Genomic DNA, 57,671 nt, shown 5'->3' with positions numbered 1-57,671 from the left:
ATCAGCAGAATCTTCCTGCAAGCACAGTACGCGCAGGGCCGAGCAGCGCTGGCCGGCACTGTCGAAGGCCGAGGACACCACGTCGATGACCACTTGTTCGGTCAGCGCCGAGGAATCGACGATCATCGCGTTCTGGCCACCGGTCTCGGCGATCAGCGGAATCGGGCGACCCTGTGCATCCAGGCGACCGGCGACGTTGCGTTGCAGCAGGCGCGCCACTTCGGTGGAGCCGGTGAACATCACGCCCTTGACGCGATCATCGCCCACCAGGCGCGCACCGACGGTTTCGCCCTGGCCCGGCAGCAGTTGCAGCACGCCTTCCGGAATCCCGGCTTCCAGCAGCAGGCGCACGGCTTGTGCGGCTACCAGCGGCGTTTGCTCGGCAGGCTTGGCCAGTACCGGGTTACCGGCGGCCAGTGCAGCGGCGACCTGGCCACTGAAGATTGCCAGCGGGAAGTTCCACGGGCTGATGCACACCACCGGACCCAGTGGGCGGTGGGCGTCGTTGGTGAAATCGTTACGGGCCTGCACTGCGTAGTAACGCAGGAAGTCCACGGCTTCACGCACTTCGGCGATGGCGTTGGCGAAGGTCTTGCCAGCTTCGCGGGCCAACAGGCCCATCAGCGGCTGGATCTCGCCTTCCATCAAGTCGGCGGCACGTTCCAGGATCGCGGCGCGTTCGGCGGGCGGGGTGGCCTGCCAGATGGGCGCGGCTTTCAAGGCGCACTGGATAGCGTTGTCGACGTCGTCGACGGTGGCTTCCTGTACGTGGCCGACCACGTCACGCAGGTCGGACGGGTTCAGCACCGGCGTAGCGGCTTCATTGCTGGAGGCGCAACCGAGCATCGGTGCGGCTTTCCAGTTGTTATGCGCGGTCGCCAGCAGGGCGCAGGACAGCGACGCCAAACGATGTTCGTTGGCCAGGTCGATGCCGGCCGAGTTGGCGCGCTCGGCACCATACAGGTCGCGGGGCAGCGGGATACGCGGGTGCGGCAGGCCGAAGCCGCCTTCCAGCGTCGCCATCTGCTCGATGCTGGCCACTGGATCGGCCACCAGCTCCTGGATCGAGATGGATTGGTCGGCGATGCGGTTGACGAACGAGGTGTTGGCGCCGTTTTCCAGCAGGCGACGCACCAGGTAGGCCAGCAATGTTTCGTGGGTGCCGACCGGTGCGTACACGCGGCACGGACGGTTCAGCTTGCCTTCGGAGACCTTGCCTACAACCTGCTCGTACAGCGGTTCGCCCATGCCGTGCAGGCACTGGAACTCGTACTGGCCGGGGTAATAGTTCTGACCGGCGATGTGGTAGATCGCCGACAGCGTGTGGGCGTTGTGGGTCGCGAACTGCGGGTAGATAACTTCCGGTACCGAGAGCAGTTTGCGTGCGCAGGCAATGTAGGAAACGTCGGTGTACACCTTGCGGGTGTACACGGGGTAGCCTTCCAGGCCTTCGACCTGGGCGCGCTTGATTTCGCTGTCCCAGTACGCGCCTTTTACCAGGCGGATCATCAGGCGATGGCGGCTGCGGCGCGCCAGGTCGATCACGTAGTCGATCACATACGGGCAACGCTTCTGGTAAGCCTGGATCACGAAGCCGATGCCGTTCCAGCCGGTCAGTTGCGGCTCGAAGCACAGGCGTTCCAGCAGGTCGAGGGACAGCTCCAGGCGGTCGGCCTCTTCGGCGTCGATGTTCAAGCCGATGTCGTATTGCTTGGCCAGCAGCGTCAGGGACAGCAGGCGCGGGTACAACTCGTCCATCACACGCTCATACTGCGCACGGCTGTAACGCGGGTGCAGGGCAGAAAGCTTGATGGAAATGCCCGGGCCTTCATATATCCCACGGCCGTGGGACGCTTTGCCGATCGAGTGGATGGCTTGTTCGTACGAGGCCAGGTACTTCTGGGCGTCGTGTTCGGTGAGTGCGGCTTCACCGAGCATGTCGTAGGAATAGCGGAAGCCCTTGGCTTCGAACTTGCTCGCATTGGCCAGGGCTTCGGCGATGGTTTCGCCGGTGACGAACTGCTCGCCCATCAGGCGCATGGCCATGTCGACGCCCTTGCGGATCATCGGCTCGCCGCTCTTGCCGATGATGCGGCTCAGGGACGACGTCAGGCCGGCCTCATTATGGGTGGCGACCAGCTTGCCGGTCAGCAGCAGGCCCCAGGTGGCGGCGTTGACGAACAGCGACGGGCTGTTGCCCAAGTGCGGGTGCCAGTTGCCGGTGCTGATCTTGTCGCGGATCAGTGCGTCGCGGGTGCCTTTGTCCGGGATGCGCAGCAGCGCTTCGGCGAGGCACATCAGCGCTACACCTTCCTGGGACGAAAGAGAGAATTCTTGCAGCAAGCCCTGGACGATGCCTGCACGGCCGCCGGCGCTTTTCTGATTGCGCAGTTTTTCGGCGATCGACGACGCGAGCTTGTTGGTGGCCTCGGCCATAGCCGCCGGCAGGCGAGCCTGCTCGATCAGCATCGGCACCACTTCCGGTTCCGGGCGGCGGTAAGCGGCGGTGATCGAAGCACGCAGTACGGATTGCGGCAGGATGCTCTCGGCGAACTCGAGGAAGCACTGGTGGGCGTGGTCGGTCTGGACCTCGCCGGCTTCTTCTGCGTCCTTGCTGCCCAAGCCGTTGAGCTCGGCCAGGGTTGCACCACCCTCGAGTTTCTCCAGGTAATTGAAAATCGCCTGCTTGATCAGCCAGTGCGGCGTGCGATCAATGGAGGTCGCGGCGGCCTTCAGGCGCTCGCGGGTCGGGTCGTCAAGTTTGACCCCAAGGGTGGTCGTAGCCATCTTTTTATCCTCATGGGTGCCACTACCGCGTGGCATCAGCTGGCGGCAAGATTAGCTTTGCGCCGAGAGAGGTGCAACCGGGTGCAACCCTTTTTATCCATGATTTTTTTGATGCTGATCGGGAAAAATTATCACCGCAGCCGAATCGGCTGCGCCTTGGTGCAATTGGTTCTGACTTTGGCTGCGCTTGCTCCGAAAAGGAGCAAAAACAGGGCGTTTTCCGGAAAACACATCAAGGTGCAACTTATTCTCCAGAAACTGGTTGCACCTTATTTACTTTGTTGAATAGCATTCGCGCCCAAGGTGCAACCGTCTTACGGAAGGTTCATCGGCTGATGGCTTTCCTGGGGAAACGTCAGTCATAAATGCGCGGCGCCGGGTTTCGTCTATCCACTTGCTGAGTGGGTGGCCGTCCTGACAGACCGCCGCTACATAAAAACAATGCCAGGGCGTAACTCAATGAGCGTAAGTAATCCTACCCTGATCACATTTGTGATCTATATCGCTGCCATGGTGCTGATCGGCTTTATGGCCTATCGCTCCACCAACAACCTTTCCGACTACATTCTGGGCGGTCGCAGCCTCGGCAGCGTGGTCACCGCGCTCTCGGCCGGCGCCTCGGACATGAGCGGCTGGTTGCTGATGGGCTTGCCCGGCGCGATCTACATGTCTGGCCTGTCGGAAAGCTGGATCGCTATCGGCCTGATCGTCGGTGCCTACCTGAACTGGCTGTTTGTAGCCGGCCGCCTGCGGGTGCAGACCGAGCACAACGGCGACGCCCTGACCCTGCCGGATTACTTCTCCAGCCGCTTCGAAGATAAAAGCGGCCTGCTGCGGATCATCTCTGCGGTGGTGATCCTGGTGTTCTTCACCATTTACTGCGCTTCCGGCATCGTGGCCGGTGCCCGCCTGTTTGAAAGCACCTTCGGCATGTCCTACGAGACCGCGCTGTGGGCCGGTGCTGCCGCGACTATTGCCTACACCTTCGTCGGTGGTTTCCTGGCGGTGAGCTGGACCGACACCGTGCAAGCCACGCTGATGATCTTCGCCCTGCTGCTCACGCCGATCATCGTGCTGCTGGCCACCGGCGGCGTCGACACCACATTCCTGGCGATCGAAGCGCAGAACCCTGACAACTTCAACATGCTGAAAAACACCACCTTCATCGGCATCATTTCGCTGATGGGCTGGGGCCTGGGCTACTTCGGCCAGCCGCACATCCTTGCGCGCTTCATGGCGGCGGATTCGGTGAAGTCGATTGCCAATGCGCGCCGCATCTCCATGACCTGGATGATCCTGTGCCTGGGCGGCACCGTGGCCGTGGGCTTCTTCGGTATCGCCTACTTCTCGGCGCACCCGGAAGTCGCCGGTCCCGTGACCGAGAACCACGAGCGTGTGTTCATCGAGCTGGCCAAGCTGCTGTTCAATCCGTGGATTGCCGGTGTGTTGCTGTCGGCCATTCTGGCCGCGGTAATGAGTACTTTGAGCTGCCAGTTGCTGGTGTGCTCGAGCGCCCTGACCGAAGACTTCTACAAAACCTTCCTGCGTAAGAACGCCTCCCAGGTTGAACTGGTGTGGGTCGGTCGTGCCATGGTGCTGCTGGTGGCGCTGATCGCCATCGCCATGGCCGCCAACCCGGAAAACCGCGTACTGGGCCTGGTGAGCTACGCCTGGGCGGGCTTTGGCGCTGCGTTCGGTCCGGTGGTGCTGATCTCCGTACTGTGGAAGGGCATGACGCGCAATGGCGCGCTGGCCGGCATCCTGGTAGGTGCGATCACCGTGATCGTGTGGAAGCACTTCAGCCTGCTGGGCCTGTACGAAATCATCCCGGGCTTCATCTTCGCGAGCCTGGCGATCTACTTCGTGAGCAAGCTGGGCGCGCCGACTGCCGGCATGGTTCAGCGTTTTGATGCAGCCGAGGCGGATTACAACCTCAACAAGTAATCGGCGGGGGCCTGAAGGCCCGCTGAACTGAAAACGGCCCGCCTGCGGGCCGTTTTTTTATGGGCGTGATTCAGTCGCGGTCTGCGTCCGGCTGATTCAGGAAAATCAACACGCCCAGGATCGCCATGTAAAACTTGAATGCCGCTTCCTGGCCGTTCCACTGATGGGATTGCCACATCAGGAACCACTCGCCGCCGATCACCATAAAGCCGAAAAACCACACGACAAAACCGAGGCTCAGGCCCGCGACTGCGCATTTCTTTGCGCGGTTGAATTCGGTGCCGGTGGCACGACGAACTCGCCACAACGCCAGCGCGCCTCGTGCCAGCAACACGGCCGTCAGTGCTTCACCCGCAATGATCAGCCAATACGCACCGTGCCATAGCCATGGGGTGGTGATGGCGCGATACATTGCGGCGTTGCCGGGGAAGGTGGTGTCCATGCTCAGCACATGTTTGACGAAGGCAAAGTTGGAGCCGTAGTCGGTGATGTTGCTGAAGGCGACGAGTGTGGCGAAGGCTGCCAGGGCAAGGGTCAGGACGATTTTTGCGTAACGGGTGGCCATGTTTTTTCCATTGTCATGGGGCGATGGGGGATGAATACGCTAGCACGCTGGTGGTAGGGCTTCGACGCCGGATACATGAAGATTAAAGCGCTTGCGATGTAGGGATTTACTGATTTGCCTGCAGCGCACTCAGCTCGGCAAAAAGCTGGTGCAGAATCGGTCGCCCACTACTTGCAGAGAAACACCGGATGTTCGCTCCTGCCAATCAAAGTGCCTTTACCCTGACCCTCGACGGTATGCCCAGTGATCTCAAGGTTTTTGAGTTCACGGGCAGCGAAGCCATCAGCGAGCCTTATTGCTTTGACCTTGAACTGGTCAGCGAGCAGCCGGACCTTGACCTTGAGAGCCTGCTGCACCGTCAGGCTTTCCTGGGCTTTGATGCCCAGGGGCATGGCGTTCACGGCCAAATCTACCGCGTTGCCCAAGGTGATTCCGGCAGGCGGCTAACGCGTTACCAGATCAGCCTGGTGCCCCGCTTGGCATACCTGCAACACAGCAGTCACCAGCGAATGTTCCAGCACCTGAGCGTGCCGCAGATCATCAAGCAGGTGTTGGAGGGGCAGGGCATCCACGGGGATGCTTTCGAGTTCCGGTTGGGCGGTGTGTATCCCGTGCGCGAGTACTGCGTGCAGTTCGGTGAAAGCGATTTGGGGTTTATCCAGCGGCTGTGTGCCGAGCAGGGGATTCACTACCATTTTCAGCACAGTCCCGACGGTCACCTGTTGGTGTTTGGTGATGACCAGGCGGTGTTCGCCCAGGGCGAGCAGCCAACCGACTATGCACCGGGCTCCGGAATGGTCGCCGACACGCCGGTGATCAAGCGTTTTTCGGTGCGCCTGGAGACACGTACGACAGGCGTAAACCTGCGCGATTACGACTTTCGCAAACCGCGTCTGCAGCTGGAAAGCGAAGTGCTGGGTGAGCAGCTTCCTTCCCTGGAAGATCACGATTATCCCGGACATTTTACTGACCGCCCCCATGGCAAACACTTGGCCCAACGGACCCTTGAGCGGCACCGCCGCGATTATCGCCAGGCCCATGGCAGTGGCGATCAACCGGCGTTGGTCAGTGGTCGGTTTTTCAAGCTGGCAGCGCATCCGCGTGATGAATGGAATGACCTGTGGCTGGTGACGCATGTCACCCATACCGGCAAGCAGCCGCAAGTGCTCGAAGAGTCTGTGGGCGATGGGGGGCTCCAGGGCTATGGCAACACCTTCGTCGCCACACCTTGGGACACTGTGTTTCGACCCACGCTACCGTCGCCACGTACACCGATATCCGGCTACCAGAACGCCGTGGTCACCGGGCCGGAAGGCAGTGAAATCCATTGCGACGAATACGGTCGGGTCAAGGTGCAACTGGCCTGGGATCGCGCCGGGGAGCACAACGAACATTCCAGTTGCTGGTTGCGGGTAGCCAGCGGCTGGGCCCACGAACATTACGGCGCGGTGTTGATCCCGCGAGTGGGCATGGAAGTGCTGGTGGGTTTTGTTGACGGTGACGCCGATACGCCGTTGGTGGTCGGCTGCCTGGCCAATGCGGCGACGCCGGTGCCGCTGGACCTGCCGGCCGACAAGACCCGCAGCATCTTCCGTAGCCAGACCAGCCCCGGCGGCGGTGGCTACAACGAGCTGCGCATCGAGGATCGCAAGGGCGCCGAGGAAATCTACCTGCGCGCCCAACGCAACTGGACCCAGCACGTACTCCACGACCAGCACGTGCAGGTCGATAACCAGCGCAACGTGATCGTCAAAGGCCTCGATCGTCACGAGCTTCAGGGTGAAGAACAGCGCACGACCCACGGCAACCGCCTGACCGAACTCAAGCAGGACGATCACCTGATGATCGCCGGCTCGCAGCAGCTGCGTGCCGGTCTGACGATTAACATTGGCGCGGGACAAAGCGTCGTTATCGACGCGGGCGCCAGCGTGACGCTGCAGGCCGGAGGGCAGTGGATCAACGTGTCGGCGGGCGGGATTTTCAGCAGTGTTCCGATCCAGCTGGGCGGGGCGCCAGCACCGGCGGGGTCGCCGCTGATGCCAGGGCTACAGGAAAAACTGCTGGCGGTAATTCCGGCACCCCTGAGTGCCGTGCAAGTGCTCAGCTTGAAACGCGGTGCGCCCTTTTGTGAGGAGTGCGAGCGTTGCCGGAATGGCGTGTGCAATACGCCTCTGCATCGCAGTGCATCGTTGGCTGGAGGTGCACCATGATTTCTCCTGGGCAGTGGCTTGAGTCTGCGCCGTTGCAGGCGGGTGAGCAGATGTTTGCGGTATTGGGCAATGCCAGTGACTGCAAGCCGCTTGAAGCGTGGCGTCGTTCCGATGGGCGCGCGCTCAGTCCGATCTGGGCGGGTAGCGAGTATGCGGCGTGGGAAGAGGTCATGCCCTACGTTGCGGTGGTTGCCGCTGACAGTGCTTTTCTGGAGTGGGCTACCGAATGTGAAGGTACCGATTGGGGTTGGCTGGCGGTGTCGTCCTGTTCTCTGCAAACCGTTGCCGAGCATTTGCGCAGCCTGACCAAGGTGCTGTTGCCGGATGGGCAGGCGGTGTTTTTTCGCTTTTGGGATGGAGCCTACACGCTGCGTGTTTTGCAGGCGCTCGGGCCTGGGGCGCGGGAGTTGCTCCCTGTATTCAGCCGCTACTGGATCAATGGTTGCCAGCATGAGGTTGCGGTCACGACGCCCGGAGCGGCAAAGCCCAGCCCGTGGTGGCAAGTACCGCCGCAGGTTCTCCAGTACCTGAGTGAGCAATCGAGCGTCACGCGGGTGGGCAACCTGCTGCAATGGCTGGAAGAGCAGCGCCCGGACCTGCACAGCGCTTTTGCGCTGGCGACCTTGAAACACAAGGTCGCTCGCTTTGTACGCCGGCCGGATGTCAGCCATCAGGCGCTGGCCGCGTGGCTGGTCTCGGAGTTGGGTTGAAGCCAGGGACTGCTGCAAGTCCTCGATCAGGTCTTCAATGGCCTCTACAGGGCCGAATTTCTCGGTGTAGACCACGCCGTGATAGGCCGGCTCGGGCTGGTTGAGGCCGTGGAATTTCTCCGGGTATTGCGTCCAGGGGAGGGTGCCACTGTCGACGATCACGCCACTCAGCGAGTTGCCATGGCCCTGTGGTGAGCGGGCTTGCCCCGCGCTGGGCTGCGTAGCGGCCCCAAGTCGCCCACTGCATTCTGTCTGAAATAACGCCCTTTGCCATTATTGGGGCTGCTTCGCAGCCCAGCGCGGGGCAAGCCCGCTCACCACAGCCCTGCACCTTTGCCCGTGTAAAAGGTAAACTTCGCCCCCTGCGCAGGAGCAACCATGAATTATCGTCACGCCTTTCACGCCGGCAACCACGCCGATGTCTTCAAACACCTGACCTTGACCCGCCTCATCGCCCTGATGTCGCGCAAGGAGCAGCCGTTTGCCTATCTCGACACCCACGCCGGCATCGGTCTGTACGACCTGCAGGGCGACCAGGCAAACCGCACCGGTGAGTACCTGGAAGGCATCGCGCGCCTGTGGGGCCAGGCCGACCTGCCGCCGCTGACCGCCGATTACATGCGTGTGCTGCACGAGATGAACCCGGATGGCGAGTTGCGCTACTACCCGGGCTCACCGGAGCTGGCACGGCGCCTGACCCGGCCTCAGGACCGTGTGTTGCTCAACGAGAAGCACCCGGAAGACGGCCTGCTGCTCAAGGACAACATGAAGGGCGACCGTCGGGTGAAAGTCCACCTTGGCGAAGGCTGGCACGTGCCACGGGCGCTGCTGCCGGTGCCGGAAAAACGCGCGCTGATGCTGATTGACCCGCCGTTCGAAAAGCTTGACGAGATGCAGCGCTGCGCCGCGTCCCTCAAAGAAGCCGTGAGCCGGATGCGCCAGACAGTGGCCGCGATCTGGTACCCGGTGAAAGACCAGCGCATGCTGCGTCGCTTCTACCAGGACCTGGCCGGCACCGGTGCGCCGAAGTTGCTGCGAGTGGAATTGCTGGTGCATCCGCTGGACACGCCGAACACCCTGACGGGCTCGGGTTTGGCGATTGCCAATCCGCCGTGGGGGCTGGAGGAAGAATTGCGTGAGCTGCTGCCATGGTTGTCCAAGCAGCTTGGGCAAACCCAGGGTGGGTGGCAGATGGATTGGCTCATAGCTGAGTAACCCACTCTCAAGGTAAGTGATGACCCAATGTGGGAGCGGGCTTGCTCGCGAATGCGGTGTATCAGAAGCACATTCAGTGACTGACACTCCGCATTCGCGAGCAAGCCCGCTCCCACATTTTTATTGGTGTCGCTCTTAGATCGGGCAGGTCACGCCTGTGCCGCCAATCCCGCAGTAGCCCTGGGGATTTTTCGCCAGGTACTGCTGGTGGTACGCCTCGGCGAAGTACACGGTCGGCGCTTCTTCGATTTCCGTTGTGATGGTGCCCAGGCCCGCCTTGGTCAGTTCATTCTGATACGCCTGTGCACTGGCCTTCGCTGCCTCCAGGTGCTCCGGCTTGACCGCATAGATCACCGAGCGGTACTGGCTGCCGATGTCGTTGCCCTGGCGCATGCCCTGGGTCGGGTTGTGCAGTTCCCAGAACATTTTCAGCAGCTCTTCGTAGCTGATCTTGTCCTGGTCAAACACCACCAACACCACTTCGCTGTGGCCGGTCAGGCCCGAGCAGACTTCTTCGTACGTCGGGTTCGGCGTGTAACCGCCGGCATAACCCACCACCGTGCTGACCACGCCGTCACGCTGCCAGAAGCGCCGCTCTGCGCCCCAGAAGCAACCCAGGCCGAAGATTGCAAACTCTACGTTGTCGACAAACGGGCCGAGCAGCGGGTTGCCGTTGACGAAGTGCGTCTCGGGCAGGGACATTGGGGTTTCACGGCCAGGCAAAGCTTGATCTTGAGTGGGGAGCACGTTTTTGTTCACCAGAATTTCCGAGCGCAAGACCATGATCAGTCCTCTCAGTCAGATTGAGTTACAGATAAGAATTCAGACTGCCAGTGTGCCCGAGTGTTACAGCGCTGTCAGGCGATTGGCCCGCGAGGATAGCGTTTAAGCATCTTCAACAACTCGGACCCCGGGATTGGCCGGTCGAACAGGTAGCCCTGGCCGACGTCGCAACGGTGGCGGCGCAGGAACGCCAGCTGTTCGGCGGTCTCGATGCCTTCGGCCACGACCTTGAGCTTGAGGTTGTGGGCCATGGCGATCACCGCCGAGGTGATTTCCATGTCGTCCTGGTTGTCCGGGATTTCATGGATAAAGCTGCGATCAATCTTGATGATGTCGATCGGGAATTTCTTCAGGTAGCTCAGCGACGAGTAACCGGTGCCGAAGTCATCCATGGCCAGGGTCAAGCCAAAGCTCTTCAGTTGGTCCAGCTGCAGGCGCGTGTCTTCGGTGGCTTCCAGCAACAGGCCTTCGGTCAGCTCCAGCTCCAGCAGGTTGGCCGGCAACTGTTCTTCCTTGAGGATCGCGGCAATCGAGGCCACCAGGTCCGGGTCGGAAAACTGCTTGGGAGACAGGTTGATCGCCACCTGCAAGTTGCCCATGCCGGCGGAGGTCAGTTGCCGGCTCATGCGGCAGGCCTGGCGGGCGATCCATTTGCCGATGGGGATGATCAATCCGGTCTCTTCAGCCACGCTGATGAATTGATCAGGGCGGATCATGCCCTTTTCCGGGTGGTTCCAGCGCAACAGCGCTTCCATGCCCAGCAGGCGGCCGCTGCGCAGGCACAGCTTGGGCTGGTAGAACACGTCCAGCTCGTTCTGGGTCAGGGCGCGACGCAGGTTGTTTTCCACGAACAGCTTGTAGCTGGCTTCGGCGTTCAGTGCCTCGGTAAACACCTGAACCTGGTGTTTGCCGTTGGCCTTGGCCTTGTGCAGCGCCAGGCCTGCGTTACGCATCAGGGTTTGCGGGTCGCGGCCATGCAGGGGCGCGCAGGCCAGGCCCACCGAGCCGGTGACGCTGATCAACTGGTTGTCGACGAACATGGGCTTGTCGAGGGTGGCCAGCAACTGGCTGGCGACCTGCTGGCCACTCTCAAGGTCCGTATCGTCCAGCAACACGGCAAATTCGTTACTGGCAAACCGCGCCAGGCTGCCGCTGGCGCTCAGGCTGTTGCGCAGGCGCCGGGCGAGGCTGATCAGCAGTTTGTCACCGGTCTGGTGGCCAAGGCTGTCATTGATCCGCTTGAAGTTGTCGATGTCTACCAGCAGCAGGCTGATGGGGCTGTCGCTGTCCCGGGCAAAACGTTCGTCCAGGTTGCGGATGAATGCAGGCCGGTTGCCCAGGTTGGTCAGGTTGTCGGTGTAGGCCAGGCGTTCGATGCGTTGCTGGGCCAGCTTGGTCTGGGTGATGTCTTCGTAGATGCCGATGTAATGCGTCAGCTCACGGTTGTCGCCATAGACCTTGGAGATCGACAGCTGGCCCCAGTAGGGTTCCAGGTTTTTGCGCCGGCTCTTGAATTCACCTTGCCAGCTGTTGCTCTTGGCCAGGCTTGAAGGCGCATCGAACAACAGCTCGCTGAGGTTCTCCAGCGCCGGCAGTTCCGATAGCAGGTGGCCGTGGACTTCTTCGGTGCTGTACTGGGTGATCGCGGTAAAGCTGGGGTTGACGTACTCCACCACACCGTCGCAATTGACCAGCAGGAATGCGTTGGCGCTTTGCTCCACAGCCCGCTGGAACAAGTGCAGGGCGCTGGTGGCAGTGCGGCGGTTGTGGTTGTTGATGACCTGGGCGAACTGGTCGGCCAACTCGCCGGCAAACGCGATCTCATCGGACTGCCAGGCGCGGGTGCTGCCGCTTTGCTCCAGGCACAACACGCCGACCACGTTGCCATCGACGCGAATGCTCGCATCGAGCATGGCGTGGATGTCCCGGGGGCGCAGGCTCTCGGCCATCTCCCGGGTGCGCGGGTCACGCATCGCGTTCGTGGCGTCGATGGCGCGGCTGGTTTGCAGGGCTTCCAGGTAATCCGGGAAGCCGCTGGCGTCGATAGTCTCGGGCAAGTGGTGTTTCTGATCGTCGCGGTGATAGGCGGAAATCGGCACCAGGTGCTGGTTTTCGAGGTTCCAGATGCTGGCGCAGTCAATCTGGTAGATATCGCAGGCACTGCGGGTAATCAGTTCGGCGGCTTCTTGCAGCGAATTGTTGGTGCTGTAGCGCTGGCGGGCCAGCAGCAGGATCAGCTCCTGCTGGGCGCGCACCCGCTCAAGGTGTTGCAGTTGTTCCTGCTGGGCGCGCTGGTTGAGCTCCAGGGCGATCTGCAGGCGGCTGTTCTGGCTTTCCAGATCTGCCGCCGGGGCCACCGGGATATCGCTGAACAGGCCGTCGACCACCATCAGGTAGCCGCGCAGCAGGTGGCGGTTGTGTTGTTTGTAGGCCTCGCCCAGTTCCAGCAGGCTCAGGGGGCCGTCATTGGTGTGCAAGGTGTAGCGCACCAGGTAATGCGGGCTGACGGTCAGCTGTTCCTGAATCGCATCATGCAGCTGATAGCGTGCCTGGGGCTCCATCAGGCTGGCGTACGGCGAGCCGATCAGGGCGCACAGTTCCACCGCGGGCAGGCCGAACTGGCGTTCGCAATTGGGGTCGAGGTACAGCAGGGCCCAGCTTGCCTCATTAAGCCGCTCGAAACGCAGCATACCGAGGCGCGAAGGCACCGGTAATTGCGTCACTACCTCGGCCGCCGTACGGGCGACATCGGGTTGGCTTTTCATGGGGAAACTCGCTTGGAAAAATGCGCATCGCGCCGGGCTCACGCCCTCTTTACTGTTGCCTGCGGCAAGGTTGCATCATGCAGCACGGGCTGACAAGAGAGGATGAAGGCTAAGTGCTATAAGTGTGTTATCGGCCAGCGAGCGGTTTTCTGCAACCGGGGTGATGGGCGGTGTACAACCTCAAATTTCGTGTCCAGCTTTTGTGCGAAAAGCAGGCAAAAAAAGCCCCGCCAGTTGGCGGGGTTGAGGTACGAGCGTGGCGCTCGGAAATCGGTGAAGCCAGGTCTTCTGCGCGGGCAGAAGACCTGTTGAGGCTTAAAGCAGGATGGTGCGGATGTCGTTCAGCAACTGGCTCAGGCGCTGAGTGAAGCGTGCAGCCGCGGCGCCGTTGATCACACGGTGATCGTAGGACAGCGACAGTGGCAGCATCAGCTTCGGCTGGAACGCTTTACCGTCCCATACAGGCTGGATGGTGGCCTTGGAAACACCTAGGATCGCCACTTCCGGCGCGTTGACGATTGGCGTGAAGCCAGTACCGCCAATGTGCCCGAGGCTGGAGATGGTGAAGCAAGCGCCTTGCATGTCGTCCGGGGTGAGCTTCTTGTCGCGGGCCTTGGCAGCCAGTGCGGCAGCCTCAGCGGCAAGCTGCAACAGGCTCTTCTGGTCGACGTTCTTGATGACCGGTACCAGCAGGCCATCCGGCGTGTCGACGGCAAAGCCGATGTGCACGTACTTCTTGCGAATGATCGCCTTGCCGCTAGGCGCCAGCGAGCTGTTGAAGTCTGGCAGTTCCTTGAGCAGGTGCGCGCAAGCCTTGAGCAGCAGTGGCAGCACGGTCAGTTTCACGCCAGCCTTCTCGGCGACGGCTTTCTGCGCAACGCGGAAAGCTTCCAGGTCGGTAATGTCGGCCTGGTCGAACTGAGTCACGTGCGGGATGTTCAGCCAGCTGGCGTGCAGGCCGGCCGCGCCGATTTGCATCAGGCGGGTCATCGGCACTTCTTCGATTTCGCCGAAGCGGCTGAAGTCGACGGTGCGGATCGGCGGAATGCCCGAGCCACCGGTGGCAGCGCCGGCAGCCGGAGCTTCCTTGGCCTTCTGCATCATGGATTTGACGTAAACCTGCACGTCTTCCTTCAGCACGCGCCCGTGAGGACCGCTGGCAGTGACCGCGCTCAGCTCAACGCCGAATTCACGGGCCAGTTGGCGCACGGCAGGGCCGGCATGAACCTTGGCACCGCTTGGCGCAGGTGCAGCCGCCGGGGCTGGAGCAGCCTCGGCTTTTGCAGCAGGCGCAGGTGCGGCGGCAGCCGGTGCGGCTTCAGCCTTGGCGGCCGGGGCAGCGGCGGCTGGAGCGGCAGCAGCAGGCGCAGCAGCGCCCGCCACTTTCAGCTTGAGGATGAAGTCACCAGTACCGACTTCGTCTTCCAGCTTCACGGCAATGCTTTCCACCACACCGGCAGCCGGCGAAGGGATTTCCATGGAGGCCTTGTCGGACTCCAGGGTGATCAGCGACTGGTCGGCTTCGACGGTGTCGCCGACTTTAACCAGCAGCTCGATGATCTTGGCCTTGCCCGACGAACCGATGTCCGGAACATGAATGTCCTGGACGGTAGCGGCGGCAGCTGGAGCAGGTGCAGCAGCCGGGGCCGCTGGGGCCTCGGCAGCGGCAGGCTTTTCGGCGGCTGCCGGGGCAGCAGCAGGAGCGGCCGCCGCAGGGGCCGCATCAGCGGCGCCTTCGATTTCCAGCTCAAGCAGTTCGTCGCCTTCTTTCAGGCGGTCGCCCAGCTTCACTTTCAGGCTTTTGACCACGCCGGCCTTGGGAGCAGGGATTTCCATGCTCGCCTTGTCCGATTCCAGGGTCAGGATGCTCTGGTCGGCTTCGACGGTGTCGCCGACCTTCACAAACAGTTCAATTACTTCACCTTCACCGCTGCCGATGTCAGGTACGCGAATGAGTTCGCTCACAGAAAGTCTCCTCAGCAGTCCAGTGGGTTGCGTTTTTCCGGGTTGATCCCGAACTTGACGATAGCGTCTGCTACCACCTTAGGTTCGATTTCACCACGGTCAGCCAAGGCTTCCAGGGCTGCCAACACCACGAAATGACGGTCGACTTCGAAGAAGTGACGCAGCTTCTTGCGGCTGTCACTACGGCCGAAACCGTCGGTGCCCAGGACTTTGAATTCCTTGGACGGTACCCACTGACGAATTTGTTCAGCAAACAGTTTCATGTAGTCGGTAGAGGCGATCACCGGACCTTTACGGCCAGCCAGGCACTCTTCAACGTAGGTGCGCGCAGGCTTCTGGCCCGGGTGCAGACGGTTGCTGCGTTCTACGGCCAGGCCGTCGCGACGCAGTTCGTTGAAGCTGGTAACGCTCCATACGTCAGCGCCGACGTTGAACTCTTCACGCAGGATCTTCGCAGCTTCACGCACTTCGCGCAGGATGGTGCCGGAGCCCATCAGTTGCACGTGGTGAGCGGCTTCCTTGGTGTCTTCTTCGAGCAGGTACATGCCCTTGATGATGCCTTCCTCGACACCGGCCGGCATGGCTGGCTGCTGGTAGGACTCGTTCATCACGGTGATGTAGTAGAAAACGTCCTGCTGCTCTTCGGTCATCTTCTTCATGCCGTCCTGGATGATCACCGCCAGCTCATAGCCGTAGGTTGGATCAAAGGTGCGGCAGTTCGGGATGGTGCCCGCCAGGATGTGGCTGTGGCCGTCTTCGTGTTGCAGGCCTTCGCCGTTCAGCGTGGTCCGGCCGGCAGTACCGCCGATCAGGAAGCCACGGGTACGGCTGTCGCCTGCTGCCCAAGCCAGGTCGCCAATACGCTGGAAACCGAACATCGAGTAGAAGATGTAGAACGGCAGCATCGGCTGGTTGTGGCTGGAGTACGAAGTACCGGCAGCGATGAAGGAACTCATGGCGCCCGCTTCGTTGATACCTTCTTCGAGGATCTGGCCCTTCTTGTCTTCCTTGTAGAACATCACCTGGTCTTTATCGACTGGCTCGTAGAGCTGGCCGACGGAGGAGTAGATGCCCAACTGACGGAACATGCCTTCCATACCGAAGGTACGGGCTTCGTCCGGGATGATCGGCACGATACGCGAACCGATTTCCTTGTCCTTGACCAGTTGCGCGAGGATCCGCACGAAGGCCATGGTGGTGGAGATTTCACGGTCGCCCGAGCCGTCCAGGATAGCCTTGAGGGTATCCAGTGGCGGTGTAGGGATGTCGAAAGACTTGGCGCGGCGCTGCGGCACGAAACCGCCCAGTGCAGTGCGACGCTCGCTGAGGTAGCGGGCTTCGGCGCTGTTTGGCTCTGGCTTGAAGAACGGCAGGTTCTCCAGCTCTTCGTCCTTGACCGGGATGTCGAAGCGGTCGCGGAACAACTTCAGGCTGTCGACGTCGACTTTCTTGGTGTTGTGCGCAGTGTTTTTCGCTTCGCCGGCACCGGTGCCATAACCCTTGATGGTCTTGGCCAGGATGACGGTCGGTTGTTCTTTGTGGTTGACCGCTTCGTGGTACGCCGCGTAGACCTTGTACGGGTCGTGGCCGCCACGGTTGAGTTTCCAGATCTCGTCGTCGGACAGGTCTGCAACCATTGCCTTGAGTTCAGGCGTGTTGAAGAAGTGTTCACGTACGAACGCGCCGTCTTTGGCTTTGTAGTTCTGGTACTCGCCGTCGATGACTTCGTCCATGCGACGTTGCAGGATGCCGTCGACGTCTTTGGCCAGCAGTGGGTCCCAGAAACGGCCCCAGATGACTTTGGTCACGTTCCACTGAGCACCACGGAACACACCTTCGAGTTCCTGGATGATCTTGCCGTTGCCGCGAACCGGGCCGTCGAGGCGCTGCAGGTTGCAGTTGATGACGAAGATCAGGTTGTCCAGCTTCTCGCGGCCAGCCAGGGAGATGGCGCCCAGGGATTCCGGCTCGTCACACTCGCCGTCGCCCAGGAAGCACCAGACTTTCTGCTTGCCTTCAGGGATGAAGCCGCGGGCTTCCAGGTACTTCATGAAGCGTGCCTGGTAGATCGCCTGGATCGGGCCAAGGCCCATGGATACTGTCGGGAACTGCCAGAAATCAGGCATCAGCCAAGGGTGCGGATAGGACGAGAGGCCCTGGCCGTCGACTTCCTGGCGGAAGTTGTTCATTTGTTCTTCGGTGATGCGGCCTTCCATGAACGCGCGGGCGTAGACGCCTGGCGAAGTGTGGCCCTGGAAGTAGATCAGGTCGCCGCCGTGCTCGTCGGTCGGGGCCTGGAAGAAGTAGTTGAAGCCGATGTCATACAGGGTTGCGCTGGAAGCGAAGCTGGAGATGTGACCGCCCAGGTCAGAATCTTTCAAGTTCGTGCGCATTACCATCGCCATGGCGTTCCAGCGTACCAGCGAGCGAATGCGGCGTTCCATGAACAGGTCGCCAGGCATGCGTGCTTCGTGGGTAACTGGGATGGTGTTGCGGTATGGCGTGGTGATGGCGTAGGGCAGTTGCGAGCCGCTGCGGGTCGCGAGTTCGCCCATACGGGTCATCAGGTAGTGAGCACGGTCTTCGCCTTCTTTGTCGAGAACCGATTCCAGGGCGTCCAGCCATTCCTGGGTTTCGACGGGATCGAGGTCTTGCATGGCTTGCTCCAGGGCGGAAAGGCTACCAGAATCGGTTGCCTGAAGTTTGCGACTGGCCTTGTGGGCAGACGACATAAATTCTTGGATGGCCGAAGGTTGCTTCGGCGTCCTGTAGTTTTACTACAAATCGTCGGCCATTTCAGCCTTTCGAATGTATATACGAGTAGTAAAACTACACAAGACTGAGCGGATTGCTCGGTCTAGCTGGCGAGCATAATCGTTATTGTTGGTCATTTGCGAACAAGAAAAGGTGAAATTTTGATGTTGCCTGCCAAATTAAATTTAATCTCAGCTATTTATAACCTTTGTTCGACAGTCCTTCACCGAGCGTGGTTCTTGCGTTCACAGCAACAAGCCATTTACGCGCCGATCAAGGATAGACCATGAGCCTTCCCGTGCAGGCCGAATTGCCGGCCATCCTGCTTCCATTTGCCAAGCGGGCCGAGCAGTCATTTCGTGACGCCGTGGCCGGATTGGACGGCGATAATGGCCTTTCTGAGTGGACGCCGCAACGTTGGGCTGACTTTGCCCGTGTGTGCGCCGCCAGTGATTTCGTCATTGAACAGAGTGTTCGTGACCCTTTGATGTTGCTCGAACTGGTGGCCTGGGGCGAACTGGACCGCATGTTTGCTCCCGGCGAGCTGTGCGGCCAGATTGCGGCTGCGGTGCAACAAGCTGAAACAGAAGACGAACTGGGCCGCGTGCTGCGCCGTCAGCGCACCCGCCAGCAAGTGCGGATCATCTGGCGCGACCTGACCCGACAGGCGGACCTGGTGCAAACCTGCCGTGACCTCTCGGACATGGCCGACGCCAGCATCGACCAGGCTTACCAGTGGTTGTACCAGCGCCACTGCGTCCTGTTCGGCACGCCCACCGGGCGTCGCAGCGGTGAGCCGCAGCACATGGTCATCCTCGGCATGGGCAAGCTCGGCGCCGTGGAGTTGAACCTGTCGTCCGACATTGACCTGATCTTCGCCTACCCCGAAGGCGGCGACACCGTGGGCGTCAAGCGGTCGCTGGATAACCAGGAGTTCTTCATCCGTCTTGGTCAAAAACTGATCAAGGCCCTGGACCCGATGACCGTCGACGGTTTTGTATTCCGTGTCGACATGCGCCTGCGGCCCTACGGCTCCGCCGGGGCGCTGGTGCTCAGCTTCAACGCGCTGGAGCAGTACTACCAGGACCAGGGTCGCGACTGGGAACGCTACGCGATGATTAAGGCGCGGGTGGTGGCCGGTGACCAGGTGGCCGGCGCGCAATTGCTCGACATGCTACGACCGTTTGTCTACCGGCGTTACCTGGATTTCTCCGCTATCGAAGCGCTGCGCACCATGAAGCAGCTGATCCAGCAGGAAGTGCGGCGCAAGGGCATGGCCGAGAACATCAAGCTGGGCTCGGGCGGCATCCGTGAAGTCGAGTTTATCGCCCAGGCGTTCCAGCTGATCCACGGTGGCCGCGACCTGAGCCTGCAACAGCGCCCGCTGCTAAAAGTGCTGGGCACGCTGGAAGGCCAGGGCTACCTGCCGCCGGCGGTGATCGCCGAGCTGCGCGATGGCTACGAATTCCTGCGCTACACCGAGCACGCGATCCAGGCGATTGCCGATCGCCAGACCCAAATGCTCCCGGACGGCACCGAAGACCAGGCGCGGATTGCCTTCATGATGGGCTTCCCGGACTGGACCGCGTTCCATGAGCGCCTGATGTACTGGCGTGGCCGGGTGGACTGGCACTTCCGCCAGGTGATCGCCGACCCGGATGAAGAAGAGGGCGAAGAAAGCGAGTTGGTGGTGGGCGGTGAGTGGTTGCCGCTGTGGGAAGAGTCCCAGGACGAAGAGGCCGCTTGCCGGCAGTTGCAGGAAGGCGGCTTTACCGACGCGCCCAAAGCCTTGAAAACCTTGGCTGGCCTGCGCAGCAGCCCGCAATTGCGCGCCATGCAGCGCCTGGGCCGCGAGCGTCTGGATGCGTTTATCCCGCGCCTGCTGGCCCAGGCCGTCGAGCACGCCAACCCGGACCTGGTACTTGAACGCGTATTGCCGCTGGTGGAGGCCGTCGCCCGACGTTCCGCGTATCTGGTACTGCTGACGGAAAACCCCGACGCCCTGCGCCGCCTTTTGACCTTGTGCGCCGCCAGCCCGTGGATTGCCGAGCAGATCACCCGCTTCCCACTGTTGCTGGACGAATTGCTCAACGAAGGTCGCCTGTTCAAGCCGCCATTGGCGCCAGAACTGGCGGCGGAGTTGCGCGAACGCCTGACACGCATCCCCGAGGATGACCTTGAGCAACAGATGGAAGCCCTGCGTCACTTCAAACTGGCTCACCGCCTGCGGGTGGCCGCCTCGGAAATCGCCGGCAGCCTGCCGCTGATGAAAGTCAGCGACTACCTGACCTGGCTCGCCGAAGCCATCCTCGAACAAGTGCTGGCCCTGGCCTGGCGCCAGACGGTTGCCCGCCATGGTTCGCCACAGCGTGTGGACGGCACCTTGTGCGATCCCGGCTTCATCATTGTCGGTTATGGGAAAGTCGGCGGCATCGAATTGGGGCATGGTTCAGACCTGGACCTGGTGTTCATCCACGACGGCGACCCGCAAGCCGAGACCGACGGCGTCAAGCCAATCGACGGCGCGCAGTTCTTTACCCGGTTGGGCCAGCGGATCATTCACCTGCTGACCACCCAGACCAACTCCGGGCAGCTGTATGAAGTGGACATGCGCCTGCGGCCCTCGGGCGCGTCCGGTTTGCTGGTGAGTTCCCTGGGCGCGTTTGCGCGTTATCAGGAAAACGAAGCCTGGACCTGGGAACACCAGGCGCTGGTGCGTGCGCGGGTGCTGGTGGGCAGCCAGGATGTCGGCCGTGCTTTCGAGCAAGTACGGGCGCAGGTGTTGGGCCGCGCGCAGGATCTGGACAAGCTGCGCCAGGAGGTCAGCGAGATGCGCGCGAAGATGCGCGACAACCTCGGCACCAAGTCCACGGCGGCGGGAACGGCGGCGAATGCCTTCGAACCCACGGTGGCCTTCGACCTCAAGCAGGACGCCGGAGGTATCGTCGATATTGAATTTATGGTGCAATACGCGGCTTTGGCGTGGTCTGCGCAACATCCATCGTTGCTGCGCTACACCGACAATATCCGCATTCTGGAAGGGCTGGAGCAGGTCGGGCTGATGCCCGCCGCCGATGCCCATTTGCTGCGCGAGGTGTATAAAGCCTACCGTTCCGCCGCACACCGCCAGGCCTTGCAGAACGAGGCCGGTACGGTGGCCGGGGACCAGTTCGCTGACGAACGGCGCCAGGTGCAGCGTATCTGGCATGAACTGGGGTTAAGCTGAAACACTATAAATAAGGCGGGGAGGCATGAGCCTCCCCGTATCGTTTGTGGAAACTACATGAATATTCTGATCGTTGGGCCCAGTTGGGTCGGTGACATGGTGATGGCACAGACACTGTTCCAGTGCCTCAAACAGCGCCATCCCGACTGCCAAATCGACGTGCTCGCCCCCGAGTGGAGCCGGCCGATTCTTGAGCGCATGCCCGAAGTGCGTCAGGCCTTGAGCTTCCCGCTCGGCCACGGCGCGCTGGAACTGGCGACCCGTCGACGTATCGGCAAGTCCCTGGCCGGCCAGTACGATCAGGCGATCCTGTTGCCCAACTCGATGAAGTCGGCACTCGTGCCGTTCTTCGCCGGCATTCCCAAGCGCACCGGCTGGCGTGGCGAGTTTCGCTATGGCCTGCTCAACGACGTGCGCAAGCTCGATAAAGCCCGCTACCCGTTGATGATCGAGCGCTTCATGGCCCTGGCCTACGCGCCGGGTGCCGAACTGCCGACGCCTTATCCGCGCCCGAGCCTGCAAATCGACCCGGTTACCCGCGACGCCGCCCTGGCCAAGTTCGGCCTGGAGCTGGACCGTCCGGTGCTGGCGCTGTGCCCTGGCGCCGAGTTTGGCGAGTCCAAGCGCTGGCCGTCGGAGCATTACGCCAAAGTCGCGGAGATGAAGATTCGCGAGGGCTGGCAAGTCTGGTTGTTTGGCTCGAAAAACGATCATTCGGTGGGCGAGGATATTCGCCAGCGCCTGATCCCGGGCCTGCGTGAAGAGGCGGTCAACCTCAGTGGCGACACGTCCCTGGCCGAGGCCATCGACCTGCTGTCCTGCGCTGACTCGGTGGTGTCCAACGACTCCGGCCTGATGCACGTGGCGGCCGCGCTGAATCGCCCGCTGGTGGCGGTGTACGGCTCGACGTCGCCAGGGTTTACCCCGCCGTTGGCCGACCAGGTCGAAGTGGTGCGCCTGGGCCTGGATTGCAGCCCGTGTTTCGACCGCACCTGCCGTTTCGGCCACTACAACTGCCTGCGCCAGTTGCTGCCGCAACCCGTCAGCGACGCCTTGCAGCGGTTGCAGGGCTCCGTGGTCGAGGTTCGTTAAGTTGCGGGTTCTGGTAATCAAGACCTCATCCCTGGGCGACGTAATTCATGCCTTGCCGGCGTTGACCGACGCGGCGCGAGCGATCCCCGGCATCCGGTTTGACTGGGTGGTGGAAGAAGGCTTTGCCGAGATTCCCACCTGGCACCCGGCGGTGGACAAGGTGATTCCGGTGGCGATCCGCCGCTGGCGCAAGAACCTCTGGCAGACCTTCAAGAGTGGCGAATGGCGGCGCTTCAAAAAGAGCGTGCAGTCGACCAAATACGACTTGGTGATCGACGCCCAGGGCTTGCTGAAAAGTGCCTGGCTGACCCGCTACGTGCGTGCCCCGGTGGCCGGCTTCGACAAGCAGTCGGCGCGTGAGCCGTTGGCGGCGCATTTCTACTCCCGGCGATTGGCCGTGGCCCGTGGGCAGCATGCGGTGGAGCGCTTGCGCCAACTGTTTGCCGTGGCCCTCGGTTATGACCTGCCAAAAGGCTTGGGCGACTACGGCCTCAGCGTCGAAAAACTGCTGGGCCTGCCGCCGAAAAAACCGTTTGTACTGCTGCTGCACGGCACCACGTGGGACACCAAGCACTGGCCGGAAGCCTACTGGCGCGACCTGGCCGAGCGCATGGACCGTTTTGGCGTGGACGTGAAATTGCCGTGGGGCAATGCCGTCGAAAAAGCCCGTGCCGAACGGTTGGCCAAAGGCCTGAAAAACGCCGAAGTGCTGCCCAAGCTGAACCTGGCGGGCGTTGCCCGTGTGCTGGCGGGTGCCAAGGCGTGTGTCGCGGTAGACACCGGCCTCGGCCACCTCGCCGCCGCGCTGGATGTGCCGACGATTTCCCTGTTCGGTCCGACCAATCCCGGCCTGACCGGCGCCTACGGCAAGGCGCAGATCCACCTGGCGAGCGACTTCCCTTGTGCGCCGTGCCTGCAAAAGAAATGCACCTATCAACCGACCGCCGAAGACCAGCGTCGGTTTGATATCAAGCGCGAGTGGCCACTGTGCTTCACTCGCCTGAACCCTGAGCGTGTCGCAACGCGATTAAGCACGTTGTTATTGGCTGAGGAACACTGATGCAACTGGCTTTTGTCCTCTACAAATATTTCCCCTTTGGTGGCCTGCAGCGCGACTTCATGCGCATCGCCCTGGAGTGCCAGCAGCGCGGCCATCAAATTCGCGTCTACACGCTGATCTGGGAAGGCGATGTTCCACCGGGCTTTGAAGTGTTGGTGGCGCCGGTCAAGGCGCTGTTCAATCATCGGCGCAACGAAAAGCTCTACGCCTGGATCCAGGCCGACCTGGCCAAGCGCCCGGTTGACCGTGTGGTGGGCTTCAACAAGATGCCGGGGCTGGATGTGTACTTTGCCGCCGACGGTGTGTTCGAAGACAAGGCACAAAACCTGCGCAACCCGATGTACCGCTGGTTCGGTCGTTACCGGCACTTTGCCGAGTACGAGCGCGCGGTGTTCGACAAGGGCACCAAGACCAAGATCCTGACGATCTCCCGTCAACAGCAGCCGTTGTTCACCCAGTATTACGGCACCGAGCCTGAGCGCTTTCATCTGCTGCCGCCGGGCATTGCCCGCGACCGCCGCGCGCCGCCCAACGCTGCCGAGATCCGTGCCGAGTTTCGTCGCGAATTCGGCCTGGCGGACGATGATTTGCTGCTGGTGCAGATCGGCTCGGGCTTCAAGACCAAGGGCGTTGATCGCAGCTTGAAGGCCGTTGCCGCACTGCCATCGAACTTGAAGAAGCGCACCCGGCTATTTGTAATCGGCCAGGACGACCCCAAAGTATTCCAGTTGCAGAGTGCCGCGCTGGGCCTGGGCGATCAGGTGCAGTTCTTCCAGGGCCGCAGCGATATCCCGCGTTTCCTGCTGGGGGCCGACTTGTTGATTCACCCGGCCTACAACGAGGCGGCCGGCAATGTGCTGATCGAAGCGGTCGTCGCCGGCCTTCCGGTGCTGGTGAGCAAGGTGTGCGGCTACGCGTTTTACATCGACGAGGCCCAAAGTGGCCGGGTGTTGGACGAGCCGTTCGAGCAGGCCCAGCTCAATCAGTACCTGGTGGATATGCTCGACGACCAAGAAGCGCGCGCGGCCTGGAGCCGCAATGGTCTGGCCTTCGCTGAGACGGCCGACCTCTATAGCATGCCGCAGTACGCTGCGGACCTGATTCTGGCGGAGCCAAACCGATGAAGTTGATTCTTGCCGAACCGTTCAAGACCCTGTGGGCCGGACGCGATGCGTTCGCCGAAGTCGAGAAGCTGGACGGCCAGGTGTTTCGTGAGCTGGCCGCGCGCCGTACCCTGCGTACGGAAGTGGACGGCCGCCATTATTTTGTGAAAATCCACCGGGGAATTGGCTGGGGTGAAATCCTCAAGAACCTGATCACGGCCAAGTTGCCCGTCTTGGGTGCAGGCCAGGAGTGGGACGCGATCCAGCGTCTGCAGGAACTCGGCGTGCCCACCATGACCGGCGTGGCCTTTGGTGAAAAGGGCAGCAACCCGGCCGATCAGCACTCGTTCATCGTCACTGAAGAGCTGGCGCCTATCGTCAGCCTTGAAGACCTGACCATGGACTGGGTCAAGCAGCCGCCCGTGCCGGCGATTCGGCATGCCTTGACCGTTGAGCTTGCACGCACCCTGGGCACGATGCACCGGGGTGGCGTGAACCATCGTGATTGCTACCTGTGCCACTTCCTGTTGCACACCGACCAACCGGTTACCGTGCACAACATCAAGCTCTCGGTGATCGACCTGCACCGTGCCCAGGTGCGTTCGAAGATTCCACGGCGCTGGCGTGACAAGGACCTGGCGGGGCTTTATTACTCCGCCCTGGAGATTGGTTTGACCCGGCGCGACAAATTGCGGTTTCTCAAGGCGTACTTCCAGCAGCCTTTGCGCCAGATCCTGGGCGAGCAAAGCGCGCTGCTGGCGGCGCTGGAACGCATGGCCGCCAAGCTTTACGCACGCAAGCAACGATACGGGGATGCGCTCTGATGGCGGGTTGGAACCTGGAACCTGCTTACGCCGCCCTGGCGGATGACTTTGGTAGCCTGGAGGCGGTGTTCGCCTTGCAAGGGGAGCGCCTGACCCGCGATCCGTTGTCCGAAGTGATTCGCGTGGAGCGCGGCGGGGTCAACTATTACGTCAAGCGCTACGTCGGCGCGGGCAAGGGTTTGCGCCGCTACCTGGGCAAGCCGCGGGTCAAGTCCGAATGGCAGAACCTCAAGCGTTTCGCCAAGTGGGGCATTCCTACCGCCGACGTGATTGCCTGGGGCCTGGAGCGTAAAGGCCTGGCTTATCACCGTGGCGCGATGATCACCCGCGAACTGCCGAAGACCGAAGACCTGTCGGCATTGGCCGAGCGCAAAGACCCGCGACTGTCTGACCCGGTGTGGGTCAATAACATCAGTCGCCAGCTCGCTGAATACACGCGGACCATGCACGACAACCGGTTTACCCACAACGATTTGAAGTGGCGCAACCTGTTGGTCGACGACCAGCAAACCCTGTACCTGATCGATTGCCCCAACGGCGATTTCTGGCGCGGGTTCTGGCTCAAATACCGCATCACCAAGGACCTGGCTTGCCTGGACAAGGTCGCCAAGTATCACTTGTCGGCCACCCAGCGCCTGCGCTTCTACATGCAATACCGTCAGCGCAAGCACTTGAGTGCGTCGGATAAACAGCGAATTCGCCACGTGGTGAAGTTTTTCGAGGGGCGAGAATGAGCGATTTCCTGGCGGCCGAAGACCGAGCATTGCTTGAGCGCAACGGCCTCGGCACTTTTGACGCGCTGTGGGCCAAGCAACTGGATGCCGTGGACGAGCCCAATACCAGCCGCGGCGGTTGGAGCAGCGTGTTTCGCCTCGAACTCGAAGGCCAGGGTTATTACCTCAAGCGCCAGAGCAACTACTTGACGCGCACCTTGCACCGGCCGTTTGGCGAGCCGAGTTTTGCCCGTGAGTTTCGTAATATCAGCCGCTATCAAAAGCTGGGTATTCCGGCGTTGCAGGCGGCGTTTTTCGGTGAGCGCAAAGTGGCGGGCGAGCATCGGGCGATGTTGCTGACCCGGGCGCTGGATGGCTGGAATGACCTGGACTCATTGCTGGAGCAATGGGCTGAATTGAGCGGCGCGCAACAACGCGCGATCCTGTTGGCCTGCGGTCAGTTGGCGCGCCGGCTGCACAGCGTGGGCCAGGTGCATGGCTGTTTTTATCCCAAGCATATTTTCCTGCAGGCCGCCGGCGACGGTTATGCGGCGCAGTTGATCGACCTGGAGAAAACCCGCCCGTTGTTGTTCGGCTGGCGTGACCGGGTCAAGGACCTGGAGCCACTGTTGCGCCGTGCGCCGCAGTGGTCCGACGATCAGGTTCGCCAGCTATTGGCGGCATATCTGGATCAGCCTGAGGACAGTGCGTTGGTCGCAACGTGGCACCAACGGCTGGCGGCCCGGCGCAGTCACAAGGAGAACCGCTGATGCGTTTGTCCGAACTGAAAAGTGCCGGCCGCGCGCCCAGTCTGCCCATGAGCATTGAGCTGGCGGACGCCGCCGGCCCTGGTCAGTTGCAACTGCTCAGCCTGCTGCGGGTATTGCCGGGTCAGCGCTATGTCGGCGCAGCCGTGTGGCGCGGGCGCCCGGTGCTGGCCAAGCTGCTGGTGGGCAGCAAGGCGGCACGGCATTTTCAGCGCGAACTCAAGGGTGTGCGGCTGCTGGCCGACCAAGGCCTGACCACGCCGCTGTTGTTGGCCGATGGCCTGCAGGAGGGCGAGGGCGGTTGGCTGCTGTTTGAGTTTCTGGAAGGCGCCGACAGCCTGGCTGATGCCTGGCGCGCCGTTGAAAGTTTGCCGCCATTGGCCGACGAGCAACAGGCGGTGCTGGCCGAGGCGTTGGGTGCGATAGCACAAATGCACGCCAAGGGCCTGTGGCAGGAAGACCTGCACCTGGACAACCTGCTGCGCCAGGGTGGAAAACTGTATTTGATCGACGGTGCCGGGATCCGCGCCGAAGAGGCGGGCAAGCCGCTGTCCCGCAGCCGGGTGCTGGAAAACCTCGGGGTGTTTTTCGCGCAATTGCCGAAAAACCTCGAGCCGTTTACCGAAGAGTTGCTGGTGTATTACCTGCTCAGCAATGGCGAACACGCGTTGCCGCTGGAAGCGTTGCAGAAGCAGGTGCGCAAAGTCAGTGCCTGGCGCTTGAAGGACTTCCTGGGCAAAGTGGGTCGTGAGTGCACGCTGTTCAGCGTGATGCGCGGGCCGTTTGCCCTGCGCGCGATTCGGCGCGAGGAAGAGGCGGCGATGCTGCCGGTGCTGGAGCAGGCCGATGCGCTGCTTGACCAGGGCCACCTGTATAAAACCGGCGGTGCGGCCAGTGTCGCCAAGGTCGAGGTGGCCGGTCGGCCGCTGGTGATCAAACGCTACAACATCAAGGGTTTTGCCCATTGGCTCAAGCGCTTCTGGCGCCCGAGCCGGGCCTGGCATTCCTGGCGCGAGGGCAATCGCCTGGCGTTCCTCGGTATTGCCACGCCCAAGCCGCTGGCGTTGCTGGAAAAGCGTTTCCTGTGGCTGCGCAGCCGGGCTTACCTGGTGACCGAGTACCTGCCCGGGCCGGACATCATCGAGCGGTTCGCGCCGTACGTTGAACGTGGCGAGGCGCCGGAGGCTGAGTTGGTGGCCCTTGATTACCTGTTCGCAGAGCTGATCCGCGAACGCATAAGCCATGGGGATTTCAAGGGGCATAACCTGTTCTGGCATGAGGATCGCTGGGCGCTGATCGATCTGGATTCGATGTGCCAGCATGGCTCCTTGAGCAGCTTTGCTCCGGCCTATGCCAGGGATCGGGCACGGTTTATGCGCAACTGGCCTGAGAGCAGTGCGTTGTATCGGGTGATTGATCAGCGGTTGCCGAAAGAAGTGGGTTAGGGTTTTAGGGCCGCTGCGCGGCCCAACGGGAGCAAGCTCCCTCATCACAAGTCCGCTGTCAGTTGCTAAAAGGTGTACTCGGCACCTGCGCCTGCGTACCACGAGCGGCCCGGCGCCGCTTCGTAATAGCGGCCGTTGCCGTCCCCGACAATCACCGACCCTACGTATTGGCGATCCAGCAGGTTATCCAGGCGCAGGGTTTGGTGAAACGTCCAGTGTTCCACCTTCTGCTCAAAGCGCGCGCGCCAGTTGAATACGCTGTAGCCCGGCGCCGCGTGTTGCTGGTTGGTGTCTTCGACGTAGACCTTGCTGCGGTACATGCCTTCCAGGGCAGTGCTGACCCAGTCCCGGGGTTTCCAGTTCAGTTCGGCGAATAGCGTGGTTTTCGGCACCCCGGGGAGGTAGTTGCCTTTGTCCACGGGTTTGCCGCCGCCCACGAAGTCGCTGTCGTAGGTAGCTTGCAGGCGGGTGTAGGCGATGTTGGTGCTCCACTGCTCGCTGAGCTGGCTTTCGATGCCCAGCTCGAAGCCCCGGCGCAGGGTGCGGCCGGCGTTCTGGTAGCTGGTACGGCCGCCGATGGATTGGTCCACCACCAGCTCATCCTCGGTGGTGATCTGGAAGACGGCGGCGTTGACCCGTGTGTCATTCAGCTGTGCTTTCAGGCCCACTTCATATTGCGTGCTTTCGGAGGGCTTCAGGCCGAAGTTGAACCCTTCGATATTGCCCGGCGCATACGCCAGTTCCGCCTGGGTGGGGGTTTCGAAACCCTTGCCGGCGCTGACATAGCCGTGCAACTCGGGCGTGAAGGCGTACATCACGCTCACGGACGGGGTGTTCTTCTGGTAAGTCTTGTTGCCGCTGGAGTCGCCGTTGCTCAGGAACTGGTCATCGACGTCCAGTTCCATGGTGCTGTGGCGCACCCCGGCTTGCAGGGTCCAGCGGTCGATGGTCCAGTTGGCCTGGATGTATGGATCGAGGCTGCGGGCCGTATCGAGTTCATCTCGGCGTAGCTGGCCTTTTACGCCCAGGGTGTTGCCGCTGTAGTTCTGATAGCCGTGGCGACTGTCTTCGCTCTGGTCGAAATCCACGCCGGTGATGATCATCAACTCGCCGGGTACGCTGTCGATCGGCTGCATCCAGCGCACGGAGCCGCCGTAAAACTTGCGGTCGAACTGCACCACGCCGCCGCCGCGCTCATTGGCGGGCGTGCCTTTGGGGATCGACAGATACTGAATCACGCTTCGGCGTCCGGTGTAGGCATTCACCTGCAAGGTTGCATCGCCAAAATACCGCTCGTAGTTCATCCCCACTTGCTGGTGGTCGATGCTTTTGCGGGTGTTATACAGCTCCGCAGCGCTGCTCACCGAGCGTGGGTCGGCTTTGTACGCGTCCCAGGTCTGCCCCAGCGGATCCTGCGTACCGTTCTGCTCGAGGCTGCTGTAGATCAGCGCCAGTTTGCTGTCCTCATCCGGCTCGAAATTCAGCTTGGCGAAGGTCTGGTCGCGGCGGGCGCTGCTGTGGTCGCGATAGCCGTCGGTGTCCATGCGCGAAGCATCGAGCACGAAGCCTGCGCCGTCTGCTGCGCCTTCGGCGGTCAGGTGGTTCTTGCTCAGGCCGTCACTGCCCACCAGCGTTTCGGCGCCGATGCGCGGCGGGCCTTCGCCGTTGCGGGAAAACATCTGGATCACACCGCCTGCATTGCTGCCGTACAGCGTAGCGGCCGGGCCGCGCAGGACTTCGATGCGCTCGGCGGTGTCGAGGTTGAACGTGGCGGCCTGGCCCTGGCCGTCCGGGGTGCTGGCGGGGATGCCGTCAGCGATCAGTTTGATGCCGCGCACGCCAAACGCTGAGCGGGCACCGAAGCCGCGGGAAGAAATCTGCAAGTCCTGGGCATAGTTCTGGCGATTTTGTACCACCAGGCCGGGCACGCGGGACAGGGCTTCCGAGGCGTTGATGCCCAGTTGGCCGTCGCTGATCTGCTCGCGGCTGATGCTGTCCACCGAATAGGGCAGGTCAAACGACGGGCTGGCGCTGCGCGAGCCGGTGACCACGCTGGGGTCGAGGACCAGCGGCGCTTCGCCGGCCTGGGCGCCGTTGCACAGTCCAAGAAGACCGGGAAGCAGCAGGGCGAAACGTTTGGGGGCAACAACTTTCATGAGTAAACCAGCATCCATGACGCACAAAAGTGCGCGAGTTTAACGATTCAGCCAGCTTTTACCATTTCGGAATACACCTACATGACGCGGCGGCGCCTGGGGTCTGGGGCGCCAACAGGGCCGATGTTAGCGTTGCTGACCATTCAGAGGGCTGGCCATGACATTGAAACTGACTGCGGCGCTAAGCGTTGGACTCCTAATGTTGAGCGGCTGTGGAACAGCCAATACGGTGTTGCGCGAAGACGCGGCAGCGGCACGTGAGCTCAGGAAGCAAAAAACCTATTGCCAGTCCATTCCCCGTGTCTACAGCGGTGTTGCCTTTGATTTCTGTCTGCTGCATGCCGCGCCGGACCTTACTGGAGTAATGATGCCGTTTGTACTGTTGGATATAACGGTCTCGGGTATTGTTGATACAGTGGTCCTGCCCTATACGGTCTACAAGCAAGGTACCGATGGCAACCTCAGCATCTATTGGCGCCCGGGTTCATAAACGGATTCAGTGGGGTCGTAGGGCCAGGGGTGAATGCCCATACTTATGCCAAATGGAGTTGTCCATGAGTCCTGCAACCCGATTCCTTCTCTCCGCTGTACTGGTATCCACCACCGGTTGCGGCACCATCAACACGGTGTTTCGCCCAGACGCCGTCGCCAGCCAGAACCTCAAGGAATCGCGCAGTTATTGTGAAAACGTGCCGCGTATCTACAGTGGGGTGATCTACGGTTTTTGCACATTGAACGGCGCACCCGACACCACCAAAGAGCACACGCGCGATGCCTCTGGCTCCTTGCCGATCTTCGCTGCGGAGCTTGTGGCCTCCGGCTTGCTCGACACCCTCGTGCTGCCCTACACGGTCTACCGTCAGAACAGGGACGGCAGCATCGAGATTTTCCGCTAGGCCCGCAGTGACAACCGGTCGCCACAATCCCTAGATCATCACGGGACGGGTTTACGCTATAATCCCGCCCTTTAGCTGTTTCTCGCCCAGGCGGGGAGCACACTTTTTTCAGGCGTGACGCGCCTGCATGCAGACTAAAAGAGGCTAGACCCCTGTGGCATTGACGATTCTTGGCCTGTCCGGCGCCCTTAGCCATGATCCTTCCGCAGCCTTGTATATCGACGGCAAGCTGATCGCGGCCGCCGAAGAAGAGCGTTTCGTACGCGACAAACATGCAAAGAACCGCATGCCCTACGAATCGGCAAAGTTCTGCCTGGAACAGGCCGGTATCAAGCCTTCCGACGTTGATGTGGTCGCGATTCCATTCGCCCCCATCAGCCTGTTCGGCGAGGCCCGCTGGCACTATGCCAAGCGTTACTGGTACGCCCCGGACCGCGCCCTCGACGCGATCCTGATGGGCAACCGTCGCTACAAGCGCTATCGCAACAAGATCGTCTGGTGCCTGGAGCAACTGGGCTTCGATCCGAAGAAAATCAAGATCGAACCGGTTGAACACCACCTGGCCCATGCCTCCAGCGCCTATCACTGCTCGGGCTTCCAGGAGAAGACCGCGATCCTCGGGATCGATGGCAAGGGCGAGTACGCCACGACCTTCTTCGGCTACGGCGAAAACGGCAAGATCCACAAGATCAAGGAATTCTACGATCCGGACTCCCTCGGCGGCCTGTACGGCGCGATCACCGAGTTCCTCGGTTTCGAGATGCTCGACGGTGAGTTCAAGGTCATGGGCATGGCGCCGTATGGCGATGCCAGCAAGTACGATTTCTCGCGCCTGGCCTCCTTTGAAAACGGCGAGCTGGTGATCAACACTGACTACGCCAACGTCATTGGCCTGCGCCGCTACAAAGAGAAGGGCAAGGGGTTCTACTTTTCGCCGAAACTGATCGAGTGGCTGGGCCCAAAGCGCGAAGGTGACATCGCCGACGAGCCGTACATCCACTACGCGGCCAGCATGCAGGCACTGTTCGAGAAGCTGGCGTTGCAGATGATCGACCATTACCTGGGCGACATCCTCAAAGACACCGGCAAGCTGGCCTTCGCTGGCGGCTGTGCGCTGAACGTCAAGCTGAACCAGAAGATCATCGCCCGTGACGACGTCAAGGAGCTGTTCGTGCAGCCGGCGTCCGGCGATGCCGGCACCGCGGTGGGTGCGGCAGCCTACGTGTCCCACGCCCGTGGCGTACCGGTAGAGAAGATGGAACACGTCTATCTCGGCCCGTCCTACAGCAACGAAGACGTGATCGCCGCATGTGCCAGGCACGAGAGCAAGCCGGTCTGGCGCAAGATCGAAAACATGCCCAAGCGCATCGCCAGGATCATGGTCGACGGCAACCCGGTGGCCTGGTTCCAGGGCCGCATGGAGTTTGGCCCGCGCGCCTTGGGCGGGCGTTCGATCATCGGTTGCCCGAGCGCGACCGGCGTGGCTGACCGGATCAACCACCAGATCAAGTTCCGCGAGCGCTGGAGGCCTTTCTGCCCGTCGATGCTCGACACTGTCGCGCCACAGATGATCAAGGTCGATCACCCGGCGCCGTTCATGACCTTCACCTTTGAAGTGTCGGAAGAGTGGAAAACCCGCGTGCCGGAAGTGGTCCATGAAGATGGCACCTCCCGCGCCCAGGTGCTCAAGCGCGAGTACAATCCGCGCTACTACGACATGATGAAGGAGCTGGAAGTACTGACCGGCAACGGCGTGTCGCTGAACACCTCGCTGAACCGTCGTGGCGAAGCGATGATCTGCTCGCCGACCGACGCGCTGAACATGTTCTTTGGCTCCGACCTGCAGTACCTGATCATGGAAGACATCCTGGTGGTCAAGGACGGCGTAGACCCTTATGACGCTGTGGTTTAAATGCTGAACCGCTTCCAGGGCTGGCGTGAACGTGGCTGGACGCCTGTCGAGGCCGAGGTTTACGCCCAGGCCTGGCAGCGTTTTGGCGGCAGCGTGGCGACTCATCCGCAGATTATCGAGCGGCTGGCGCACCTGGCACAGATTCCCGTGCGTTACCTGGGCTGGGAGCAGGATGGCGAGCTGAAAGGCGCGATTGCCACCTGGGGGCGCGACCTGGCCCTGTCCAAGGACGTGCTCAAGCGCAAAGGCAAAAAAGGCCTGTTCGATCTGGGTAACGCCGAGATCATCCTGCCGATTGCCGCCGATGCGCAGCTGCCGTTGCGCCATCGCGCGCGTTATCTGTCGGCGCTGAATGAAGGGCGCGTGAGCACCCTCAAGCCCCAGGCCGAGCAGTTGGCCATGGCGCGCACACCGGAAGAACTGTCGAAAAAGTTTCGCTACAACCAGCGTCGTGAATTGCGCTTGCTGGAAGAGGCGGGCGGCGTGGTGCGGGCGGTCAGCGAGTTTTCCAGCAGTGAGCTGGCGGCGATTTACTGCGACCTGTTCCAGCGACGCTGGGGTTTCCCGGCAGCGGGTGCCGAGCGTCTGGCCGAAGTGCTGGAGTTGCTCAAGGAATTTCTGTTCGGCTCGGTGCTGTTTCTCAATGACGCCGCGATTGCCGTGCAACTGGTGTATCAGGTGCAGGCGCCGGCATGGGTCAGTGCCGAGTACGTCAACGGCGGTGTCGACCCTGAAACCAAGGCGTTCAGCCCCGGTAGCGTGCTGAGTTTCCTCAACACCCAAAGTGCCTGGGAACAGGCGCGGGCGAGCGACAAGCCGCTGCGTTTCTCCTTTGGGCGTTCCGATCGTGAATACAAGGAGCGGTGGTGCAACCCGGTGCCGGTGTTCAGCGTATGAGCCGCAAGCAGCAACTCCTCAAGCAGCATCGGCGCAACAAGCGCATCGCGCTGTTGGTTGGCCTGTTGCTGTTGGTGGCGGTCGGTGTGCTGGTGGCCTGGTGGTTGCCGGCGGTGCTGGCCGTGGTGCTGTGGGCCGCCCATGAAGCCTGGTTTGCCGATCACCTGTTCTATTCGCCTAAAGACGACTATGAGTACGCGTTTCCCGAGGGGAGCGAGTGCGCGGGGCTGCGTCTTGAGGCGGGGCGGCTGGTGTTGGACACGCCCTTGGTGGGCGATGAAACCCTGATCGTCGCCATTGAGATCAAAAGCGCCTGGCTCGGACGTTTTCTCGACCCCGCCGTAGAGTTGCTGGGCCTTGATGCGCCGGACCGGCAAGTCTTCGAGCGTGGCGTCGCGGGTCGGCGTTACCTCAACCTGACCGGCGCGGGCGAAGCACTGGCCGCCGGCAAGCTGCGTTTGCGCGGGCGCTTCTGCCGGATCAAGGGGCAGCCAACGCTGTGGCGGTTCCGCCAGCCGGATTACCGTCGCCAGCGGGTCATGGTGATCGCGCCCCATGCCGACGATGCCGAACTGGCTGCCTTCAGCCTTTACAGCCAGGCTGATGAGAGCTGGATCGTCACCCTCACGGCGGGCGAAATCGAAGCCGATCACTATCAACAAATGGGCATGCCCAAGGCGGATGCCGCACGGCTCAAAGGCCGCCTGCGTGCCTGGGACAGCGTTACCGTGCCACGCTGGGCGGGCGTTCCCGAGGCGCAGTGCGTGCAGTTGGGTTACTTCTGCATGCAACTGCCGGCCATGCAGGCTGCGCCGGACCAGCCCCAGGCCTCCCGGGAAGCCGGTTTGGACGATACGCGGCTGTTTCGCCAGTTCAATACCCTGGCCTTGCCCGGGGATGTAGACGGCGCGCCGACCTGGAGCAACCTGATTGCCGACCTGCGGGCCTTGCTGCTCAAGGCGCGCCCCCAGGTGATCGTGTTGCCGACGCCGCTGCTGGATCCGCACCCGGATCATATCTGTGCGCACGCCGCGATTCTCGAAGCCCTGCAAGGCCTGGAGTGGCAGCCGGGTACATTGCTCGGTTACGCCAATCACCTGCATGATAACGACCGCTGGCCCATGGGCGACTCGGGCGCTGGCGTGGCGTTGCCGCCGCGTTTTGGTGCCGCGGTTGAGCTGGTGCCGTGCAGCTTGGCGCTGACGCTGAGCCAGCAGCAGGACAAGGCCATGGCCCTTGGCATGATGCACGACTTGCAGCCGCGGGCGCCCTTCAAGCGTCGCGTGCGCAGGTGGTTGCAGCAATTACTGGCGGGCCGCAGTCCATCGCCTTACGGAGAGAATGAATTCTTCCGCAAGGCGGTGCGCCGTCATGAGTTGCTCTGGGTGTTGAAGCAGGATTGAGACCTTATTGAAGGCAGGCTCGCAGTGCCTGCCGCCCCTTTTTCACCGGGCTGCGTGCCCGCAGCCAGATTGCAGCATGGAGAGTTATGAAGCCTCGTTTCAAGGTTTTGCAGTTACAGCCGGACTACAACGTCAAGACCCATGACTTTGCCGACCTCGGCGAGCAGATCGTCAAGGCCTTGCCGGCTGAACGTTTCGAGGTCACATCCGGGTTCCTCAGCGGCCGTCCGCTGCCCGGCCAGCCCCTGAGCGTGGCTGAACACTCCCATTATTTCGAGCTGCCGGAAAAATCCCTCAAGGGCATTCGTTTCGGCGCCATGTGGCAGATCTACAAGTATTGCCGCGAGCAGAAATTCGACGTGGTCATCTGTAACCGCTTCAAGTCGGTCAACATGATGCTCTCCCTCAACCGTTGGTTGAAGATCCCCCTGTGCATCGGTATCTCCCACGGTTTTGGCGAGTACGCCCGTGGCTACCGCCGCCGTCAGACCCAGAAATGGGTCAGCCCGGCGTGGCGGTTCGTCGGCGTATCAGAGGCGGTCAAGGATTACCTGGTGGACCTCAACTGTGGGTTCACCCGTGAAAACACCACGTATGTCACCAACGCTATCGACATTCCCCAGGCCGAAGCCTTGCAATTGCCTCGCGATGAAGCACGCAAGGCTCTGGGCTTGCCGCTGGATGCACGGATGATTGGCGCTCTGGGCCGACTGGTGCCAATCAAGGGCCATACCCATTTGCTGCAAGCCTTCGCTACCCTCAAGGACAAATACCCTGAGGCCCAGGTGGGCATTATCGGCTCCGGTCGCGCCGAAGCAGACCTGCTTGCCGACATCGAGCGCCTGGGGCTGACCGGCCGTGCGCACCTGCTGGGCTTTCGTGAAGATGGCATGAAGTACGTGCGTGGTTTCGACATCTGGACCATGCCGTCGCTGTTCGAAGGCCTGGGCCTGGCGCTGCTGGAAGGCATGAGCGGGCATCTGCCGGTTATCGCTTCCAACGGCCCGGCGATGTTGCCGTTGGTGCAGGGGGCGGGCGGCCTGTCCCATGACCCGGGCAATGTCGAGCAACTGGCGGCGGCGCTGGACACGTACCTGGCGCTGAGCGACGAAGAACTGCGCGCCAAGGGCGAACAAGTGTTCCGCTACCTGGAAGAAAACCACACCCTGGACGAGTTCCGGCGCAAGTATTTGAACCTGATCGAAACCGGTCTGCGTGAAGTAGGTAGAGCATGAGTCTGCAGCAACCCCTGGTCACTGTGATCATTGCGTCTTACAACCACGGCCCGTACATCGAGCAGAGCATCCTCAGTGTGCTCGGCCAGACCTACCCCAACATTGAGTTGCTGGTGGTGGACGATGGCTCCAAGGATGACAGCGTGGAGCGCATCCAGCGCTTGCAGGCCGAGCACGGGTTTGACTTCCAGGTCCAGCAGAACCAGGGCCTGACCAATACCCTGAATGGCGCCATCGCCCGTGCCAAAGGCAGCCTGATCGCGCCATTCGGCTCCGATGACATCATGCTGCCCGAGCGCATTGCCACCCAGGTTGCCTACATGGAAGGCAAGCCGAAGGTGGGCATCTGTGCCGGCAATATCGAGTTGATTGACGGTGACGGCAAGCCGTACCCGGAGAAGAAGCAGCGCCGCGATCTGCCGTTTCGCAGCCTGGATTTCGATGATCTGTTCATGGATCGCAAGCCCTTTCCCCCGGCCCCGACCCTTATGATTCGCCAGCAGGCGCTGGAAGAGGTCGGTGGTTTCGATCCGCTGATTCCGCTGGAAGACTTGCTGATCGAATTGAAGGTCACCCACGCCGGCTACACCATCGATGTGTTGAACGTAGTGATGGCGCGCTATCGCCAGCATGCGACCAACACCTACAAGAATCATCGCTACATGATCCAGAACATCCTCAAGACCTACGGGCTGTTCAGCGATCATCCTGCCTACGATCAGGTTCGCTACAACTTCCTGAACTCGATGTTTCTCAAGACGGCCGACCGTGACCGCCCACTGGCGCGGGAGATCCTCAAGCAGATTCCGTTGAAGTTCTGGGGTCGCAAGACCCTGCGTGGGCTGGTGCGGCTGTACCTGGCACCGCAGCGCAGCTCATAACGCCTGTGCCAGGCCATTGCGTACACCGCAATGGCCGCAAGGGAGTTTGAACCTCAGCGGTTCAAACCCTCACTTGGCCGGGCTGGCTGCCTGCGCGACCGGACGATTGAGCTTCAGCACCTGCTCACGGATCTTCGCCGTGGCACTTGGCGAGGCCACCGAGGCATAGCCCTTGGCCAATTGCTCGAAATGGGTTTCGAACAGCCAATTACGGTCTTGTGGATAACGTTGCATGTGCCGCAGGTTGCGCTGGCGCAGGGCGTTGCGCAGGGCTGACGGGTAGATCCGCATGTCGGCCACGTCGATCAGGCCGAACTCGCCGTCATCCATCAACAGTACGTTGCCCAGGTGCAGGGAGCGGAAGTAGATCCCGCGCTCGTGAAGCTGGGCCATGAACCCGCCGAAACGCTCAATCAGCGATTCCCGCAGGCTGCTGTCCAGGCTTTGCAGGGCCTGGCGCAAGGTCAGCCCGGGCAACGGCTGGTACTGCACGGCGCTGCTGTGGTCCTGCAATTCGTAGAGCCCGAGGATCGAGGGTGAGGGAACGCCGCGTTCACGCAATTGCTCGCTGTTGCTGGCAAAACGTTGGGAGTACGGATTGAAGCTGCCGGAGGTGTACCAGTTCCGGGCACGGAACAATTTCAGGAAGCTGCCGTCTTCCAGGCGCAGGACCTTGGGGCCGAGGCCGTCGGCTTCGATGACGTGAGCGTTGCTGCACAGCTGTTCAAAAGCCTGCGGTTTGAGGCTTTGCACAGGCATGCGTAACAGGCTGCGGCGACGCTGGGCGATGCTCAGGCCGGCGATCAGTGCCAGAGGTATCCACAACAGGAACCAGTGTTCTTTTGGTCGCGAGAGGATGCCACCGCCTTCGGTCAGGCCGGCGCCGATGCCGTAGGCCAGCAATGACGAGGCCAGGATGAACAGCGGTTGTGCGCGGGCCTTGAGGCTTTTGTACAGGCCCCAGCCGAGCATGAAGGCCCACGGAATAAAGCCGATGATGCCGACGTAATAAAGCACGCCCAAGGCGAAGCTGTGGGGTTCGCGAAGCGGTTCGTAGGTGTAGCTCGGGGGTTGCACATAAAGTTCGGAGTCGTAGCTGTGGCCGATCCATGGGTGATCGGCGATACGTCCCAGGACAATCTCCCATATTTCGAAGCGCGATGAGCTGCCGCGCTCGGTAATCAGTTGCGGGTAAAACAGCAATAGCGCCGCCGCCGCCAGTACCAGGCCGGCAACCATCAGTGCAGAGCGGCGATTTCGGCTGAGGAAACTCATCCAGAAAACGGCCATGACCAGTGCCACCAACGGTGTTCTGGAGCCGGTAGCCAGGACGGCCGCCGTCATGATCGCCAGCGCCGGGATGCTCAGCCACAGCGCGTGCAAGCGTTTGGTGGTGACACAGACATACAGCCAGTACACGCAGAAAAAGCCGAATATATGAGAGCTGAGCAGCGGATTGTCGAGGGCTCCACGGCCGCCGATCATGCGCATCCCGGGCTCGAACCCAGAAACAAAAAACACCAGGTTGATCGCGCAGACGACCGTGGCGATGACTGCGGCGCTAAAGAAGATAGGCTTGAACAGGTCGTTGCGGTAGTGCAGCAGCAAGCCACATCCGGCGAACAGCATGAACGTGTGCAGCGGTCGCTTGAACAGGTCGGTGTCCGGATGGTGCTCCGGACTCCAGAACAGGCTTGTCAGCGCCCAGGCTGAAAACAACAGGAACGCGATGGCGAGCGGCTCGCGCAGAACCTCTTTCAGCTCCCTGGGGCGCAGGCACAGCAGGATCAAAGTGGGGGCGCTGAACAGGCCGTAATAGAACTTGTGCAGTACATTTCGGTTGGAGACGAAGAACAGTGCGCTCAAGAGGAGCAACAGGCCGATCGGTAGAATCCATAGGCACAGGAAGTCGAATACGCGATTTGAGCCATAGGTGATGCGTTTTGAGTGCATACGGAAAAGCCGTTCCTGAATAAAGAAAGCCGAACATACTAAAGTAGTGGCTATATAATGTCGCCCGCTGGGTCCAACGGGGTCGCCCTTGTGCCGGGTGCAAGTACAACAGAGAAGCTGTGCTAAAGTCAGCCTCCTTTTTCAAAACCGCCGCGTGATATGACCGACTCCAGTCCGAGCGCAAGCCCTTCGAGCTTGAAAATATACTTCCGCCTGCTCAGCTACGTTAAGCCCTATGCCGGCTTGTTCGCGCTGAGTATTGTCGGCTTTCTGATTTTCGCTTCGACCCAGCCGATGCTGGGGTACATCCTCAAGTACTTTGTCGATGGCCTGTCCAACCCTGAAGCGGTGCTGTTCCCCAGTGTGCCTTTCCTGCGTGACCTGCAATTGCTGCAGGCCGTGCCGCTGCTGATCATTCTGATCGCCGCCTGGCAGGGCCTCGGCTCGTTCCTGGGCAACTACCTGTTGGCCAAGGTTTCCCTGGGCCTGGTCCACGACCTGCGGGTGCAACTGTTCAACAACCTGCTGACCCTGCCGAACCGCTACTTCGACAATCACAACTCCGGGCACCTGATTTCCCGCATCACCTTCAACGTGACCATGGTCACCGGTGCTGCGACAGATGCCATCAAGGTGGTGATTCGCGAAGGCATGACGGTGATCTTCCTGTTCGCCTCGCTGCTGTTCATGAACTGGCGGCTGACCCTGGTGATGATCGCCATCCTGCCGTTGATTGCCGTGATGGTCAGCACCGCGAGCAAGAAATTCCGCAAGCAGAGCAAGAAGATCCAGGTCGCCATGGGTGACGTGACCCACGTCGCCTCGGAAACCATCCAGGGCTACCGCGTGGTGCGCAGCTTCGGCGGTGAGGTGTATGAGCAGAAGCGCTTCCTCAAGGCCAGCCTGAGCAACACCAACAAGCAACTGCGCATGACCCGCACCGGCGCGATCTACACGCCGGCGCTGCAACTGGTGATCTACAGCGCCATGGCGGTGTTGATGTTCCTGGTGCTGTACCTTCGCGGTGATGCGTCGGCGGGCGACATGGTGGCCTACATCACGTTGGCCGGCCTGCTGCCCAAGCCGATTCGCCAGCTGTCTGAAGTCAGCTCGACCATCCAGAAGGGCGTGGCCGGTGCCGAAAGCATTTTCGAGCAGTTGGACGAAGACGTGGAAATCGATCGCGGCACCATCGAGCGCGAGAAGGTCAGCGGTCGCCTGGAAGTGCGCAACCTGAACTTCACCTACCCAGGCACCGAGCGCCATGTGCTCAAGGACATCACGTTCACCGCAGAGCCCGGGCAGATGGTTGCTTTGGTAGGGCGTTCGGGCAGTGGCAAGTCCACCCTGGCCAGCCTGATCCCGCGTTTCTACCACCACGAGAGCGGCGAGATTCTGCTCGATGGCGTCGAGATCGAAGACTATCGCCTGCTCAACCTGCGCCGGCATATCGCCCAGGTGACCCAGCATGTGACCCTGTTCAGCGACACCGTGACGAATAACATCGCCTACGGTGACCTGGCCGGCGCACCGCGGGCCGATGTCGAGGCGGCGGCGGCCGATGCCTATGCCAAGGACTTCATCGATCAACTGCCCAAAGGCTTCGATACCCAGGTCGGCGAAAACGGTGTGCTGCTGTCCGGCGGCCAGCGCCAGCGCCTGGCAATTGCCCGTGCCCTGCTCAAGAACGCACCATTGCTGATCCTCGACGAGGCGACCTCGGCGCTGGACACCGAGTCGGAGCGCCATATCCAGGCGGCCCTGGACAAGGTCATGCAAGGCCGTACGACGCTGGTCATCGCCCACCGCCTGTCGACTATCGAGAAAGCCGACCTGATCCTGGTGATGGACGATGGCCGGATTGTCGAGCGTGGTACTCACGGCGAACTGCTGGCACAAAACGGTTATTACGCCCGCTTGCACGCCATGGGCCTGGACGCACCGGTCTCGGCCGACATCACCTGATCCGTAGGAGCCGGCTTGCCGGCGATGGCCTTACCGCGGTTGCACTGAAAAACCGCAGTGAACGCATCGCCGGCAAGCCGGCTCCTACATTGCACAAGCCTTTGACAACCCTGTGTTAATATCGCGCCCCTGTTCATTTTGTATGTGGGTTGCTCCATGAAGTTGTCCATGCCGCGATTCGATCAAGCCCCTGTCTTGGTGGTCGGCGATGTCATGCTCGACCGTTACTGGCATGGCGGTACCTCACGGATTTCCCCTGAGGCACCGGTACCGGTAGTCAAGGTCGAGCAAATCGAAGACCGTCCAGGTGGCGCTGCCAACGTTGCCCTCAATATTGCCGCCCTCGGCGCCCCGGCTTCCCTGGTGGGTGTGACCGGCGACGACGAAGCCGCCGACAGCCTGGCCAACAGCCTGCGTGGTGCTGGCGTGCGTGCGCTGTTCCAGCGCATTCCCCATCAGCCGACCATCGTCAAGCTGCGGGTGATGAGCCGTCACCAGCAACTGCTGCGTATCGACTTTGAAGAACCCTTCGCCACCGACGCCCTGGCCCTCAGTGCCCAGGTCGACGAGTTGCTCGAAGGCATCAAGGTGCTGGTGTTGTCCGACTACGGCAAAGGCGCCCTGAAAAATCACCAGATGCTGATCCAGGCCGCCAAGGCCCGGGGCATTCCGGTGCTGGCTGATCCCAAGGGCAAGGACTTCTCGATTTATCGGGGTGCCAGCCTGATCACGCCGAACCTCAGCGAATTTGAAACCATCGTCGGCGGCTGCGTCGATGAGCACGAGCTGGTAACCAAGGGCGCGAAGCTCATGGCCGACCTCGACCTGGGCGCCTTGCTGGTGACCCGCGGTGAACACGGCATGACCCTGTTGCGCCCTGACCACCCGGCCATGCACTTGCCCGCGCGGGCTCGTGAAGTGTTCGACGTGACCGGTGCCGGTGACACGGTGATCTCCACCCTGGCGGCTTCCATTGCCGCGGGTGAAGAGCTGCCTCACGCAGTGGCCCTGGCCAATCTCGCGGCGGGCATTGTGGTCGGCAAACTGGGTACGGCGGCCATCAGCGCACCTGAGCTGCGCCGTGCCATCCAGCGTTCCGAAGGCTCGGAGCGCGGCGTGTTGAGTCTCGAGCAATTGCTGCTGGCGATTGACGATGCCCGGGCGCATAACGAGAGCATTGTCTTCACCAACGGTTGCTTCGACATTCTGCACGCCGGTCACGTGACGTACCTGGAGCAGGCGCGGGCCCAAGGTGATCGTTTGATCGTGGCGGTCAACGATGATGCATCGGTCAGCCGGTTGAAAGGGCCGGGGCGGCCGATCAACAGTGTCGACCGTCGCATGGCGGTGCTGGCGGGTTTGGGGGCTGTGGACTGGGTGATCAGCTTTGCCGAGGCGACCCCGGAAAACCTGCTGGCCCAAGTCAAGCCGGACGTGTTGGTCAAGGGTGGGGATTATTCGGTCGACCAGGTAGTCGGCGCTGATATCGTCAGTGCCTATGGTGGCAAGGTCAAAGTGTTGGGGCTGGTGGAAAACAGCTCGACCACGGCGATTGTGGAAAAAATCCGCAGCAACTGACCGAACGCGGCAGGGGAGCTTGCTCCCTTGCCGCAGGTTACCGGGTGCGCTTGCGCGGGACGATTTTCTTCAACAGTAGCTTGGCCCTTCCGGTCAGCCGCTTCAATTTCGACTCTTTCTCGGGCGCGCTCAGCCCCTGTTGCCGCAGCCAGTCCTTCCAGCGGATCCGCTCGTCACGCACGATCCAGCCTTCCTGCTGGGCAAAGCTCTCTGCCAGATACAGCCCTCGCGTACTCGCCGGATACAGCTGATCCTTCTTCAAGGTGTACAGCTCCGCACACGGCTGGCCGTCTTTCAGCGGCATCAGGTACAAGTCCGGACGCTGGCGGTCCAGGCGCGCGACCAACTGATCACCTTCCAGGCGCTCGTCCACATGAAACAGGCTCAGGGACTTGGCCTCCTTGGGGACTTCCAGGCGCAGGTCATAGATCAGTTGCAGCGAAGCCGTCGGCAGGTGCACATAGGCTCGTGGGCGCTCAATCAATTGCGTGGTGGCGCAGCGCACCGGGCGTGCGGCGCCGGACAGCGGCGAGAGCCGAAACGGCAATGCTTCGCGGTAGTGCAGGGCGGATGAGTAGGGGGCCGGCAGCCACGTGTCGTTGAAGCGCCCGCCCAGCCAGCCTTCCGGGGTTTCCAGCAGGCATTCCTCGGCAATTTCCTGAATGGCGGTGTGCAGTGGCAGGTTCAGTTCGTGGGCCGGCACATAACCGGAGATCAGCTTGAGCACCACATCGCCGCGGTCTTGTCGGCGCTGGCGCACCAGCACCCAGTAATCGCGGTTCTGCCAATGCAGCGTCAGGCGCACCGAAACACCAAGGTTGGCCAGTTCCAGCACGAAACGCTCGGTGTCTTTCACCTCCACCGGCTTGCGCCGCTGCAGGGTCTGGGCGAAGTTGAGCGGCATGCCGACGCTCTGGTAACTCAAGCCTTCGGGCGTGGCTTCGACATGCAGCGGCAGTGTTTTAAAGTTACTCGGGTTTTTTCTAATGAGCGTTCGCGCCATGTCGGCTCCTTCTTGCGTCGGGGTCGGCCGCGTCGGCGGCATCAGAGTTGGCGAATGACCTTGGCAGCGGTCGCTACGTTGTGGGCGAGGTGCAGCGGATTAATGGTCCCGACAATAGCACTGGCGACGCCAGTTTGCGCAAACAACAACATGAAACTGGCGTGAATTGGATCCACTCCGGATTCCAGGCAGACGTGGCCACTGGCCAGTGCTTTTTTCACCAGGATGCCTTTGCCGTGCGCGGCCGCATAATCAATGACGGCTTTCTCGGCCTGTTCGTTCAGATTGTAGGTGACCATGGCGCAATCGCCTTGTTCCAGAGCCTTTACGCCGCCCTCGACGGTTTTGCCGGAGAAGCCGAAACCGCGAATCTTGCCCTCGCGCTTGAGGTCCGCCAGGGTCTGGTAAACCTCGCAATCGTTGAGGATATGCAGGTCGTTGCCGTCGGAGTGCACCAGCACCAGGTCGATAAAATCCGTTTCAAGTCGTTTCAGGCTGCGCTCCACAGAAAGTCGGGTATGGGCCGCGCTGAAATCGTGATGGGACACGCCCTCGGCAAATTCTTCGCCCACCTTGCTGACAATCACCCAGTCCTGGCGCTGGCCGCGCAACAGCGGGCCCAGGCGTTCTTCGCTGCGGCCATAGGCGGGCGCAGTGTCGATCAGGTTGATGCCCAGCTGACGGGCCTGGCGCAGCAGCATCCGCGCGGCGTCGTCATCGGGAATCTGGAAACCGTTGGGGTACTTCACCCCTTGGTCGCGGCCCAGCTTGACGGTGCCCAGGCCCAGCGGCGAGACCAGCAGGCCGGTGCTGCCCAGCGGGCGGTGAAGGTCGTGCAGGGTCGGCAAGGTCATGGCAGCAGTTGCTCCCAGGCGGGTTGGGCGATCGTGGGTTTTGGCAGTTCGGGCAGTTTTTCCGGGGTGCCTGGCGTGATGCCGTCACGTTCCAGAGCATGGATCACCCGGTCGGCGAAGTCCGGTGCCAGTGCCAGCTTGGTCGGCCAGCCCACCAGAAGGCGGTCCTGTTCGGCGAGGAAGGCGTTGTCCGGGCGGGTCAGCCCCGACTGCAACGGCTCGGCACGGTCCACGCGCAGGGTGGCCCACCGGGTCTGGCTCATGTCGATCCAGGGCAGCAGTTGGGCCAGTTCTTTTTGGGCGGTGGCGATCTGTTGCTCCGGGGTACGGGCCACACCTTCGGCCTCGGCAATATCGCCGCCCAGGTACCACACCCAGTTGCCATCGGCGGCGGGGTGCGTGGTCACGGTGATGCGCGGTTTGGTGCCGCCGCCCAGGCAGTGGGCGTACAGCGGCTTCAGGCCGGGGCCCTTGGCGATGATCATGTGCAGCGGTCGGCGTTGCATGGCGGGCTGGCTCAGGCCCAGGGCACTGAGCAAGTCAGCGGTGCCACCGCCGGCGCTGAGCACGATACGCTGGGCGCGGATCTCGCGGCCATCGACCTTCAGGCCGACCAGTGTGCCGTCTTCCAGCAACGGTTCGATCTGTTCACCGGCCAGCAGGCCGTCGCCGGCCAGTTGCGCCAGGCGTTCGATCAGGCTCGGGACGTCGATCACCAACTCGGCCAGGCGATAGACCTTGCCCTTGAAGCGGCGGTCTTGCAGGGCCGGTGGCAGGTCGTCGCCCTTTACCTGGTCGACGCGGCCACGCACGGCCTTGCTGGCGAAGAAACTGGTGAGGTTGCCGGCGATAGTGCCCGGCGACCACAGATAGTGGGCCTCGGACAGCAGGCGCACGCCCGAAAGGTCCAGTTCGCCGTTGCCCGCCAGGGCTTCGCGCCAGCGGCGGGGCATGTCGGCGATGGCTTCCGAGGCGCCGGTGAGGGCGCCGTGCAGTGCGTATTTCGCACCGCCGTGGATGATCCCCTGGGACTTCACGCTCTGCCCGCCACCGAGGGTGGCGTTTTCCACCAGCACTGTGGAAAAGCCCTGGCGACGCAGGCGCGCATTGAGCCAGAGGCCGGCAACCCCGGCGCCGACAATCAGAACGTCGGTGGAAATAACGGATGGCATGCAGCGACCTCAGTGTTCAAGACAAGAGGCGCAGTATACAGGCACAGAGGCGCGGCGATTTGTCGGTGATCAGTGCCCGGCGGTTTTCGAGAACAACTGAATCACCACCACCCCGAGCACAATGAGGGCCATCCCCAGCATCGCCGGGATATCCAGTTTCTGCCCGTAGATAAACAGCGCGGCGATGCTGACCATCACGATGCCCATCCCGGCCCACACCGCATACGCGACGCCCACCGGCACGGTGCGCACCACCAGCGTGAGCATCCAGAAGGCCACGCCGTAACCGACGATCACCAGCAACAGCGGGATCGGCGTGCTGAAACCCTTGATCGCTTTCATGGAAACGGTGGCGATCACTTCCGAGCAAATGGCAATGGCCAGGTAATAGTAGGCGGCGTTCATGGGGTAAATCCTCGGTACAGGGTCGCTTGATAAGGTTGGCATTTTAGAGATTTGCCAGATGCGGTAAAGTCATTACCTATCCGAATAAAAGATGGGTTGAGCCATGAGCGTGCAGTGGAGTCTTGAGCAAATGCGCCTGTTTGTCAGCGTCGCCGAGCAGCGTTCATTTTCGGCGGTGGCGCGGGACCAGCGCCGGGCACAGTCGGCAGTCAGCAATGGGATTGCCCTGTTGGAGGCGGACCTGGGCGTGTGCCTGTTTGATCGCAGCAGCGGCCGCCAGCCCCGCTTGACCGAGGCCGGCACCGCGTTGCTCGAAGAGGCGAGGGAAGTCTTGCGCCAGTGTGAGCGCCTGAATGGCCGTGCCTTGTCGTTGATGCGGGGGGAAGAAGCCCGCCTGCGCCTGGCCCAGGATGAGGCCATGCTCTATCAGCCGGTGCTCGACAGCCTCGAATCGCTGGCGGGGAAATTTCCCAGCCTGGAGGTGCAGTTGTCCAGCGCCGCCCAGGGCGATGTCGCGCGCAAACTGGTGGAGCGCAAGGCGGATCTGGGCCTGCTGTTCTACCACGATCAAATCCCCGAAGCGTTGGAGCGCCGGGTGCTGGGCAGCGTGGAGATGGTGACCGTATGCGGTATCAGTCATCCCATGGCCAGGGAAAAGTTTGTGGATTGCCAGCGCCTGGCACAGTTTCGCCAGTTGCTGATGGCGACCCAGACCAGCGTGTATCCCGGGAGCGAGGCCGCCAGCCCGCAAGTGTGGCGCGCTGACAGCTTCTACGTGCTGGCCGAATGGCTGGCACGTGGGTTGGGTTGGGCCTGGCTGCCACGGCATGTGGTGCAGTACCCGGCCTATCAGAACCAGATGGTCGAACTGAACAGTGAATGGACCCCGCCGGCACTGGTGGTGGAATTGGTGTGGCGTCGCGATGAGCCGCTTGGCCCGGCCGCGCGTTTCCTCGCCGAACGTTTTGCCGAGTGCTTGCAGGCGATCGACTGAAAAAGCCGATAAACTCCGCCGCCATGAATAGAACTCTCTACAGCTGTCTGTTTTACCTGGCGCTGCCGTTGGTGGCTTTACGTCTGTGGCTGCGGGCCCGCAAGGCGCCGGCCTACGCCAAGCGCGTGGGTGAGCGCTTTTCCTGGGGCTTGCCGGCGATGCAGCCCGGCGGAATCTGGGTGCACGCGGTGTCGGTGGGCGAAAGCATCGCCGCCGCGCCGATGATTCGCGGTCTGCTGGAACGTTATCCACAGTTGCCGATCACCGTCACCTGCATGACGCCCACCGGTTCTGAGCGAATCCAGGCGTTGTTTGCCAGCGAGCCGCGGATCCAGCACTGCTACCTGCCGTATGATTTGCCCTGTGCGGCCAAGCGTTTTCTTGATCGTGTGCAGCCGAAACTGGCGGTGATCATGGAAACCGAACTGTGGCCCAACCATATTCACCAGTGCGCCAAACGCGGGATTCCCGTGGCATTGGCCAATGCGCGGCTGTCGGCCCGTTCGGCCAAGGGCTACGGACGTTTCGCCAAACTGACTGCACCGATGCTGGCGGAAATGAGCCTGTTTGCCGTTCAGACTGAAACCGAAGCCGAGCGTTTTCGCAGCCTGGGTGCACGGCCGGAAACCGTCGAGGTCACCGGATCGATCAAGTTCGACCTGACCATCGACCCGCAACTGCTGGTAAGCGCCGCCGCCTTGCGCGAGCAATGGCACGCCAGCGAACGCCCGGTGTGGATCGCCGCCAGCACCCACGAAGGCGAAGATGAAGTCGTGCTCGCCGCCCATCGGCAGTTGCTCGCCAGCTATCCGAATGCCCTGCTGATTCTGGTGCCCCGACACCAAGAGCGCTTCAACCCGATGTTCGAGTTGTGCCAGCAACAGGGTTTCGCCACCGTGCGTCGGTCCAGCGGCGAAGCAGTAACGGCGCAAACCTCGGTGTTGCTGGGCGACACCATGGGCGAGCTGCTGTTTTTGTATGCGTTGGCCGACAGCGCGTTTGTCGGCGGCAGCCTGGTGGCCACCGGCGGGCATAACCCGCTGGAGCCGGCGGCCTTGGCCAAGCCGGTCATTTGCGGGCCTCATGTGTTCAACTTCCTTGAGATCAGCGCAATGATGCGCGACGCCGGTGCGTTGCAGGAAGTGGACGATGCCGAGGGTTTGGCGGTGGCGGTGCAGCGCTTGTTCGAGCTGCCGCAGGACGCGCAGAAGATGGGCCAGGCGGGGCTGGCGGTGATGCGCGCCAATCAGGGCGCGTTGAAGCGTTTGCTGGATGGGTTGGGCAGACTGCTCAACCACTGACAACACACATCAAATGTGGGAGCTGGCTTGCCTGCGATACAGACGCCTCGGTACATCAGTCAAACCGAGGTGATGCAATCGCAGGCAAGCCAGCTCCCACATGGTTTTGTGTTGTCTTTAGTAACCGGGGTTAGCCTTCAACTGCGCCGCAGCGGCCTTGGCCAGGTCCGGTGGCAGGAAGTCCTTGTCGGGGTTGTAGTCGGCCTTCAGGTACCGCGCCAGATCCTGCAAATCCCCCGGGTTCAAGGTCCCGGCGGCCTGTTTCAAGCGCAGGTTGTCGAGGATGTAGTCGTAGCGGCTGTTGTTGTAGTTGCGCACCGAGGTGTACAGCTGGCGCTGGGCGTCCAGCACATCGACGATATTGCGCGTGCCCACCTGGTAACCGATTTCCGTGGCTTCCACCGCGCTCTGGTTGGAGATGATCGACTGGCGGCGTGCCTGTACCTGCTCCACGTCGGTGTTGACCGCGCGGTGCAGATTGCGGGTGTTTTCCACCACCTGGCGGCGCAGGCCTTCGCGTTGCTGCTCGGTCTGGCCCAGGCGGGAATAGGACTCGCGCACTTGCGAGCTGGTGAGGCCGCCGCTGTACAGCGGAATCCTCAACTGCAAGCCTACGGTGCGTTGCGACACGTCACCGTGATACGGCTGGCCAAAGGCGCTGGGGTTGCTGAAACCCAGAGCGTCGTTGTCACCTTTTTCGTACTGTGCCACGGCATCCAGGGTCGGCGCGTGGCCGGCCTTGCGTTGCTTCAGGGTTTCTTCGGCAGCAGTGACGGCGTAGTTGCTGGCCAGCAGATTCAGGTTCTGGCGGCCGGCGGTTTCGACCCAGGCCTTGGCGTCGTTCGGTGCCGGTGGCAGCACCGGCAGCGTGTGGACGATGCCCTGGATCGAGTTGTATTGGCGGTTGGTCAGGGTGATCAGCGCTTCGAAGGCGTCGTCCACCTGGCGCTGGGCCAGGATCCGGTTGGCGCGTGCGGTGTCGTAGCTGGCCTGGGATTGCAGCACGTCGGTCTTGTCCGACAGGCCGACGTCAAAGCGTTCGTTGGACTGGTCCAGTTGGCGTTTGAAGGCGGCTTCTTCGGCCTTGGTGGAGGCCAGGTTGTCCTGGGCCCGCAGCACGGCGAAGTAGTTTTCGGCACTTTGCAGGATCAGGTTCTGTTCGGTGGCCGAGAGCTGCAGCGCGGCCTGTTCGTTGACCGCTTCGGCGGCCTGCAACTGGAACCAGCGATCGGCGCGGAACAGCGGCTGGCTCAAGGTCGCGCGCCAGGAATGGGCGTCGCGATTGACCGTGGCGGCGGGCTGATCCAGCTGGGTGCGCACATTGTTGATGTCGGCACCGGCCGACAGGTTCGGCAGCAAGCCGGCGCGGGCCTGGGGCACCACTTCTTTCTGCGCGCCATACTGGGCGCGGGCGGCGGCCAGGTCGGCGTTGTTGTCCACCGCTTCCTGGTAGACGCTGACCAGGTCGGTTTTGGTCGTCAGGGGCGCTTCAGCTGCCCAGACCATTCCGTTGGTCGCACAAGACACGGCAAGAGCCAGTGAGAGTTTGCGCAGCATGAGGCGATCCCTAGAATAATATTACGGCGATAATTTGGTGCCCAAGGCTAAGGCGGCCCATTCCTGGCGTCAAGGCCTCAAGCAGTCACCGAGTGTAGTGGCGCTATCACGGCACAACAATCCTGTAATTACGCCATTCATCACGATGAATGCACCGTCATTGGCAATTTGCCTGCTCCATGGTCTAGACTGGCCGCGTTCTTGTCGGGGTGCCTTGTTGGAAGGCTGAGATCGGTAAATACCGGATCCCGTTGAACCTGATCAGGTTAACGCCTGCGTAGGGAACAAGATTTCTCGTCACCCGGCGAGTCCTCTTGTGCTTCGTCCGGGATGTTGTTCGACAATCGAACAGCTCTTGTGCGCCAAGCACAGCACTGGTTTCAGTGCGTCCATCCGTCACAGGTTCGCTCCGACAAAAATCCACCGCCTGGATAGTTGGAGAGCCCGTGATGACTACAAAACTAAAAAACACCGTGCATTTAAGTGAATCGGCCAAGGTCGACTCCGGTTCCGTGCAGCCGTTTACCCGCTCGCAGAAAATCTATGTGCAAGGCACCCGCCCGGACATTCGTGTGCCGATGCGCGAAGTCAGCCTCGACGTGACCCCCACCGACTTCGGCGGCGAAATCAACGCGCCTGTGGTGGTCTACGACACCTCCGGCCCGTACACCGACCCCAATGTGATCATCGACGTGCGCAAAGGCCTGGGCGATGTGCGCTCGCCGTGGATCGAATCCCGTGGCGACACCGAGCGCCTGTCGGGCTTGAGTTCGCACTTCGGTCAACAGCGCCTGAGCGATGCCGAGCTGACCGCGCTGCGTTTCGCCCACGTGAAAAACCCGCGCCGCGCCAAGGCCGGGGCCAACGTCACCCAAATGCACTACGCCCGCAAAGGCATCATCACCGCCGAGATGGAATACGTCGCCATCCGCGAAAACATGAAGCTGGAAGAAGCCCGTGCCGCCGGCCTGCTGGACCATCAGCACGCCGGCCACAGCTTCGGCGCCAGCGTGCCGAAAATCATCACCCCGGAATTTGTCCGCGAAGAAATTGCCCGTGGCCGCGCGATCATCCCGGCCAACATCAACCACACCGAACTGGAACCGATGATCATCGGCCGTAACTTCCTGGTGAAGATCAACGGCAACATCGGCAACAGCGCCCTGGGTTCGTCCATCGAAGAAGAAGTGGCGAAACTGACCTGGGGCATTCGCTGGGGTTCGGACACGGTAATGGACCTGTCCACCGGCAAGCACATCCACGAAACCCGCGAGTGGATCATCCGCAACTCGCCGGTGCCGATCGGTACCGTGCCGATCTACCAGGCCCTGGAAAAAGTCGGCGGCGCCGCCGAAGACCTGACCTGGGAGTTGTTCCGCGACACCCTGATCGAACAGGCCGAGCAGGGCGTCGACTACTTCACCATCCACGCCGGCGTGCTGCTGCGCTATGTGCCGCTGACCGCCAAGCGCGTCACCGGCATCGTGTCCCGTGGCGGTTCGATCATGGCCAAGTGGTGCCTGGCGCACCACAAAGAGAACTTCACCTACACCCATTTCGACGAAATCTGCGAAATCATGAAGGCCTACGACGTCAGCTTCTCCCTGGGAGATGGCCTGCGCCCGGGTTCGATTGCCGACGCCAACGATGCCGCGCAATTCGGCGAGCTGGAAACCCTCGGCGAGCTGACCAAGATCGCCTGGAAGCACGACGTGCAGACCATGATCGAAGGCCCGGGCCACGTGCCGATGCAGCTGATCAAGGAGAACATGGACAAGCAGCTGGAATGCTGCGACGAGGCGCCGTTCTACACCCTCGGCCCGCTGACCACCGATATCGCGCCGGGCTACGACCACATCACCTCCGGTATCGGTGCGGCGATGATCGGCTGGTTCGGTTGCGCGATGCTCTGCTACGTCACGCCGAAAGAGCACTTGGGCCTGCCGAACAAGGATGACGTGAAGACCGGGATCATCACCTACAAGATTGCGGCGCATGCGGCGGACTTGGCCAAGGGGCATCCGGGCGCGCAGATTCGTGACAACGCGTTGAGCAAGGCGCGCTTTGAGTTCCGTTGGGAAGACCAGTTCAACCTGGGCCTGGACCCGGACACGGCGCGGTCGTACCACGATGAAACCTTGCCGAAGGACTCGGCCAAGGTCGCGCATTTCTGTTCGATGTGCGGGCCGAAATTCTGCTCGATGAAAATCACCCAGGAAGTACGTGAGTACGCGGCCAACCAGCGCATTGAAACGGTGGATGTGGACGTGGCCAAGGGACTGGCGGAGCAGGCGGAGCGGTTCAAGCAGGAAGGCAGCCAGCTGTACAAAAAGGTCTGACCCCGAACTTGTGGCGAGGGAGCTTGCTCCCGCTGGAGTGCGTAGCGCTCCCAAAACCTGGATGGGTGTTTTAACTGACACTCATCAGTTGCAGGTTTTGGGGCGGCTTCGCCACCCAGCGGGAGCAAGCTCCCTCGCCACAGGGGTACCTCCTACTTCAAATAATAGTGTCCCTCTGAGATAACACCCTTGAGCATTCAACCCAGCACCTATTCCCCAGACATCGCGGTGCCCTTGGACAAACGCGTCTTCGGCGCCCGCGATCTCTTTTCCCTGTGGTTCTCCCTGGGCATCGGCCTGATGGTCCTGCAAACCGGCGCGCTGTTGGCGCCGGGCCTGGGCCTCTCCGGCTCCTTACTGGCGATTTTCCTCGGCACTTTGGTCGGCGTCCTGCTGCTGGCCGCCGTCGGCGTGATCGGCAGCGACACCGGCCTGTCCGCCATGGCCGCCCTCAAACTCAGCCTCGGCACCAAAGGCGCCAGCCTGCCGGCGCTGTTGAACCTGCTGCAGTTGATCGGCTGGGGCTCGTTCGAAATCATCGTGATGCGCGATGCTGCCAGCCTGTTGGGTACCCGCGCGTTCAGCGAAGGCAGCCTGCTGGCCAGCCCGTTGTTCTGGACCCTGGTATTCGGCGCCCTCGCGACCTTGCTCGCCGTCAGCGGCCCGTTGACTTTTGTGCGGCAGATCCTGCGCAAGTGGGGCATCTGGCTGCTGCTCGCCGCCTGCCTGTGGCTGACTTGGAACCTGTTCGCCAAGGCCGACCTGGCCGCACTCTGGGCCCAGGCCGGTGACGGCTCGATGCCATTTGCGGTGGGTTTTGATATCGCTATTGCCATGCCGCTGTCCTGGCTGCCACTGATTGCCGACTACTCACGTTTCGGCAAACGCGCCAAAAGCGTGTTCGGCGGCACCGCGCTGGGTTTCTTTATCGGTAACTTCTGGCTGATGAGCCTGGGCGTGGCGTACACCCTGGCCTTCGCGCCGAGCGGTGAAGTGAACGCCTTGCTGCTGGCATTGGCCGGGGCCGGCCTGGGGATTCCGCTGCTGCTGATCCTGCTGGATGAATCAGAAAACGCCTTCGCCGACATTCACTCGGCGGCCGTGTCCAGCGGGATTCTGTTGCGCCTGAAGGTCGAGCACCTGGCGTTGGCCATCGGCGTCATCTGCACGCTGATCGCCTGCTTTGCACCGTTGGCGCAGTACCAGAACTTCCTGCTGCTGATCGGCTCGGTGTTCGCGCCGCTGTTCGGTGTGGTGCTGGTGGATCACTTCATCCTGCGCCGCCGTGGCCATGGGGTTGCTGCCAGCCTGCGTTGGCCGGCACTGCTGGCCTGGCTGGGTGGCATCAGCACCTATCACGTGCTGGCGAATCTGTACCCGGACGTCGGTGCGACCCTGCCGGCGCTGGTGCTGGCAGGGCTGTTGCACTTCATTCTGGGCCGGGCCTTCAGTGGCGCGCGGGCACCAGTTCAGGCTTGATCACGCCGGTCAGGCGCGCATAGGGGATGGTCATTTCGATCAGCCCCAATGCGTACGGCGCGATGGTGGTCACGTTGTACTTGAGCACCACGCCATTGCTGGTCAGCGCCACATTCGGGGTTTTCTGGAACGGCCAGTTCTTCACGAAATCCGGGTCGCGGTCCATCTGCGAGTTGATCAGCCAGTTGTTGTGGGCGACTTTCGCAGTCTTCCAGAACGCCTCTTCCTGGCCCGGCAGCAGCATGTCGGTCAGGCTCAGCTCTTTGTGCAGCAGGCGTGAATAGTTGATAAAGCCGCGGCCCGGCTCGCCGTGGGCGGTGCCGGTGTCCAGGTAGCTGGAGACTTCAACGATCACCAGTCCGTCATGCTGCTCACGTACCTTGGCTTGCAAGTACATGCTGTTGCGGTCAGGCGACTCACGCAAGAATTTGTCGCGGTAGGCGTTCAGGGTGGCGGGCATGGCCTGGCCAGGCGAGGTGCGGGCCATCTCCAGCAGGCGTTTTTCGACGATCTGGTCCAGTTGCGGCTCGGACGGGAAGTGCACCGTGTCGATGTTGACCAGCGGGCAATCCGGGCTGCTGCAGCCGGGTTTGATCTGCTCCGAGGCGTCGGCGGTGGTGTCCAGCGGCTTGAGGTAGCTGGGTTGGAACAGGCTCTGGCAAGCGCCAAGGGTCAGGGCGATACAGGCCATGGAGGCGATTTTTAAAAGCGACATGTGTGTCCTTCATAAATCGAGGAAAGGTGAAAATGTGGAGCTTCGACTCCCGACAGGGCAGTCAGTTCGCCACTAAGCTGATTAGAGTGAGTTTGACGCCCGCCGTCTATCCCGGCAACCGGAAAGGGGCTGCATCAAGGGGCGCGAGCGCGTTAGGATGGCGCGATGTCGAGGCTGCCTCGACACCGCAAGGCAATAAACGAGGGTTGATATGACGGACACAGCGAAATCGACGCCGAGCAAGGTTGAGATTGTTCAGCGCGACAATGCCTACAAGGGCTTCTACAAACTGGATCGGCTGAAGCTGCGGCACGAGAAGTTTGATGGCGGCATGAGCCGTGAGCTCAATCGCGAAGTCTTTGTTCGTCATGACGCCGTGTGCGTGCTGCCCTACGACCCGCAGCGCGATGAAGTGGTGCTGATCGAGCAGTTTCGCGTAGGCGCCATGGGCCGTACCGACAACCCGTGGCTGATCGAAATGGTCGCCGGCCTGATCGACAAGGATGAGCAACCGGAGGAGGTTGCACACCGCGAAGCCGAAGAGGAAGCTGGCCTTACATTCTCCGCACTCTGGCCGATCACCAAGTACTTTCCGTCGCCGGGTGGCAGCACCGAATTTGTCCACTTGTTCCTGGGCCGTTGCGAAAGCGCCGGGGCCGGTGGCGTCCATGGACTGGAAGAGGAAGCCGAAGATATCCGCGTCACCGTCTGGGCCTTTGAAGACGCCCTGCAAGCGGTACGTGACGGTAAAATTTCCAACGCAGCGAGCATTATTGCCCTGCAATGGCTTGCGCTTAATCGCGCGGAAGTGAGGGGGTTATGGCAGTAAAGGCACGGGAGCGATATCGGGTTGACCTGATCGGGCTGCAAGCAGCCTGCGAGGCCAACTATGCACGGCTGATGCGGCTGCTGCCGGACATGCGCCACACCCCCGAGGCGCGGCGTATCGCCGTGACCCACGGAGACCAGATGCTCGGCGTGCTGACCCTGGAAGTGATCGTGAATTGTCCGTACACCACCACCCTGCGGGTGCGCCAGGAACACAGCCTGCCGTGGCTGCCGGTACCGCAGCTGGAAGTGCAGGTGTACCACGACGCGCGCATGGCCGAAGTGATCAGCGCCGAACATGCGCGACGCTTTCGCAGCATCTACCCTTACCCCAACGTGTTCATGCACCAGCCGGATGAGAAAGCACAGCTCAATGTGTTCCTCGGCGAATGGTTGAGCCACTGCCTGGCCCTGGGCCACGAGTTCGAAGTCGTTCGATAGATGTGAACTGCGTCCGCTTCACGGGTTTCCTCTTTGTGTCCTGCCCCAGCATAATCGCCTCAAATGTCCATTCCTGTGATCACGCCCCGGGAGAACGCCTTGTCGAGCGTATCCGCCTTGAATCCTGACGCTTCGGCGTTGCTGGTGCAGTTGTCCGACAGCCATCTGTTTGCCGAGGCGGACGGCGGGCTGCTGGGCATGAAAACCCGCGACAGCCTGCAACGGGTCATCGAAACGGTGCTGGCGCAGCAGCCGCAGATTGACCTGATGCTGGCCACCGGGGATTTGTCCCAGGACGGCACACTGGAGTCCTATCAGGCCTTTCGCGACATGACCCGGCAGATTCAGGCGCCGGCGCGCTGGATCCCGGGGAACCACGATGAACCGCAGGTGATGCTGCAAGCCGCGATCAACAGCGCGTTGCTGGAGCCGGTGGTGGATGTGGGCAACTGGCGCATCACCCTGCTGGACTCGGCCGTGCCGGGCTCGGTGCCGGGGTATTTGCAGGACCAGCAGCTGCAACTGCTGGCGCAGTCGTTGAGCGAAGCGCCGACTCGTCATCATCTGGTGTGCTTTCACCATCATCCGGTGTCCATCGGTTGCGCGTGGATGGAGCCCATCGGCCTGCGCAACCCCGAGGCGTTGTTTGCGGTGCTGGATCGGTTCCCGCAGGTGCGCGCGGTGCTCTGGGGCCATGTGCACCAGGAAATCGACCGCGAACGCAACGGCGTGCGGCTGCTGGCGTCGCCGTCCACCTGCATCCAGTTCGCCCCCGGCAGCGAGGACTTCAAGGTGAGCGAGGAAGCGCCCGGTTATCGCTGGCTGCGCCTGCATGCCGACGGACGGTTGGAAACCGGCGTGGAGCGGGTGCAGGGTTTTGTGTTTCAGGTGGATTACGGTAGTAGCGGGTACTGACGGCTTTGGGGGCATATCCGTTATTTAGGTAACGGCGACTTAGGGTTCCGCTCTTACAACGGGTCACTTTTGGAAAGGAGCCCGGAATGCCGGCCCAGCCAAAAGTAACCAAAAGGGCTCTTGCCCCACCACTCGGTGCCTCGCCCAGGCTCGGCATGCCCGCACTCCGGCACGGCCATCGTGGTTAACGGGGCGCCTAAGATCAAAAGCCAGAGCACAGCGGCCTACCAGCCGGCTCGAGTGGTAGAAGCAAGAGCAAGGGCAAACGCGGTCAAAAATGTGGGAGCGGGCTTGCTCGCGAATGCAATCTTTCAGTTGATGCATTCGGTGACTGACACACTGCCTTCGCGAGCAAGCCCGCTCCCACATTTGGACCGTGCCCGCTTTAGATTTTGATCTTGCCTTTGCTTCACACCACTCAAGCCGGCCTGTAGGCCGCTGTGCTGTTGATCTGCTTTTGATCTTGATCTTAGGCGCCCCGTTAAACCACGCTGGCCGGAGTGAGGGCACACCGAGCCTGGGCGAGGTGCCGAGTGGTGGGGCAAGAGCGTTTTGGTTACTTTTGCGCTTTTTGTACGGACCGGACACATGGTTGACGGGTGTGCGGGGACATGGTGGACACTTTTCGGCGAGCTAACTTCGCCGGAAAACCATCATGCCCTGGAATACGAGAGACGCCATGAGCCTGAAAAAAGAGTTCGTTGCCTTTGCCCGGCAGCCCGGCAGCAATAAACGAGAACTGTGTCGACGGTTCGGTATCAGCCCCCAAACCGCATACAAGTGGCTCGAGCGCTACGAAGAACAAGGCCAGCAAGGTCTGCTGGAGAAATCCCGCAGGCCAGCCACTAGCCCAAAACTTACCGA

General features: G+C 61.6%; 44 protein-coding genes, 1 pseudogene and 1 riboswitch (1 of these 46 running past the window's edge). Of the genes and pseudogenes, 30 read left to right on the top strand and 15 right to left on the bottom strand.

The annotated features are described in order from the left end of the window. Positions 1–2,787, bottom strand: the 5' portion of a protein-coding gene (putA, locus tag P3C29_RS23615; protein WP_275965594.1) for a trifunctional transcriptional regulator/proline dehydrogenase/L-glutamate gamma-semialdehyde dehydrogenase. It extends 1,167 nt beyond the left edge of the window; the window shows 2,787 of its 3,954 coding nt (coding positions 1–2,787); the start codon lies at positions 2,785–2,787; the stop codon falls past the left edge of the window. A 29-nt stretch (positions 2,788–2,816) separates the two neighbouring features. Between putA and P3C29_RS23610 the strand changes: the two genes are divergently transcribed. Beyond that, complete coding sequence (locus tag P3C29_RS23610; protein WP_275965593.1) at positions 2,817–3,152, top strand: hypothetical protein; 336 nt, start codon at positions 2,817–2,819, stop codon at positions 3,150–3,152. 94 nt (positions 3,153–3,246) lie between these two features. Beyond that, entirely contained in the window at positions 3,247–4,731 is a 1,485-nt protein-coding gene (gene putP / locus P3C29_RS23605) for a sodium/proline symporter PutP (protein ID WP_010169263.1), read from the top strand. Between the two features lie 70 nt (positions 4,732–4,801). Here putP and P3C29_RS23600 read toward each other — a convergent pair whose 3' ends face one another. Next, complete coding sequence (locus P3C29_RS23600) at positions 4,802–5,296, bottom strand: DUF2165 domain-containing protein (RefSeq protein ID WP_201125988.1); 495 nt, start codon at positions 5,294–5,296, stop codon at positions 4,802–4,804. 188 nt (positions 5,297–5,484) lie between these two features. Here P3C29_RS23600 and P3C29_RS23595 point away from each other — a divergent pair, with 188 nt between their 5' ends. Then, positions 5,485–7,506 carry a type VI secretion system tip protein VgrG gene (locus tag P3C29_RS23595; RefSeq protein WP_275965592.1) on the top strand — a complete coding sequence of 674 codons (2,022 nt, stop codon included), beginning with the start codon at positions 5,485–5,487 and terminating at the stop codon, positions 7,504–7,506. Next, positions 7,503–8,216 carry a DUF4123 domain-containing protein gene (locus tag P3C29_RS23590; protein ID WP_201125990.1) on the top strand — a complete coding sequence of 238 codons (714 nt, stop codon included), beginning with the start codon at positions 7,503–7,505 and terminating at the stop codon, positions 8,214–8,216. The genes P3C29_RS23595 and P3C29_RS23590 overlap by 4 nt, the downstream gene beginning before the upstream one ends. Positions 8,217–8,264: 48 nt before the next feature. Here the strand turns inward: P3C29_RS23590 and P3C29_RS23585 are convergent. After that, positions 8,265–8,402, bottom strand: a pseudogene (locus P3C29_RS23585) (bifunctional O-acetylhomoserine aminocarboxypropyltransferase/cysteine synthase); the annotation flags it as partial. A 192-nt stretch (positions 8,403–8,594) separates the two neighbouring features. On the opposite strand from P3C29_RS23585, the gene rlmJ reads away from it, so the two are divergent. Then, the gene (rlmJ, locus tag P3C29_RS23580; RefSeq protein ID WP_076015494.1) at positions 8,595–9,431 is read left to right on the top strand and encodes a 23S rRNA (adenine(2030)-N(6))-methyltransferase RlmJ; all 837 of its coding nucleotides are present in this window, start codon (positions 8,595–8,597) and stop codon (positions 9,429–9,431) included. Positions 9,432–9,566: 135 nt separating this feature from the next. Here the strand turns inward: rlmJ and msrA are convergent, their stop codons facing one another. From msrA to aceE, 4 genes are all read right to left on the bottom strand, one after another. After that, positions 9,567–10,214 carry a peptide-methionine (S)-S-oxide reductase MsrA gene (msrA, locus tag P3C29_RS23575; RefSeq protein ID WP_010169273.1) on the bottom strand — a complete coding sequence of 216 codons (648 nt, stop codon included), beginning with the start codon at positions 10,212–10,214 and terminating at the stop codon, positions 9,567–9,569. A gap of 74 nt (positions 10,215–10,288) precedes the next feature. Beyond that, the gene (locus P3C29_RS23570) at positions 10,289–12,979 is read right to left on the bottom strand and encodes a GGDEF and EAL domain-containing protein (RefSeq protein ID WP_275965591.1); all 2,691 of its coding nucleotides are present in this window, start codon (positions 12,977–12,979) and stop codon (positions 10,289–10,291) included. Between the two features lie 315 nt (positions 12,980–13,294). After that, on the bottom strand, positions 13,295–14,944 hold the full coding sequence (gene aceF / locus P3C29_RS23565; RefSeq protein WP_275965590.1) for a dihydrolipoyllysine-residue acetyltransferase: 1,650 nt from the start codon (positions 14,942–14,944) through the stop codon (positions 13,295–13,297). 11 nt (positions 14,945–14,955) lie between these two features. Continuing rightward, on the bottom strand, positions 14,956–17,601 hold the full coding sequence (gene aceE / locus P3C29_RS23560; protein ID WP_010169277.1) for a pyruvate dehydrogenase (acetyl-transferring), homodimeric type: 2,646 nt from the start codon (positions 17,599–17,601) through the stop codon (positions 14,956–14,958). Positions 17,602–17,984: 383 nt separating this feature from the next. Here aceE and glnE point away from each other — a divergent pair, with 383 nt between their 5' ends. The 8 genes from glnE to P3C29_RS23520 are packed head-to-tail and all read left to right on the top strand — an operon-like array spanning position 17,985 to position 27,928. After that, positions 17,985–20,924, top strand: a complete 2,940-nt coding sequence (gene glnE, locus P3C29_RS23555) for a bifunctional [glutamate--ammonia ligase]-adenylyl-L-tyrosine phosphorylase/[glutamate--ammonia-ligase] adenylyltransferase (RefSeq protein WP_010169278.1) — start codon at positions 17,985–17,987, stop codon at positions 20,922–20,924. Between the two features lie 57 nt (positions 20,925–20,981). Beyond that, the gene (waaF, locus tag P3C29_RS23550) at positions 20,982–22,016 is read left to right on the top strand and encodes a lipopolysaccharide heptosyltransferase II (protein WP_010169279.1); all 1,035 of its coding nucleotides are present in this window, start codon (positions 20,982–20,984) and stop codon (positions 22,014–22,016) included. A 1-nt stretch (position 22,017) separates the two neighbouring features. Further along, positions 22,018–23,076 carry a lipopolysaccharide heptosyltransferase I gene (gene waaC / locus P3C29_RS23545; RefSeq protein ID WP_169386533.1) on the top strand — a complete coding sequence of 353 codons (1,059 nt, stop codon included), beginning with the start codon at positions 22,018–22,020 and terminating at the stop codon, positions 23,074–23,076. Beyond that, complete coding sequence (locus P3C29_RS23540) at positions 23,076–24,200, top strand: glycosyltransferase family 4 protein (protein ID WP_275965589.1); 1,125 nt, start codon at positions 23,076–23,078, stop codon at positions 24,198–24,200. Before waaC ends, P3C29_RS23540 begins: the two co-directional genes overlap by 1 nt. Next, positions 24,197–25,003 (top strand): lipopolysaccharide core heptose(I) kinase RfaP, encoded by an 807-nt coding sequence (gene rfaP / locus P3C29_RS23535; RefSeq protein WP_177129847.1) that lies wholly within the window; start codon positions 24,197–24,199, stop codon positions 25,001–25,003. Before P3C29_RS23540 ends, rfaP begins: the two co-directional genes overlap by 4 nt. Beyond that, positions 25,003–25,737 (top strand): lipopolysaccharide kinase InaA family protein, encoded by a 735-nt coding sequence (locus P3C29_RS23530; protein ID WP_010169285.1) that lies wholly within the window; start codon positions 25,003–25,005, stop codon positions 25,735–25,737. Before rfaP ends, P3C29_RS23530 begins: the two co-directional genes overlap by 1 nt. Continuing rightward, positions 25,734–26,486, top strand: coding sequence for a lipopolysaccharide kinase InaA family protein (locus P3C29_RS23525; protein WP_010169287.1), 753 nt, complete (start codon positions 25,734–25,736; stop codon positions 26,484–26,486). Before P3C29_RS23530 ends, P3C29_RS23525 begins: the two co-directional genes overlap by 4 nt. Beyond that, complete coding sequence (locus tag P3C29_RS23520; RefSeq protein WP_275965588.1) at positions 26,486–27,928, top strand: lipopolysaccharide kinase InaA family protein; 1,443 nt, start codon at positions 26,486–26,488, stop codon at positions 27,926–27,928. Before P3C29_RS23525 ends, P3C29_RS23520 begins: the two co-directional genes overlap by 1 nt. Before the next feature lie 65 nt (positions 27,929–27,993). On the opposite strand, the gene P3C29_RS23515 is transcribed toward P3C29_RS23520, so the two are convergent. Beyond that, positions 27,994–30,084 (bottom strand): TonB-dependent receptor, encoded by a 2,091-nt coding sequence (locus tag P3C29_RS23515; protein ID WP_275965587.1) that lies wholly within the window; start codon positions 30,082–30,084, stop codon positions 27,994–27,996. 157 nt (positions 30,085–30,241) lie between these two features. Between P3C29_RS23515 and P3C29_RS23510 the strand changes: the two genes are divergently transcribed. From P3C29_RS23510 to P3C29_RS23480, 7 genes are all read left to right on the top strand, one after another. Next, positions 30,242–30,574, top strand: a complete 333-nt coding sequence (locus tag P3C29_RS23510) for a YceK/YidQ family lipoprotein (protein WP_275965586.1) — start codon at positions 30,242–30,244, stop codon at positions 30,572–30,574. Positions 30,575–30,626: 52 nt separating this feature from the next. Next, complete coding sequence (locus P3C29_RS23505) at positions 30,627–30,980, top strand: YceK/YidQ family lipoprotein (protein ID WP_201125996.1); 354 nt, start codon at positions 30,627–30,629, stop codon at positions 30,978–30,980. 154 nt (positions 30,981–31,134) lie between these two features. Continuing rightward, positions 31,135–32,892, top strand: coding sequence for a carbamoyltransferase (locus tag P3C29_RS23500; RefSeq protein ID WP_201125997.1), 1,758 nt, complete (start codon positions 31,135–31,137; stop codon positions 32,890–32,892). Continuing rightward, positions 32,893–33,789 (top strand): GNAT family N-acetyltransferase, encoded by an 897-nt coding sequence (locus tag P3C29_RS23495; RefSeq protein WP_010169297.1) that lies wholly within the window; start codon positions 32,893–32,895, stop codon positions 33,787–33,789. Next, the gene (locus P3C29_RS23490) at positions 33,786–35,192 is read left to right on the top strand and encodes a PIG-L family deacetylase (RefSeq protein ID WP_275965585.1); all 1,407 of its coding nucleotides are present in this window, start codon (positions 33,786–33,788) and stop codon (positions 35,190–35,192) included. The genes P3C29_RS23495 and P3C29_RS23490 overlap by 4 nt, the downstream gene beginning before the upstream one ends. Positions 35,193–35,278: 86 nt before the next feature. Next, complete coding sequence (locus tag P3C29_RS23485) at positions 35,279–36,427, top strand: glycosyltransferase family 4 protein (protein ID WP_201125999.1); 1,149 nt, start codon at positions 35,279–35,281, stop codon at positions 36,425–36,427. Further along, positions 36,424–37,308 carry a glycosyltransferase gene (locus P3C29_RS23480; RefSeq protein WP_275965584.1) on the top strand — a complete coding sequence of 295 codons (885 nt, stop codon included), beginning with the start codon at positions 36,424–36,426 and terminating at the stop codon, positions 37,306–37,308. The genes P3C29_RS23485 and P3C29_RS23480 overlap by 4 nt, the downstream gene beginning before the upstream one ends. Before the next feature lie 69 nt (positions 37,309–37,377). Here the strand turns inward: P3C29_RS23480 and P3C29_RS23475 are convergent, their stop codons facing one another. After that, positions 37,378–39,261, bottom strand: coding sequence for a bifunctional O-antigen ligase/aminoglycoside phosphotransferase family protein (locus P3C29_RS23475; protein ID WP_275965583.1), 1,884 nt, complete (start codon positions 39,259–39,261; stop codon positions 37,378–37,380). A 159-nt stretch (positions 39,262–39,420) separates the two neighbouring features. Between P3C29_RS23475 and msbA the strand changes: the two genes are divergently transcribed. Beyond that, the gene (gene msbA, locus P3C29_RS23470) at positions 39,421–41,226 is read left to right on the top strand and encodes a lipid A export permease/ATP-binding protein MsbA (protein WP_201126002.1); all 1,806 of its coding nucleotides are present in this window, start codon (positions 39,421–39,423) and stop codon (positions 41,224–41,226) included. A gap of 156 nt (positions 41,227–41,382) precedes the next feature. Beyond that, positions 41,383–42,804, top strand: a complete 1,422-nt coding sequence (gene hldE / locus P3C29_RS23465; protein ID WP_010169313.1) for a bifunctional D-glycero-beta-D-manno-heptose-7-phosphate kinase/D-glycero-beta-D-manno-heptose 1-phosphate adenylyltransferase HldE — start codon at positions 41,383–41,385, stop codon at positions 42,802–42,804. A gap of 37 nt (positions 42,805–42,841) precedes the next feature. Here the strand turns inward: hldE and P3C29_RS23460 are convergent, their stop codons facing one another. The 4 genes from P3C29_RS23460 to P3C29_RS23445 all read right to left on the bottom strand — a co-directional run bounded on the left by P3C29_RS23460 (position 42,842) and on the right by P3C29_RS23445 (position 46,238). Beyond that, positions 42,842–43,807, bottom strand: a complete 966-nt coding sequence (locus P3C29_RS23460; RefSeq protein WP_169386521.1) for a metal ABC transporter ATPase — start codon at positions 43,805–43,807, stop codon at positions 42,842–42,844. Positions 43,808–43,848: 41 nt separating this feature from the next. Then, positions 43,849–44,661 (bottom strand): aldo/keto reductase, encoded by an 813-nt coding sequence (locus P3C29_RS23455; RefSeq protein WP_010169318.1) that lies wholly within the window; start codon positions 44,659–44,661, stop codon positions 43,849–43,851. Then, positions 44,658–45,833, bottom strand: a complete 1,176-nt coding sequence (locus P3C29_RS23450) for an FAD-dependent oxidoreductase (RefSeq protein WP_275965582.1) — start codon at positions 45,831–45,833, stop codon at positions 44,658–44,660. Before P3C29_RS23450 ends, P3C29_RS23455 begins: the two co-directional genes overlap by 4 nt. Before the next feature lie 69 nt (positions 45,834–45,902). Then, a complete protein-coding gene (locus P3C29_RS23445) occupies positions 45,903–46,238 on the bottom strand; it encodes a multidrug efflux SMR transporter (RefSeq protein WP_169386520.1) in 336 nt (111 codons plus the stop codon). 103 nt (positions 46,239–46,341) lie between these two features. Here P3C29_RS23445 and P3C29_RS23440 point away from each other — a divergent pair, with 103 nt between their 5' ends. Both P3C29_RS23440 and waaA read left to right on the top strand, forming a co-directional pair. After that, a complete protein-coding gene (locus P3C29_RS23440; protein WP_010169325.1) occupies positions 46,342–47,232 on the top strand; it encodes a LysR family transcriptional regulator in 891 nt (296 codons plus the stop codon). 23 nt (positions 47,233–47,255) lie between these two features. Then, complete coding sequence (gene waaA, locus P3C29_RS23435) at positions 47,256–48,533, top strand: lipid IV(A) 3-deoxy-D-manno-octulosonic acid transferase (protein WP_201126004.1); 1,278 nt, start codon at positions 47,256–47,258, stop codon at positions 48,531–48,533. Positions 48,534–48,650: 117 nt separating this feature from the next. On the opposite strand, the gene P3C29_RS23430 is transcribed toward waaA, so the two are convergent. Next, positions 48,651–50,090, bottom strand: a complete 1,440-nt coding sequence (locus P3C29_RS23430) for a TolC family outer membrane protein (RefSeq protein WP_010169328.1) — start codon at positions 50,088–50,090, stop codon at positions 48,651–48,653. Positions 50,091–50,285: 195 nt separating this feature from the next. Continuing rightward, positions 50,286–50,391: riboswitch (TPP riboswitch) on the top strand. 148 nt (positions 50,392–50,539) lie between these two features. Here P3C29_RS23430 and thiC point away from each other — a divergent pair. Next, complete coding sequence (gene thiC, locus P3C29_RS23425; RefSeq protein WP_275965581.1) at positions 50,540–52,429, top strand: phosphomethylpyrimidine synthase ThiC; 1,890 nt, start codon at positions 50,540–50,542, stop codon at positions 52,427–52,429. 189 nt (positions 52,430–52,618) lie between these two features. Beyond that, a complete protein-coding gene (gene cytX, locus P3C29_RS23420; protein WP_275965580.1) occupies positions 52,619–53,908 on the top strand; it encodes a putative hydroxymethylpyrimidine transporter CytX in 1,290 nt (429 codons plus the stop codon). Here the strand turns inward: cytX and P3C29_RS23415 are convergent. Then, positions 53,877–54,623, bottom strand: a complete 747-nt coding sequence (locus P3C29_RS23415; RefSeq protein ID WP_010169333.1) for an RsiV family protein — start codon at positions 54,621–54,623, stop codon at positions 53,877–53,879. The two genes, cytX and P3C29_RS23415, sit on opposite strands and share 32 nt — an antisense overlap. A 211-nt stretch (positions 54,624–54,834) precedes the next feature. On the opposite strand from P3C29_RS23415, the gene P3C29_RS23410 reads away from it, so the two are divergent. From P3C29_RS23410 to P3C29_RS23395, 4 genes are all read left to right on the top strand, one after another. Then, positions 54,835–55,452 carry an NUDIX domain-containing protein gene (locus P3C29_RS23410; RefSeq protein ID WP_003209505.1) on the top strand — a complete coding sequence of 206 codons (618 nt, stop codon included), beginning with the start codon at positions 54,835–54,837 and terminating at the stop codon, positions 55,450–55,452. Further along, the gene (locus P3C29_RS23405) at positions 55,443–55,892 is read left to right on the top strand and encodes a DUF1249 domain-containing protein (protein WP_003209507.1); all 450 of its coding nucleotides are present in this window, start codon (positions 55,443–55,445) and stop codon (positions 55,890–55,892) included. Before P3C29_RS23410 ends, P3C29_RS23405 begins: the two co-directional genes overlap by 10 nt. Positions 55,893–55,991: 99 nt before the next feature. Next, the gene (gene cpdA / locus P3C29_RS23400) at positions 55,992–56,807 is read left to right on the top strand and encodes a 3',5'-cyclic-AMP phosphodiesterase (RefSeq protein WP_275965579.1); all 816 of its coding nucleotides are present in this window, start codon (positions 55,992–55,994) and stop codon (positions 56,805–56,807) included. Between the two features lie 655 nt (positions 56,808–57,462). After that, on the top strand, positions 57,463–57,671 hold a 209-nt coding region (locus P3C29_RS23395; RefSeq protein ID WP_275965578.1), incomplete at its 3' end, for a helix-turn-helix domain-containing protein.

Origin of the sequence: Pseudomonas sp. 1912-s (assembly GCF_029269205.1) — a bacterium.
GTDB lineage: Bacteria > Pseudomonadota > Gammaproteobacteria > Pseudomonadales > Pseudomonadaceae > Aquipseudomonas.
Note: the sequence above shows the minus strand (reverse complement) of the source record. Positions and strands in the feature narration are given on the sequence as shown.

What these genes read in the sequence shown, in the direction of transcription:
- P3C29_RS23510 (WP_275965586.1), top strand. Translation starts at nt 30,242, where the DNA reads ATGACATTGAAACTGACTGCGGCGCTAAGCGTTGGACTCCTAATGTTG.
- P3C29_RS23515 (WP_275965587.1), bottom strand. Translation starts at nt 30,084, where the DNA reads ATGAAAGTTGTTGCCCCCAAACGTTTCGCCCTGCTGCTTCCCGGTCTT.
- P3C29_RS23595 (WP_275965592.1), top strand. Translation starts at nt 5,485, where the DNA reads ATGTTCGCTCCTGCCAATCAAAGTGCCTTTACCCTGACCCTCGACGGT.
- waaF (WP_010169279.1), top strand. Translation starts at nt 20,982, where the DNA reads ATGAATATTCTGATCGTTGGGCCCAGTTGGGTCGGTGACATGGTGATG.
- P3C29_RS23460 (WP_169386521.1), bottom strand. Translation starts at nt 43,807, where the DNA reads ATGGCGCGAACGCTCATTAGAAAAAACCCGAGTAACTTTAAAACACTG.
- P3C29_RS23530 (WP_010169285.1), top strand. Translation starts at nt 25,003, where the DNA reads ATGGCGGGTTGGAACCTGGAACCTGCTTACGCCGCCCTGGCGGATGAC.
- thiC (WP_275965581.1), top strand. Translation starts at nt 50,540, where the DNA reads ATGACTACAAAACTAAAAAACACCGTGCATTTAAGTGAATCGGCCAAG.
- P3C29_RS23490 (WP_275965585.1), top strand. Translation starts at nt 33,786, where the DNA reads ATGAGCCGCAAGCAGCAACTCCTCAAGCAGCATCGGCGCAACAAGCGC.
- P3C29_RS23440 (WP_010169325.1), top strand. Translation starts at nt 46,342, where the DNA reads ATGAGCGTGCAGTGGAGTCTTGAGCAAATGCGCCTGTTTGTCAGCGTC.
- P3C29_RS23525 (WP_010169287.1), top strand. Translation starts at nt 25,734, where the DNA reads ATGAGCGATTTCCTGGCGGCCGAAGACCGAGCATTGCTTGAGCGCAAC.
- P3C29_RS23445 (WP_169386520.1), bottom strand. Translation starts at nt 46,238, where the DNA reads ATGAACGCCGCCTACTATTACCTGGCCATTGCCATTTGCTCGGAAGTG.
- P3C29_RS23505 (WP_201125996.1), top strand. Translation starts at nt 30,627, where the DNA reads ATGGAGTTGTCCATGAGTCCTGCAACCCGATTCCTTCTCTCCGCTGTA.
- P3C29_RS23455 (WP_010169318.1), bottom strand. Translation starts at nt 44,661, where the DNA reads ATGACCTTGCCGACCCTGCACGACCTTCACCGCCCGCTGGGCAGCACC.
- putP (WP_010169263.1), top strand. Translation starts at nt 3,247, where the DNA reads ATGAGCGTAAGTAATCCTACCCTGATCACATTTGTGATCTATATCGCT.
- P3C29_RS23520 (WP_275965588.1), top strand. Translation starts at nt 26,486, where the DNA reads ATGCGTTTGTCCGAACTGAAAAGTGCCGGCCGCGCGCCCAGTCTGCCC.
- rlmJ (WP_076015494.1), top strand. Translation starts at nt 8,595, where the DNA reads ATGAATTATCGTCACGCCTTTCACGCCGGCAACCACGCCGATGTCTTC.
- hldE (WP_010169313.1), top strand. Translation starts at nt 41,383, where the DNA reads ATGAAGTTGTCCATGCCGCGATTCGATCAAGCCCCTGTCTTGGTGGTC.
- glnE (WP_010169278.1), top strand. Translation starts at nt 17,985, where the DNA reads ATGAGCCTTCCCGTGCAGGCCGAATTGCCGGCCATCCTGCTTCCATTT.
- P3C29_RS23450 (WP_275965582.1), bottom strand. Translation starts at nt 45,833, where the DNA reads ATGCCATCCGTTATTTCCACCGACGTTCTGATTGTCGGCGCCGGGGTT.
- waaA (WP_201126004.1), top strand. Translation starts at nt 47,256, where the DNA reads ATGAATAGAACTCTCTACAGCTGTCTGTTTTACCTGGCGCTGCCGTTG.
- P3C29_RS23540 (WP_275965589.1), top strand. Translation starts at nt 23,076, where the DNA reads ATGCAACTGGCTTTTGTCCTCTACAAATATTTCCCCTTTGGTGGCCTG.
- P3C29_RS23600 (WP_201125988.1), bottom strand. Translation starts at nt 5,296, where the DNA reads ATGGCCACCCGTTACGCAAAAATCGTCCTGACCCTTGCCCTGGCAGCC.
- P3C29_RS23570 (WP_275965591.1), bottom strand. Translation starts at nt 12,979, where the DNA reads ATGAAAAGCCAACCCGATGTCGCCCGTACGGCGGCCGAGGTAGTGACG.
- P3C29_RS23485 (WP_201125999.1), top strand. Translation starts at nt 35,279, where the DNA reads ATGAAGCCTCGTTTCAAGGTTTTGCAGTTACAGCCGGACTACAACGTC.
- P3C29_RS23405 (WP_003209507.1), top strand. Translation starts at nt 55,443, where the DNA reads ATGGCAGTAAAGGCACGGGAGCGATATCGGGTTGACCTGATCGGGCTG.
- P3C29_RS23415 (WP_010169333.1), bottom strand. Translation starts at nt 54,623, where the DNA reads ATGTCGCTTTTAAAAATCGCCTCCATGGCCTGTATCGCCCTGACCCTT.
- aceE (WP_010169277.1), bottom strand. Translation starts at nt 17,601, where the DNA reads ATGCAAGACCTCGATCCCGTCGAAACCCAGGAATGGCTGGACGCCCTG.
- P3C29_RS23475 (WP_275965583.1), bottom strand. Translation starts at nt 39,261, where the DNA reads ATGCACTCAAAACGCATCACCTATGGCTCAAATCGCGTATTCGACTTC.
- P3C29_RS23410 (WP_003209505.1), top strand. Translation starts at nt 54,835, where the DNA reads ATGACGGACACAGCGAAATCGACGCCGAGCAAGGTTGAGATTGTTCAG.
- P3C29_RS23430 (WP_010169328.1), bottom strand. Translation starts at nt 50,090, where the DNA reads ATGCTGCGCAAACTCTCACTGGCTCTTGCCGTGTCTTGTGCGACCAAC.
- P3C29_RS23590 (WP_201125990.1), top strand. Translation starts at nt 7,503, where the DNA reads ATGATTTCTCCTGGGCAGTGGCTTGAGTCTGCGCCGTTGCAGGCGGGT.
- rfaP (WP_177129847.1), top strand. Translation starts at nt 24,197, where the DNA reads ATGAAGTTGATTCTTGCCGAACCGTTCAAGACCCTGTGGGCCGGACGC.
- msrA (WP_010169273.1), bottom strand. Translation starts at nt 10,214, where the DNA reads ATGGTCTTGCGCTCGGAAATTCTGGTGAACAAAAACGTGCTCCCCACT.
- P3C29_RS23480 (WP_275965584.1), top strand. Translation starts at nt 36,424, where the DNA reads ATGAGTCTGCAGCAACCCCTGGTCACTGTGATCATTGCGTCTTACAAC.
- P3C29_RS23495 (WP_010169297.1), top strand. Translation starts at nt 32,893, where the DNA reads ATGCTGAACCGCTTCCAGGGCTGGCGTGAACGTGGCTGGACGCCTGTC.
- msbA (WP_201126002.1), top strand. Translation starts at nt 39,421, where the DNA reads ATGACCGACTCCAGTCCGAGCGCAAGCCCTTCGAGCTTGAAAATATAC.